General features: G+C 60.4%; 51 protein-coding genes (2 of these 51 only partly in view). 38 read left to right on the top strand and 13 right to left on the bottom strand.

Features of this window, described 5'->3' with window-relative positions:
- Together dnaN and dnaA are read right to left on the bottom strand one after the other, a co-directional pair.
- Positions 1-373, bottom strand: partial view of a DNA polymerase III subunit beta gene (gene dnaN, locus AC0R79_RS01040; protein ID WP_007954131.1) — the 5' portion only. It extends 731 nt beyond the left edge of the window; the window shows 373 of its 1104 coding nt (coding positions 1-373); it begins with the start codon at positions 371-373; its stop codon lies off the left edge, out of view.
- Between the two features lie 39 nt (positions 374-412).
- Positions 413-1936 (bottom strand): chromosomal replication initiator protein DnaA, encoded by a 1524-nt coding sequence (gene dnaA, locus AC0R79_RS01035; RefSeq protein WP_007954132.1) that lies wholly within the window; start codon positions 1934-1936, stop codon positions 413-415.
- A gap of 567 nt (positions 1937-2503) precedes the next feature.
- Between dnaA and rpmH the strand changes: the two genes are divergently transcribed.
- The 25 genes from rpmH (at position 2504) to AC0R79_RS00910 (ending at position 27854) form a co-directional block, all read left to right on the top strand.
- Positions 2504-2638: a 50S ribosomal protein L34 gene (gene rpmH, locus AC0R79_RS01030; RefSeq protein ID WP_003213577.1), complete on the top strand. Its 135-nt coding sequence runs from the start codon at positions 2504-2506 to the stop codon at positions 2636-2638.
- Positions 2639-2654: 16 nt separating this feature from the next.
- Positions 2655-3056, top strand: coding sequence for a ribonuclease P protein component (gene rnpA, locus AC0R79_RS01025; RefSeq protein ID WP_011336726.1), 402 nt, complete (start codon positions 2655-2657; stop codon positions 3054-3056).
- A complete protein-coding gene (yidD, locus tag AC0R79_RS01020) occupies positions 3049-3294 on the top strand; it encodes a membrane protein insertion efficiency factor YidD (RefSeq protein ID WP_010465488.1) in 246 nt (81 codons plus the stop codon). Before rnpA ends, yidD begins: the two co-directional genes overlap by 8 nt.
- Positions 3295-3296: 2 nt before the next feature.
- Complete coding sequence (gene yidC, locus AC0R79_RS01015) at positions 3297-4979, top strand: membrane protein insertase YidC (protein ID WP_074689782.1); 1683 nt, start codon at positions 3297-3299, stop codon at positions 4977-4979.
- A gap of 81 nt (positions 4980-5060) precedes the next feature.
- Entirely contained in the window at positions 5061-6431 is a 1371-nt protein-coding gene (gene mnmE / locus AC0R79_RS01010) for a tRNA uridine-5-carboxymethylaminomethyl(34) synthesis GTPase MnmE (RefSeq protein WP_127800792.1), read from the top strand.
- Positions 6432-6982: 551 nt separating this feature from the next.
- The gene (mnmG, locus tag AC0R79_RS01005) at positions 6983-8881 is read left to right on the top strand and encodes a tRNA uridine-5-carboxymethylaminomethyl(34) synthesis enzyme MnmG (RefSeq protein ID WP_007954140.1); all 1899 of its coding nucleotides are present in this window, start codon (positions 6983-6985) and stop codon (positions 8879-8881) included.
- Positions 8878-9522 (top strand): 16S rRNA (guanine(527)-N(7))-methyltransferase RsmG, encoded by a 645-nt coding sequence (gene rsmG / locus AC0R79_RS01000; protein WP_127800790.1) that lies wholly within the window; start codon positions 8878-8880, stop codon positions 9520-9522. Before mnmG ends, rsmG begins: the two co-directional genes overlap by 4 nt.
- 18 nt (positions 9523-9540) lie before the next feature.
- On the top strand, positions 9541-10338 hold the full coding sequence (locus AC0R79_RS00995; RefSeq protein ID WP_007954142.1) for a ParA family protein: 798 nt from the start codon (positions 9541-9543) through the stop codon (positions 10336-10338).
- Positions 10339-10347: 9 nt separating this feature from the next.
- On the top strand, positions 10348-11220 hold the full coding sequence (locus tag AC0R79_RS00990) for a ParB/RepB/Spo0J family partition protein (protein WP_064600630.1): 873 nt from the start codon (positions 10348-10350) through the stop codon (positions 11218-11220).
- A 148-nt stretch (positions 11221-11368) separates the two neighbouring features.
- Positions 11369-11776, top strand: coding sequence for a F0F1 ATP synthase subunit I (locus AC0R79_RS00985; RefSeq protein WP_003229783.1), 408 nt, complete (start codon positions 11369-11371; stop codon positions 11774-11776).
- Between the two features lie 16 nt (positions 11777-11792).
- On the top strand, positions 11793-12662 hold the full coding sequence (atpB, locus tag AC0R79_RS00980) for a F0F1 ATP synthase subunit A (RefSeq protein ID WP_007954148.1): 870 nt from the start codon (positions 11793-11795) through the stop codon (positions 12660-12662).
- A 134-nt stretch (positions 12663-12796) separates the two neighbouring features.
- Complete coding sequence (gene atpE / locus AC0R79_RS00975; RefSeq protein ID WP_003097235.1) at positions 12797-13054, top strand: F0F1 ATP synthase subunit C; 258 nt, start codon at positions 12797-12799, stop codon at positions 13052-13054.
- 58 nt (positions 13055-13112) lie between these two features.
- Positions 13113-13583, top strand: a complete 471-nt coding sequence (locus tag AC0R79_RS00970) for a F0F1 ATP synthase subunit B (protein WP_007954149.1) — start codon at positions 13113-13115, stop codon at positions 13581-13583.
- A gap of 12 nt (positions 13584-13595) precedes the next feature.
- The gene (locus AC0R79_RS00965; RefSeq protein ID WP_007911956.1) at positions 13596-14132 is read left to right on the top strand and encodes a F0F1 ATP synthase subunit delta; all 537 of its coding nucleotides are present in this window, start codon (positions 13596-13598) and stop codon (positions 14130-14132) included.
- Positions 14133-14153: 21 nt separating this feature from the next.
- Entirely contained in the window at positions 14154-15698 is a 1545-nt protein-coding gene (atpA, locus tag AC0R79_RS00960; RefSeq protein WP_085606310.1) for a F0F1 ATP synthase subunit alpha, read from the top strand.
- A gap of 50 nt (positions 15699-15748) precedes the next feature.
- A complete protein-coding gene (atpG, locus tag AC0R79_RS00955) occupies positions 15749-16609 on the top strand; it encodes a F0F1 ATP synthase subunit gamma (protein WP_007954161.1) in 861 nt (286 codons plus the stop codon).
- 27 nt (positions 16610-16636) lie between these two features.
- Complete coding sequence (gene atpD / locus AC0R79_RS00950) at positions 16637-18013, top strand: F0F1 ATP synthase subunit beta (protein WP_007954162.1); 1377 nt, start codon at positions 16637-16639, stop codon at positions 18011-18013.
- Between the two features lie 45 nt (positions 18014-18058).
- Entirely contained in the window at positions 18059-18484 is a 426-nt protein-coding gene (locus AC0R79_RS00945; protein ID WP_007954164.1) for a F0F1 ATP synthase subunit epsilon, read from the top strand.
- A 118-nt stretch (positions 18485-18602) separates the two neighbouring features.
- Positions 18603-19970 (top strand): bifunctional UDP-N-acetylglucosamine diphosphorylase/glucosamine-1-phosphate N-acetyltransferase GlmU, encoded by a 1368-nt coding sequence (gene glmU / locus AC0R79_RS00940; RefSeq protein ID WP_474732813.1) that lies wholly within the window; start codon positions 18603-18605, stop codon positions 19968-19970.
- Between the two features lie 129 nt (positions 19971-20099).
- Positions 20100-20876 carry a DeoR/GlpR family DNA-binding transcription regulator gene (locus tag AC0R79_RS00935; RefSeq protein ID WP_127800786.1) on the top strand — a complete coding sequence of 259 codons (777 nt, stop codon included), beginning with the start codon at positions 20100-20102 and terminating at the stop codon, positions 20874-20876.
- Between the two features lie 2 nt (positions 20877-20878).
- Positions 20879-22711: a glutamine--fructose-6-phosphate transaminase (isomerizing) gene (gene glmS / locus AC0R79_RS00930; RefSeq protein WP_474732811.1), complete on the top strand. Its 1833-nt coding sequence runs from the start codon at positions 20879-20881 to the stop codon at positions 22709-22711.
- Positions 22712-22910: 199 nt separating this feature from the next.
- Entirely contained in the window at positions 22911-24110 is a 1200-nt protein-coding gene (locus AC0R79_RS00925) for a Fic family protein (protein WP_474732809.1), read from the top strand.
- Positions 24111-24120: 10 nt separating this feature from the next.
- Positions 24121-25047 carry a LysR family transcriptional regulator gene (locus AC0R79_RS00920; RefSeq protein ID WP_474732807.1) on the top strand — a complete coding sequence of 309 codons (927 nt, stop codon included), beginning with the start codon at positions 24121-24123 and terminating at the stop codon, positions 25045-25047.
- 104 nt (positions 25048-25151) lie between these two features.
- Positions 25152-25778 (top strand): glutathione S-transferase family protein, encoded by a 627-nt coding sequence (locus AC0R79_RS00915; RefSeq protein WP_007954174.1) that lies wholly within the window; start codon positions 25152-25154, stop codon positions 25776-25778.
- A 45-nt stretch (positions 25779-25823) separates the two neighbouring features.
- Entirely contained in the window at positions 25824-27854 is a 2031-nt protein-coding gene (locus AC0R79_RS00910) for a 2Fe-2S iron-sulfur cluster-binding protein (RefSeq protein ID WP_127800780.1), read from the top strand.
- A gap of 4 nt (positions 27855-27858) precedes the next feature.
- Here the strand turns inward: AC0R79_RS00910 and AC0R79_RS00905 are convergent, their stop codons facing one another.
- Genes AC0R79_RS00905 through AC0R79_RS00870 form a run of 8 tightly spaced genes read right to left on the bottom strand, consistent with a single transcriptional unit; the run spans position 27859 to position 36844 of the window.
- Complete coding sequence (locus tag AC0R79_RS00905) at positions 27859-28989, bottom strand: glycosyltransferase family 4 protein (RefSeq protein WP_474732804.1); 1131 nt, start codon at positions 28987-28989, stop codon at positions 27859-27861.
- Positions 28990-30120, bottom strand: a complete 1131-nt coding sequence (locus tag AC0R79_RS00900) for a glycosyltransferase family 4 protein (RefSeq protein WP_474732802.1) — start codon at positions 30118-30120, stop codon at positions 28990-28992.
- Positions 30104-31471 carry a glycosyltransferase family 4 protein gene (locus AC0R79_RS00895; RefSeq protein ID WP_474732800.1) on the bottom strand — a complete coding sequence of 456 codons (1368 nt, stop codon included), beginning with the start codon at positions 31469-31471 and terminating at the stop codon, positions 30104-30106. Before AC0R79_RS00895 ends, AC0R79_RS00900 begins: the two co-directional genes overlap by 17 nt.
- A complete protein-coding gene (locus AC0R79_RS00890; RefSeq protein WP_007954179.1) occupies positions 31468-32718 on the bottom strand; it encodes an ABC transporter ATP-binding protein in 1251 nt (416 codons plus the stop codon). The genes AC0R79_RS00895 and AC0R79_RS00890 overlap by 4 nt, the downstream gene beginning before the upstream one ends.
- A complete protein-coding gene (locus AC0R79_RS00885) occupies positions 32718-33515 on the bottom strand; it encodes an ABC transporter permease (RefSeq protein WP_085686105.1) in 798 nt (265 codons plus the stop codon). Before AC0R79_RS00885 ends, AC0R79_RS00890 begins: the two co-directional genes overlap by 1 nt.
- Entirely contained in the window at positions 33516-34958 is a 1443-nt protein-coding gene (locus AC0R79_RS00880; protein ID WP_474732797.1) for a mannose-1-phosphate guanylyltransferase/mannose-6-phosphate isomerase, read from the bottom strand.
- Between the two features lie 3 nt (positions 34959-34961).
- Entirely contained in the window at positions 34962-35933 is a 972-nt protein-coding gene (gmd, locus tag AC0R79_RS00875) for a GDP-mannose 4,6-dehydratase (RefSeq protein ID WP_007954189.1), read from the bottom strand.
- Positions 35930-36844 (bottom strand): GDP-mannose 4,6-dehydratase, encoded by a 915-nt coding sequence (locus tag AC0R79_RS00870; RefSeq protein ID WP_375744622.1) that lies wholly within the window; start codon positions 36842-36844, stop codon positions 35930-35932. Before AC0R79_RS00870 ends, gmd begins: the two co-directional genes overlap by 4 nt.
- Before the next feature lie 426 nt (positions 36845-37270).
- Between AC0R79_RS00870 and AC0R79_RS00865 the strand changes: the two genes are divergently transcribed.
- The 7 genes from AC0R79_RS00865 to AC0R79_RS00835 are packed head-to-tail and all read left to right on the top strand — an operon-like array spanning position 37271 to position 46339.
- Entirely contained in the window at positions 37271-38818 is a 1548-nt protein-coding gene (locus tag AC0R79_RS00865; RefSeq protein WP_474732795.1) for a glycosyltransferase, read from the top strand.
- Positions 38812-40116, top strand: a complete 1305-nt coding sequence (locus tag AC0R79_RS00860) for a glycosyltransferase (RefSeq protein ID WP_474732793.1) — start codon at positions 38812-38814, stop codon at positions 40114-40116. The genes AC0R79_RS00865 and AC0R79_RS00860 overlap by 7 nt, the downstream gene beginning before the upstream one ends.
- Positions 40113-41009 (top strand): class I SAM-dependent methyltransferase, encoded by an 897-nt coding sequence (locus AC0R79_RS00855; protein WP_474732791.1) that lies wholly within the window; start codon positions 40113-40115, stop codon positions 41007-41009. The genes AC0R79_RS00860 and AC0R79_RS00855 overlap by 4 nt, the downstream gene beginning before the upstream one ends.
- Complete coding sequence (locus AC0R79_RS00850; protein ID WP_258712662.1) at positions 41006-42160, top strand: acyltransferase family protein; 1155 nt, start codon at positions 41006-41008, stop codon at positions 42158-42160. Before AC0R79_RS00855 ends, AC0R79_RS00850 begins: the two co-directional genes overlap by 4 nt.
- A complete protein-coding gene (locus tag AC0R79_RS00845; RefSeq protein WP_007954201.1) occupies positions 42154-42972 on the top strand; it encodes a class I SAM-dependent methyltransferase in 819 nt (272 codons plus the stop codon). The genes AC0R79_RS00850 and AC0R79_RS00845 overlap by 7 nt, the downstream gene beginning before the upstream one ends.
- A 48-nt stretch (positions 42973-43020) precedes the next feature.
- Complete coding sequence (locus AC0R79_RS00840; protein ID WP_127800758.1) at positions 43021-44214, top strand: DUF3142 domain-containing protein; 1194 nt, start codon at positions 43021-43023, stop codon at positions 44212-44214.
- A complete protein-coding gene (locus tag AC0R79_RS00835; protein WP_474732788.1) occupies positions 44201-46339 on the top strand; it encodes a hypothetical protein in 2139 nt (712 codons plus the stop codon). The genes AC0R79_RS00840 and AC0R79_RS00835 overlap by 14 nt, the downstream gene beginning before the upstream one ends.
- Here the strand turns inward: AC0R79_RS00835 and AC0R79_RS00830 are convergent.
- Positions 46336-46965, bottom strand: coding sequence for a LysE family translocator (locus tag AC0R79_RS00830; protein WP_474732786.1), 630 nt, complete (start codon positions 46963-46965; stop codon positions 46336-46338). The genes AC0R79_RS00835 and AC0R79_RS00830 overlap by 4 nt on opposite strands.
- Positions 46966-47109: 144 nt before the next feature.
- Between AC0R79_RS00830 and AC0R79_RS00825 the strand changes: the two genes are divergently transcribed.
- A complete protein-coding gene (locus AC0R79_RS00825; protein WP_007954205.1) occupies positions 47110-47583 on the top strand; it encodes an Lrp/AsnC family transcriptional regulator in 474 nt (157 codons plus the stop codon).
- Between the two features lie 37 nt (positions 47584-47620).
- On the opposite strand, the gene lpdA is transcribed toward AC0R79_RS00825, so the two are convergent.
- Positions 47621-49021: a dihydrolipoyl dehydrogenase gene (gene lpdA / locus AC0R79_RS00820; RefSeq protein WP_474732783.1), complete on the bottom strand. Its 1401-nt coding sequence runs from the start codon at positions 49019-49021 to the stop codon at positions 47621-47623.
- Between the two features lie 210 nt (positions 49022-49231).
- Between lpdA and hflK (AC0R79_RS00815) the strand changes: the two genes are divergently transcribed.
- The 5 genes from hflK (AC0R79_RS00815) to cfaB all read left to right on the top strand — a co-directional run bounded on the left by hflK (AC0R79_RS00815) (position 49232) and on the right by cfaB (position 56545).
- On the top strand, positions 49232-51178 hold the full coding sequence (gene hflK, locus AC0R79_RS00815) for a protease modulator HflK (RefSeq protein ID WP_474732780.1): 1947 nt from the start codon (positions 49232-49234) through the stop codon (positions 51176-51178).
- On the top strand, positions 51175-52221 hold the full coding sequence (gene hflC, locus AC0R79_RS00810) for a protease modulator HflC (protein ID WP_474732779.1): 1047 nt from the start codon (positions 51175-51177) through the stop codon (positions 52219-52221). Before hflK (AC0R79_RS00815) ends, hflC begins: the two co-directional genes overlap by 4 nt.
- Positions 52218-53276: a protease modulator HflK gene (gene hflK, locus AC0R79_RS00805; RefSeq protein WP_474732777.1), complete on the top strand. Its 1059-nt coding sequence runs from the start codon at positions 52218-52220 to the stop codon at positions 53274-53276. Before hflC ends, hflK (AC0R79_RS00805) begins: the two co-directional genes overlap by 4 nt.
- On the top strand, positions 53273-55180 hold the full coding sequence (locus AC0R79_RS00800) for a heavy metal translocating P-type ATPase (protein WP_474732775.1): 1908 nt from the start codon (positions 53273-53275) through the stop codon (positions 55178-55180). The genes hflK (AC0R79_RS00805) and AC0R79_RS00800 overlap by 4 nt, the downstream gene beginning before the upstream one ends.
- Before the next feature lie 177 nt (positions 55181-55357).
- Positions 55358-56545, top strand: a complete 1188-nt coding sequence (gene cfaB, locus AC0R79_RS00795) for a C17 cyclopropane fatty acid synthase CfaB (RefSeq protein ID WP_474732773.1) — start codon at positions 55358-55360, stop codon at positions 56543-56545.
- A 2-nt stretch (positions 56546-56547) separates the two neighbouring features.
- On the opposite strand, the gene cls is transcribed toward cfaB, so the two are convergent.
- Positions 56548-57671 carry the 3' portion of a cardiolipin synthase gene (gene cls, locus AC0R79_RS00790; protein WP_011336657.1) on the bottom strand. 316 nt of this gene lie beyond the right edge of the window, so only the last 1124 of its 1440 coding nucleotides appear in the window; the start codon falls outside the window, past its right edge; it ends in the stop codon at positions 56548-56550.

Genomic DNA, 57671 nt, shown 5'->3' with positions numbered 1-57671 from the left:
AACCCGGGCCTTCTTCCACAGTCGGGAAGTCGTTGGCCGGCAGGGTCGACAGGGTGAAACGGCTACGGCCGGCTTTCACCACCAGCTTCTGCTCGTCGACCTTGATGTCGATCAGCGCATCGTTCGGCAGGCTCTTGCAGATATCCATCAGCTTGCGCGCCGGCACGGTGATGGAGCCTGTTTCAGCCGGCTCCTCGAGTTGCACGCGACCAACCAGCTCGACTTCCAGGTCGGTACCGGTCAGCGACAGTTGCTGGCCATCGACAACCAGCAGCACGTTGGACAGTACCGGCAAGGTCTGTCGGCGCTCGACGACGCCTGCGACCAGTTGCAGGGGTTTCAACAGGGCTTCGCGTTGAATGGTGAAATGCATGGTCTAGTCCCTTGCCTTAATAAGCTGCGCTGGTATTCATCAAGTGGTCAGTGTACGCAGCAGGTTCTTGTAGTCCTCGCGGATGTCCGCGTCGGATTCCTTAAGTTCGTTGATCTTGCGGCAGGCGTGCAGCACGGTCGTGTGGTCGCGGCCGCCAAACACATCGCCGATTTCCGGCAGGCTGTGGTTGGTCAGTTCCTTGGACAATGCCATGGCCACCTGACGCGGACGAGCGACCGAACGCGAACGGCGCTTGGACAGCAAGTCGGAGATCTTGATCTTGTAGTACTCGGCGACGGTGCGCTGAATGTTATCCACAGAGACCAGTTTGTCCTGCAGCGCCAACAGGTCTTTCAGGGATTCGCGAATCAACTCGATGGTGATGTCGCGGCCCATGAAGTGCGAGTGGGCGATCACGCGTTTCAGCGCGCCTTCCAGTTCACGGACGTTGGAGCGAATACGCTGGGCAATGAAGAACGCCGCATCGTGTGGCAACTCGACTTTGGCCTGGTCGGCCTTCTTCATCAAGATGGCAACGCGGGTTTCCAGTTCCGGCGGCTCGACGGCAACCGTCAGGCCCCAGCCGAAGCGGGATTTGAGGCGTTCTTCAAGGCCTTCGATTTCTTTCGGGTATCGGTCACTGGTGAGAATGACCTGCTGGCCACCTTCAAGCAGGGCGTTGAAGGTGTGGAAAAACTCTTCCTGGGAACGTTCCTTGCGGGCGAAGAACTGAATGTCGTCGATCAGCAGGGCGTCCACCGAACGATAGAAACGCTTGAACTCGTTGATCGCGTTCAGTTGCAGCGCCTTGACCATGTCGGCCACGAAACGCTCGGAATGCAGGTACACGACCTTGGCATTCGGGTTCTTCTTTAATAGATGGTTACCCACTGCGTGCATCAAGTGCGTCTTACCCAGACCGACGCCACCATAAAGGAAGAGCGGGTTGTAGCCGTGCTTCGGGTTGTCTGCCACCTGCCAGGCCGCCGCACGGGCGAGCTGGTTGGATTTACCTTCGACGAAGTTCTCGAAGGTGAAGGTGCGGTTGAGGTAGCTGGTGTGCTTGAGCGCGCCTTCGACCTGCACGGTGCGCTGTTCAGCGCGCACCGGGGCCTGTTGCGAAGCGGCACCGGCCATCGGATCAAAGCTGTCGCGTGAGGGCTCTTCACTGATTTCTTCGGTTTTCTGCGTCGAGCGCTTGGTCGGCGCAGGCGTCGGAGCTGGTGCTGGTGCACTGGCTGGCGCGGTATTGGCCTGAGCCTGGGACACTTGCGCAGCAGCCAATGGCGCATTCGGTGCGGCACGCGGCGCCGAACTGCGTTTGCTGCCTATTAATAAGGAGAGCGACGGTGCGAGTCCGTTGCCATGCTCATCCAGCAGTTCAAGGACGCGCCCCAGGTACTTTTCGTTGACCCAGTCCAGAACAAAACGGTTCGGTGCGTAGACGCGCAACTCGTCGCCTTCGGCTTCGACCTGTAGTGGACGGATCCAGGTGTTGAATTGTTGGGCAGGCAGCTCTTCGCGCAAAAGCTCCACGCACTGCTGCCAAAGTTCCACTGACACGGATATCCCCTAAGTTGAAAGCCGGTGAGGCAAAAACAAGCGGCCATTGTAGCGGCCAGTCGTCCACTTATCCACATGCAGGTTGCCCGGTGGACATGATTTATCAATGCGTTAAATGCGAAAAAGGCGACCGACGGTGTGTGTATAAGCTCTGTGGATAACCCTATCTGAGCACACTGGACAACTGGGGGCGAAAGTCGGTGGATAACCAGCTTGTGGATAACCACCTATTCCACACACAGGTTATCCGACAGCGCAGCACAGGCTGAACACGGTTTTCCACTGTAGTTGTCATTCTCTGTACATCGCTTGAAACAAGGCCTTGAGCCAGTTATCCACAGAGAACCGTGTACCTAGCTTTTACAAGCTTTACAGAAAAGCTTTAAATAATTCCCTTCTTTATTTTTATCTTTGGCAAACGGGTAATCAGGTCCCGACTGCTCCGAAGATCTATTTATAAGGAAACGTTGGTTGGAAATTGACCTATTGGCTTGCTTTCTCTAGAATCCCCGGTCTCTTAAAACGGGGGCCATTCCGGCCCGTTGTGGACGAACCAGGTAACACGACATGAAACGTACTTTCCAACCAAGCACTATCAAACGCGCTCGTACCCACGGTTTCCGTGCTCGCATGGCTACCAAGAACGGTCGTGCCGTACTGTCGCGTCGTCGCGCCAAAGGCCGCGCACGTCTGGCAGTTTGATAATCCGGCACTGGAGGTGAGTCAGGACTTCAGTCGGGAAAAGCGTCTGCTTACTCCCCGGCATTTCAAGGCAGTCTTTGACTCCCCTACCGGCAAGGTTCCGGGGAAAAATCTCCTGCTCCTTGCGCGCAACAACGATCTCGATCACCCCCGTCTCGGGCTGGTTATCGGGAAAAAGAGCGTCAAGCTCTCCGTCGAGCGCAATCGCCTCAAACGTCTTATGCGCGAATCGTTTCGCCTGCACCAGGATTCACTGGTCGGCTGGGACATCGTTATCGTCGCGCGCAAAGGTTTGGGTGACGTAGAAAACCCCGAATTGATTCAGCATTTCGGCAAACTCTGGAAACGTCTGGCACGCAACAAGCCGGTACCAGCAGTCAAAACCGAAACTGTAGGGGTAGACAGTCCAGATGCGTAAACTGGCACTCGTTCCGATCCAGTTTTATCGCTACGCCATTAGTCCCCTGATGGCCAGTCACTGTCGTTTCTACCCCAGTTGTTCTTGCTACGCGTATGAAGCCATCGAAAATCATGGCCTTCTGCGCGGTGGCTGGCTGACCTTTCGTCGTTTAGGTCGCTGTCATCCGTGGAATCCCGGTGGTTATGACCCGGTTCCACCTATCCCTACCTCCCGTTCTTCTTCGATGGCCGAGTAATCATGGATATCAAACGCACGATCCTGATCGTCGCCCTGGCAATCGTGTCCTACGTCATGGTCCTTAAATGGAACCAGGACTATGGCCAGGCTGCCCTGCCGACTCAGAATGTTGCTTCCAGTACGACTACATCCGGTTTGCCGGACACCGCCACTGGCAATAATGCTGCTGCCAGTGACGATATTCCGCGCGCCGCAAGCGATACCAGCGCACCTGCCGAAACGCCGGTCGCTGTCAGCAAGGATCTGATCCAGATCAAGACCGACGTGCTCGATCTCGCGATCGATCCACAAGGTGGCGATGTTGCCCAGCTGACCTTGCCGCTGTATCCACGTCGTCAGGATCGTCCGGACGTTCCGTTCCAGCTGTTCGACAACGGTGGCGAACGTACTTATCTGGCACAGAGCGGTCTGATCGGCACCAACGGTCCGGATGCAAACCCGGCCGGTCGTCCGATCTACTCCTCGGAGAAGAAGACTTATCAACTGGCTGACGGTCAGGACCAACTGGTCGTCGACCTGAAATTCAGCAAGGACGGCGTCAATTACATCAAACGTTTCACTCTGAAACGTGGCCTGTATGACGTGACCGTGACCTATCTGATCGACAACCAGAGCGCTCAACCTTGGTCCGGTTCGATGTTTGCCCAGCTGAAGCGCGATGCAAGCGCCGATCCTTCGTCCACAACTGCTACCGGTACCGCGACTTACCTGGGCGCCGCCCTGTGGACAAGTTCCGAGCCGTACAAGAAAGTGTCCATGAAGGACATGGACAAAGCTCAGCTCAAGGAAACCGTCACCGGTGGCTGGGTAGCATGGCTGCAACACTACTTCGTGACTGCATGGGTTGCTCCGAAGGGCGAAAACAACATCGTCCAGACCCGTAAAGACAGCAAAGGCAACTACATCATCGGTTACACCGGTCCTTCGTTGACCGCTGCACCGGGTGCAAAAGTCGAGACCAGCGCTGTTCTCTATGCCGGTCCGAAAAGCCAGGCGGTGCTGAAAGAGTTGTCCCCAGGTCTGGAACTGACTGTCGACTACGGCATTCTGTGGTTCATTGCCCAGCCAATCTTCTGGCTGCTGCAACATATCCACAGCATCGTCGGCAACTGGGGCTGGTCGATCATCTTCCTGACCATGCTGATCAAAGGGATCTTCTTCCCTCTGTCGGCCGCCAGCTACAAGTCGATGGCCCGCATGCGCGCCGTGGCTCCGAAACTGGCTGCACTGAAAGAGCAACATGGCGATGACCGGCAGAAAATGTCGCAAGCCATGATGGAGCTGTACAAGAAAGAGAAGATCAATCCGCTGGGTGGCTGCTTGCCGATCCTGGTGCAGATGCCGGTTTTCCTTTCCCTGTACTGGGTTCTGCTGGAAAGCGTGGAAATGCGCCAGGCGCCGTTCATGCTGTGGATTACCGACCTGTCGATCAAGGATCCGTTCTTCATCCTGCCGATCATCATGGGCGCGACCATGTTCATCCAGCAGCGTCTGAACCCTACACCTCCGGATCCGATGCAGGCCAAGGTGATGAAAATGATGCCAATCATCTTCACCTTCTTCTTCCTGTGGTTCCCGGCGGGTCTGGTTCTGTACTGGGTTGTGAACAACTGCCTGTCGATTGCCCAACAGTGGTACATCACGCGTAAGATCGAAGCGGCGACGAAAAAAGCCGAGGCGTAACTTACTCTGTGGATAACACCACTCAAAACGCCCCCTAGTGGGGCGTTTTGCTATCTGCCATTTTTGTCTGGATACCGGTTTATGAGCGCACCTCGTGAAACCATCGCAGCCGTCGCTACCGCCCAGGGCCGTGGCGGCGTGGGCATCGTTCGAATTTCCGGGCCGCTGGCCAGCGTTGCGGCCAAAGCCATCAGCGGCCGCGAGCTGAAACCACGGTTTGCCCACTACGGCCCGTTCTTCAGTGACGATCAACAGGTGCTGGATGAAGGTCTGGCTCTGTATTTCCCCGGACCGAACTCGTTCACCGGCGAAGATGTACTGGAACTGCAGGGCCACGGTGGCCCGATCGTCCTCGACATGTTGCTCAAGCGTTGTCTGGAACTGGGTTGCCGTCTGGCCCGTCCCGGTGAGTTCAGCGAAAGAGCGTTCCTCAATGACAAACTCGATCTGGCGCAGGCCGAGGCCATCGCCGACCTGATCGAAGCCAGTTCCGCACAGGCCGCGCGCAATGCCCTGCGTTCATTGCAGGGTGCATTTTCCCAACGCGTGCACAACCTTACCGAACAGTTGATCGGCCTGCGGATCTATGTAGAAGCGGCTATCGACTTCCCGGAAGAAGAAATCGACTTCCTCGCCGATGGCCATGTCCTGAGCATGCTCGACAAGGTTCGTAACGAGTTATCCACCGTATTGCGCGAAGCCGGGCAGGGCGCGTTGCTGCGTGACGGCATGACCGTGGTGATTGCCGGTCGTCCGAATGCCGGCAAATCCAGCCTGCTCAACGCACTGGCCGGTCGCGAAGCCGCAATCGTGACCGAAATCGCCGGCACCACTCGGGACATCCTGCGCGAACATATCCACATCGATGGCATGCCGCTGCACGTTGTGGACACCGCCGGTCTGCGTGATACCGATGACCATGTGGAAAAGATCGGCGTTGAACGAGCGTTGAAAGCCATCGGCGAGGCTGACCGAGTGCTGCTGGTCGTCGATGCCACTGCGCCAGAGGCCGCCGATCCATTCGCCCTGTGGCCGGAATTCCTTGAAACCCGGCCAGATCCGGCGAAGGTCACCTTGATCCGCAACAAGGCCGATCTCACCGGTGAGCCTATTGCCCTGGAAGTCAGTGACGATGGCCACGTGACGATCAGTCTGAGCGCCAAATCCGCCGGCGAGGGGCTGGATCTGCTGCGTGATCACCTCAAGGCCTGTATGGGTTACGAACAAACGTCGGAAAGTAGTTTCAGCGCACGCCGCCGGCACCTCGAAGCCCTGCGTCATGCCAGTGAAGCCCTGGAACATGGACGTGCCCAACTGACGTTGGCGGGTGCTGGCGAGCTACTGGCCGAAGACCTGCGTCAGGCCCAGCAGTCTCTCGGGGAAATCACCGGCGCCTTCAGTTCAGATGATTTGCTGGGACGAATCTTTTCCAGCTTCTGCATCGGTAAATAACCCTTCCGTTGTCCACAGACAGGTCCGTTCGCGACCTGTCTGTCCCCCCTTCTAGTATTTCCTTCCTCCAGTGCCGGACAGATTCCTGTTCCTGAGCGGATTTTCCGTGTCCGCGATTCCTTCATTCACCTGATTTCTGTGGATTAAGCCCTGTGAATAACTGCCGCTGAGGGCAGTTGATAACAGGGCCTGAAAACTGAACATAACTGCCGCTGTGGATAACCACCTCATTCATCCACAGGCTTACACCGGTTATCCAAGGGCCTCATGGCGACATGGCCACAGGGTTTTGAATCTCTGTACACATTGAAAATAAAGGCCTGTAGAAATCTATCCACAGAAATCATGGGCAGTAAGAATAAGCTTTAAAACAAAGGTTTTATAAATTTCTCTCTTTTTTATTCTTTTAACCGCGAGTTCTCCACAGCTGGTTAAATTTTGTGCAAAGGGTTCTTTAGGAAGGACGAAGTCCCTATACTTGCCGACCAGGTCCAGAAACCTGATCTCAAACTATTCCTGAATTACCTACTTAAGCAGGCACGAGGTGCGTGGTGGATTTCCCTTCCCGTTTTGAAGTGATCGTCATCGGCGGCGGTCATGCCGGTACCGAGGCAGCACTGGCCTCAGCACGCATGGGTGCAAAAACCCTTCTGCTGACGCACAACGTGGAAACCCTCGGTGCCATGAGTTGCAACCCGGCTATCGGTGGCATCGGCAAAAGCCATCTGGTCAAGGAAATCGACGCCCTCGGCGGCGCGATGGCCATGGCCACCGATCTGGGCGGTATCCAGTTTCGCGTGTTGAACAGCCGCAAAGGCCCGGCCGTACGGGCGACCCGTGCGCAAGCCGACCGGATTTTGTACAAGGCCGCTGTCCGCGAAATTCTGGAAAACCAGCCGAACCTGTGGATATTTCAACAAGCCGCTGACGACCTGATCGTCGAGCAGGAACAAGTACGCGGTGTTGTCACGCAAATGGGTCTGCGTTTCTTCGCGGATTCCGTGGTGTTGACCACCGGTACGTTCCTCGGCGGACTTATCCACATCGGTTTGCAGAATTTTTCCGGCGGTCGTGCCGGTGACCCACCGTCGATCGCCCTGGCGCATCGTCTGCGTGAACTGCCGCTGCGTGTCGGTCGCCTGAAAACCGGTACGCCACCGCGTATCGACGGCAAGTCTGTGGATTTCTCGGTGATGACCGAGCAGCCAGGCGATACGCCGATCCCGGTGATGTCGTTCATGGGCAACAAGGAACAACATCCACGGCAAGTCAGTTGCTGGATTACTCACACCAACGCCCGCACCCACGAAATCATCGCCGCGAACCTCGACCGTTCGCCGATGTATTCCGCTGCTGGCGAGATCGAAGGCATCGGCCCGCGTTATTGCCCGTCGATCGAAGACAAGATCCACCGCTTTGCCGACAAGGAAAGCCATCAGGTGTTCATCGAGCCGGAAGGCCTGACCACCCATGAGCTGTATCCGAACGGGATATCCACAAGCCTGCCGTTCGACGTGCAATTGCAGATCGTGCAATCGATCCGCGGTATGGAAAACGCGCACATCGTGCGTCCGGGTTATGCAATCGAGTACGACTACTTCGATCCGCGCGACCTGAAGTACAGCCTGGAAACCAAAGTGATCGGCGGTCTGTTCTTCGCTGGTCAGATCAACGGCACCACCGGTTACGAAGAAGCCGGCGCCCAGGGTCTGCTGGCTGGCGCGAACGCTGCACTGCGTGCGAAAGGCAAAGAAGCCTGGTGCCCGCGTCGCGATGAAGCGTACATCGGGGTATTGGTCGACGATCTGATCACCCTCGGTACCCAAGAGCCGTACCGCATGTTCACTTCCCGTGCCGAGTACCGCCTGATCCTGCGTGAGGACAACGCCGACCTGCGTCTGACCGAAAAAGGTCGCGAACTGGGTCTGGTCGATGACGCGCGTTGGGCGGCGTTCTGCAAGAAACGCGAAAGCATCGAACTCGAAGAGCAGCGCCTGAAAAGCACCTGGGTTCGCCCGGGCACTCCGCAGGGCGATGCGATTGCCGAGAAATTCGGCACGCCGCTGACTCACGAATACAACCTGCTCAATCTCTTGAGCCGTCCGGAAATCGACTACGCTGGTCTGGTCGAAGTGACCGGGCAGGGCGCGGAAGATCCACAGGTCGCCGAACAGGTCGAGATCAAGACCAAATACGCCGGTTACATCGACCGTCAACAGGACGAAATCGCCCGTCTGCGTGCAAGCGAAGACACGAAACTGCCTGTGGATATCGATTACACCAACATTTCCGGTCTCTCCAAGGAGATCCAGAGCAAGCTTGGCGCGACTCGTCCCGAGACGCTTGGCCAGGCTTCGCGGATCCCGGGTGTGACCCCGGCAGCGATTTCGCTGTTGATGATTCATTTGAAAAAACGCGGCGCGGGCCGTCAGTTGGAGCAAAGCGCTTGAGTTCTAAGGTCACTTCGCAACACGCCGAAGAGTTATCCACAGGAGCCCGCGAGCTCGGTGTCAATCTCACTGAAACCCAGCACGAATTGCTGCTGGGTTATCTGGCCCTGTTGATCAAATGGAACCAGGCCTACAACCTGACCGCCGTCCGCGATCCGGACGAAATGGTTTCCCGTCACTTGCTCGATAGCCTCAGCGTGATGTCGTTCATCGAGAACGGCCGTTGGCTGGATGTCGGCAGCGGCGGCGGCATGCCGGGGATCCCTTTGGCAATCCTTCATCCGGACTCGCAAGTGACTTGCCTGGACAGCAACGGCAAGAAAACCCGCTTCCTGACCCAGGTCAAACTCGAACTCAAACTGGATAACCTGCAAGTTATCCACAGTCGCGTCGAAGCATTCCAGCCTGCACAGCCGTTCAACGGGATCATTTCCCGGGCGTTCAGCAGCATGGAGAACTTCACCAACTGGACTCGCCACCTCGGCGACGCCGATACGCGCTGGCTGGCAATGAAGGGCGTCCATCCGGCCGATGAGCTGGTAGCATTGCCGGCAGACTTCAAACTCGATAGCGAACACGCCCTGGCCGTACCCGGTTGCCAAGGCCAACGCCATCTGCTGATACTGCGCCGCACGGCATGATTGGGAACACAAGCAAGAATGGCTAAGGTATTCGCGATAGCGAACCAGAAGGGTGGTGTGGGCAAGACCACCACCTGCATCAACCTCGCAGCATCCCTGGTCGCGACCAAGCGCCGGGTGCTGTTGATCGATCTCGATCCACAGGGCAACGCCACCATGGGTAGCGGTGTGGATAAACATGGCCTGGAAAACTCGGTCTACGACCTGCTGATCGGCGAATGCGATCTGGCTCAGGCCATGCACTACTCTGAACACGGCGGTTATCAACTGTTGCCGGCCAACCGCGACCTGACGGCGGCCGAAGTGGTGCTGCTGGAAATGCAGATGAAGGAAAGCCGTCTGCGCAGTGCGCTGGCGCCGATCCGTGAAAACTACGATTACATTCTGATCGACTGCCCGCCGTCGCTGTCGATGCTCACATTGAACGCACTGGTTGCCGCTGACGGGGTCATTATCCCCATGCAGTGCGAATACTTTGCGCTCGAAGGTCTGAGCGACCTTGTGGATAACATCAAGCGCATCGCCGAGCTGTTGAACCCGAACCTGAAAGTTGAAGGTCTGCTGCGGACCATGTATGACCCGCGCCTGAGCCTGATGAACGACGTTTCGGCCCAGCTCAAGGAACACTTCGGCGATCAGTTGTACGACACGGTGATCCCGCGCAACATCCGTCTGGCTGAAGCCCCGAGCTACGGCATGCCGGCGCTGGCCTACGACAAGCAATCGCGTGGCGCGCTGGCCTATCTGGCCCTGGCGGGCGAGATGGTTCGCCGTCAGCGCAAAAATTCACGCATCGCCGCTGCCCAGCCAACTTAAGGAATCCCCATGGCCGTCAAGAAACGAGGTCTCGGACGAGGACTGGATGCGCTGCTGAGCGGTCCGACTGTCAGTTCGCTGGAAGAACAGGCAGCGCAGGCTGACAGCCGTGAGTTGCAGCACCTGCCGCTGGACCTCCTGCAGCGTGGCAAGTACCAGCCGCGCCGGGACATGGATCCGCAGGCGCTGGAAGAGCTGGCGCAGTCGATCAAGGCCCAGGGCGTGATGCAGCCGATCGTGGTTCGCCCGATTGGTGGTGGCCGTTTTGAAATCATCGCCGGCGAGCGCCGCTGGCGCGCCAGTCAGCAGGCCGGCCAGGAAACCATTCCTGCGATGGTCCGCGACGTGCCGGATGAAACCGCGATCGCCATTGCGCTGATCGAGAACATCCAGCGCGAAGATCTGAACCCGATCGAAGAAGCGGTGGCCCTGCAGCGCTTGCAGCAGGAATTCCAGCTCACCCAGCAACAGGTCGCCGAGGCTGTGGGTAAATCCCGCGTCACCGTGGCCAACCTTTTGCGCCTGATTGCGCTGCCGGAAGTGATCAAGACCATGTTGTCCCACGGCGACCTGGAAATGGGTCATGCCCGTGCATTGCTCGGTCTGCCTGACAATCAGCAGGTGGAAGGGGCGCGACATGTTGTCGCACGCGGCCTCACCGTGCGCCAAACCGAGGCACTGGTTCGTCAGTGGTTGAGTGGCAAACCGGAGCCGGTCGAACCGTCCAAACCCGACCCGGATATCGCTCGTCTCGAGCAACGTCTGGCCGAGCGCCTAGGCTCTGCGGTGCAGATCCGCCACGGCAAGAAGGGAAAGGGTCAGTTGGTGATCGGTTACAACTCCCTCGACGAGCTTCAAGGTGTGCTCGCACACATTCGCTGAAACAATTCCTCTTGTAGCGCGCAGTCGGAAATCACTACCTGACAGTTGAATAGGGGCAGAACCGCCCCTATACTCTGCGCGCATTTTGTCGGCACAAATTATGCCAAGTTATTGAATTTCGGCAGCCGACCATTGGAGAGCAATAGTGATGGAAACCCGCAAGCCAAACCGCCTGCCGTTCCATCGCCTGGCGGTTTTTCCGGTGTTAATGGCTCAATTTGTCATTTTGCTCATTGCCGCTTTGGCGCTCTGGCAATGGCACGGAGTCGTTGCCGGATACTCGGGACTTTGCGGAGGCCTGATAGCCTTGCTGCCCAATGTTTATTTCGCTCACAAGGCATTTCGGTTTTCCGGCGCCCGAGCAGCCCAGTCCATCGTCCGGTCTTTCTATGCCGGCGAGGCAGGCAAACTGATTTTGACGGCAGTGCTGTTTGCACTGGTGTTTGCAGGTGTGAAGCCACTGGCGCCGATCGCTGTATTCGGCGCCTTCGTGCTGACTCAGTCGGTCAGCTGGTTCGCTCCCCTGCTGATGAGAACAAGACTTTCGAGACCTTAGGGCGTTTGAGGCAACCATGGCAGAAACAACCGCTTCGGGCTATATCCAGCACCACTTGCAGAACCTGACCTTCGGTCAGCTACCCAACGGCGGCTGGGGCTTTGCCCACACCGCAGCAGAAGCCAAGGAAATGGGCTTCTGGGCTTTCCACGTCGATACTCTCGGCTGGTCGGTCGCGCTGGGTCTGATCTTCGTTCTTCTTTTCCGCATGGCGGCAAAGAAGGCGACTTCCGGTCAGCCGGGTGCACTGCAGAACTTCGTTGAAGTCCTGGTCGAATTCGTCGATGGCAGCGTGAAAGACAGCTTCCATGGCCGTAGCCCGGTGATCGCACCGCTGGCACTGACCATCTTCGTCTGGGTGTTCCTGATGAACGCCGTCGACCTGGTACCGGTCGACTGGATTCCTCAGCTGGCCATCCTGATCTCCGGCGACCACCACATCCCGTTCCGCGCCGTGTCGACTACCGACCCGAACGCGACCTTGGGCATGGCGTTCTCGGTTTTCGCACTGATCATTTTCTATAGCATCAAGGTCAAGGGCCTCGGCGGCTTCATCGGCGAGCTGACCCTGCACCCGTTCGGCAGCAAGAACATCTTCGTTCAGGCCCTGCTGATCCCGGTGAACTTCCTGCTGGAATTCGTGACCCTGATCGCCAAACCGATCTCTCTGGCTCTGCGTCTGTTCGGCAACATGTATGCCGGCGAGCTGGTGTTCATCCTGATCGCTGTGATGTTCGGCAGCGGCCTGCTCTGGCTGAGCGGCCTGGGTGTTGTCCTGCAGTGGGCGTGGGCTGTGTTCCACATCCTGATCATCACCCTGCAGGCGTTCATCTTCATGATGCTGACCATCGTCTACCTGTCGATGGCGCACGAAGAAAACCATTAAGACCAGTCTCGACTAGTCTGATGTCCTTCCCGGTCACACGGGAAGGGGCTCCTCACGGGGCACCATGAAACGATTTGTTTTACCGCTTTAATCTAAAAAACCTAAACCATACGACGTAAAAGTCGGGAGGAAAGATGGAAACTGTAGTTGGTCTAACCGCTATCGCTGTTGCACTGTTGATCGGCCTGGGCGCACTGGGTACCGCAATTGGTTTCGGCCTGCTGGGCGGCAAGTTCCTGGAAGGCGCAGCGCGTCAGCCAGAAATGGTTCCAATGCTGCAAGTTAAGATGTTCATCGTTGCCGGTCTGCTCGACGCCGTAACCATGATCGGTGTTGGTATCGCTCTGTTCTTCACCTTTGCGAACCCGTTCGTTGGTCAAATCGCTGGCTAATCATTCGGATTTTCCGAGTGATTTGGTGTGATGGACAACGTAACTGCGAGGTGTTGGCGTGAACATTAATGCGACCCTGATTGGCCAGTCCGTTGCGTTCCTGATTTTTGTACTGTTCTGCATGAAGTTCGTATGGCCTCCGGTCATCGCAGCTCTGCACGAACGTCAAAAGAAGATCGCTGATGGTCTGGACGCTGCCAGCCGTGCAGCTCGCGACCTGGAGTTGGCCCAAGAGAAAGCGGGTCAGCAACTGCGCGAAGCGAAAGCTCAGGCAGCTGAAATCATCGAGCAAGCCAAGAAACGCGGTAACCAGATTGTCGAAGAGGCCGTTGAAAAGGCCCGTGTCGACGCTGACCGTGTGAAGGTTCAGGCTCAAGCCGAGATCGAACAGGAACTGAACAGTGTCAAAGACAAGCTGCGCGCCCAAGTGGGCTTGCTGGCTGTCGGCGGCGCCGAGAAGATCCTGGGTGCCACAATCGATCAAAACGCGCACGCAGAGCTGGTTAACCAACTGGCTGCTGAAATCTAAGCGAGGGCGATCATGGCAGAACTGACCACGTTGGCCCGACCTTACGCTAAGGCGGCCTTCGAGCACGCTCAGGCCCACCAGCAACTGGCCAATTGGTCAGCCATGCTCGGCCTGGCTGCAGCGGTGTCACAAGATGACACCATGCAGCGCGTGCTCAAGGCCCCGCGACTGACGAGCGCAGAAAAGGCCGCCACGTTCATTGACGTGTGCGGCGACAAGTTTGATGCCAAGGCACAGAACTTCATCAATGTCGTTGCCGAAAACGACCGTCTCCCGCTTCTGCCGGAGATCGCCGCTCTTTTCGACCTGTACAAGGCCGAACAAGAGAAATCGGTAGACGTTGAAGTGACCAGTGCTTTTGCATTGAACCAAGAACAGCAAGACAAACTCGCCAAGGTTCTCAGTGCACGACTCAACCGGGAAGTGCGCCTGCAAGTTGCGGAGGATGCTGCCCTTATAGGTGGTGTCGTTATCCGCGCCGGCGACCTGGTTATCGATGGCTCGATTCGCGGCAAAATCGCGAAACTTGCCGAAGCATTGAAATCTTGAGTTTGAAGGGGCAGCAGAGCAATGCAGCAACTCAATCCTTCCGAAATAAGTGAAATTATCAAGGGCCGCATCGAAAAGCTCGATGTGACCTCCCAAGCCCGTAACGAAGGCACTGTCGTCAGCGTATCTGACGGTATCGTGCGGATTCACGGTCTGGCCGACGTCATGTACGGCGAGATGATCGAGTTTCCGGGCGGCGTCTACGGTATGGCCCTCAACCTGGAGCAAGACTCCGTAGGTGCCGTTGTACTGGGCGCATACACGACTCTGGCTGAAGGCATGAGCGCCAAGTGCACCGGCCGCATCCTCGAAGTTCCGGTTGGTAAGGAACTGCTGGGTCGCGTTGTCGACGCACTGGGTAACCCTGTTGACGGCAAAGGTCCACTGGGCAACACCGAGACCGACGCGGTCGAGAAAGTTGCTCCGGGCGTGATCTGGCGTAAGTCGGTAGACCAGCCTGTACAGACTGGCTACAAGGCTGTCGATGCCATGATCCCTGTCGGCCGTGGCCAGCGTGAGCTGATCATCGGTGACCGTCAGATCGGTAAAACCGCTCTGGCGATCGACGCGATCATCAACCAGAAAGACAGCGGCATTTTCTGCGTCTACGTGGCAATCGGTCAGAAGCAATCGACCATCGCCAACGTGGTTCGCAAGCTGGAAGAAAACGGTGCACTGGCTAACACCATCATCGTTGCAGCGAGCGCTTCGGAATCTGCAGCACTGCAATTCCTGGCTCCGTACTCCGGTTGCACCATGGGTGAATTCTTCCGCGACCGCGGTGAAGACGCGCTGATCGTTTATGACGATCTGTCCAAGCAAGCAGTGGCTTACCGCCAGATTTCCCTGCTGCTGCGCCGTCCACCAGGCCGTGAAGCTTACCCAGGCGACGTGTTCTATCTCCACTCCCGTCTGCTGGAGCGCGCATCCCGCGTTTCGGAAGAGTACGTAGAGAAGTTCACCAACGGCGCAGTGACCGGCAAAACCGGTTCCCTGACCGCACTGCCGATCATCGAAACCCAGGCTGGCGACGTTTCCGCGTTCGTTCCGACCAACGTGATTTCCATCACCGACGGTCAGATCTTCCTGGAATCGGCCATGTTCAACTCGGGCATCCGCCCTGCAGTGAACGCCGGTGTTTCGGTATCCCGTGTGGGTGGTGCCGCTCAGACCAAGATCATCAAGAAGCTGTCCGGTGGTATCCGTACCGCTCTGGCTCAGTACCGTGAGCTGGCGGCATTCGCCCAGTTCGCTTCTGACCTGGACGAAGCGACCCGCAAGCAACTTGAGCATGGTCAGCGCGTTACCGAGCTGATGAAGCAGAAGCAATACGCACCGATGTCGATCGCTGACATGGCGCTGTCGCTGTATGCCGCTGAGCGTGGGTTCCTGACTGACATTGAAATCGCCAAGATCGGCAGCTTCGAACAAGCGCTGATTGCTTTCTTCAACCGCGATCACGCCGACTTGATGGCCAAGATCAACGTTAAAGGTGACTTCAATGACGAAATCGACGCTGGCCTGAAGGCTGGTATCGAGAAGTTCAAGGCCACCCAAACCTGGTAAGCCGCAGCGGGAGCCGCAAGGCTCCCGCTTGCTAACCTGATAGGTGTTACATGGCAGGCGCAAAAGAGATTCGCAGTAAGATTGCGAGCATCAAAAGCACGCAAAAAATTACCAGCGCCATGGAAAAAGTGGCGGTCAGCAAAATGCGCAAGGCACAAATGCGCATGGCTGCTAGCCGTCCTTATGCGGAGCGTATCCGCCAGGTAATTGGGCATCTGGCCAACGCCAACCCGGAATACCGCCACCCGTTCATGATCGATCGCGAAGTAAAGCGCGTCGGTTATGTTGTAGTGAGCAGTGACCGTGGTCTGTGCGGCGGCTTGAACACCAACCTGTTCAAGGCCCTGGTCAAGGACATGGCGGTAAACCGCGAAAACGGCGTCGAGATCGATCTGTGTGTCGTTGGTAGCAAGGGTGCGGCCTTTTTCCGCAACTTCGGCGGTAACGTCGTTGCAGCTATCAGCCACCTGGGTGAAGAGCCGTCGATCAATGATCTGATCGGCAGCGTCAAGGTGATGCTGGATGCCTACCTGGACGGCCGTATTGACCGCCTGTCCGTGGTATCCAACAAGTTCATCAACACCATGACGCAACAGCCTACCGTGGAGCAGTTGATTCCACTGGTGGCGACCCCGGATCAAGAACTCAAGCACCACTGGGACTACCTCTACGAACCAGACGCCAAAGAGTTGCTTGACGGCTTGATGGTGCGTTACGTGGAGTCGCAGGTGTACCAGGCGGTGGTCGAGAACAACGCGGCTGAACAGGCTGCGCGGATGATCGCGATGAAGAACGCTACCGACAACGCCGGTGATTTGATCAGCGATTTGCAGCTGATCTACAACAAGGCGCGTCAGGCTGCGATCACCCAAGAGATCTCGGAAATCGTCGGCGGCGCTGCCGCGGTTTAACGGTTCAAATATTCAGAGGATCCAGCTATGAGTAGCGGACGTATCGTTCAAATCATCGGCGCCGTTATCGACGTGGAATTTCCACGCGACAGCGTACCGAGCATCTACGACGCCTTGAAGGTTCAAGGCGCCGAAACCACTCTGGAAGTTCAGCAGCAGCTGGGCGACGGCGTGGTTCGTACCATTGCGATGGGCTCCACCGAAGGCTTGAAGCGCGGTCTGGACGTCAACAACACTGGCGCAGCCATCTCCGTACCGGTCGGTAAAGCGACTCTGGGCCGGATCATGGACGTACTGGGCAACCCGATCGACGAAGCTGGCCCGATCGGCGAAGAAGAGCGCTGGGGTATCCACCGCGCCGCTCCTTCCTTCGCTGAACAAGCCGGTGGCAACGAGCTGCTGGAAACTGGCATCAAGGTTATCGACCTGGTTTGCCCGTTCGCCAAGGGCGGTAAAGTCGGTCTGTTCGGTGGTGCCGGTGTAGGCAAGACCGTAAACATGATGGAACTGATCCGTAACATCGCCATCGAGCACAGCGGTTATTCCGTGTTCGCCGGTGTGGGTGAGCGTACTCGTGAGGGTAACGACTTCTACCACGAGATGAAGGACTCCAACGTTCTCGACAAGGTAGCCCTGGTCTACGGTCAGATGAACGAGCCACCGGGAAACCGTCTGCGCGTAGCGCTGACCGGTCTGACCATGGCCGAGAAGTTCCGTGACGAAGGTAACGACGTTCTGCTGTTCGTCGACAACATCTATCGTTACACCCTGGCCGGTACCGAAGTATCCGCACTGCTGGGCCGTATGCCTTCGGCAGTAGGTTACCAGCCGACCCTGGCTGAAGAGATGGGCGTGCTGCAAGAGCGCATCACTTCGACCAAACAAGGTTCGATTACTTCGATCCAGGCCGTATACGTACCAGCGGACGACTTGACTGACCCGTCGCCAGCGACCACGTTTGCTCACCTGGACGCCACCGTCGTTCTGTCCCGTGACATCGCTTCCCTGGGTATCTACCCGGCGGTAGACCCACTGGACTCGACTTCGCGTCAGCTGGACCCGAACGTGATCGGCAACGATCACTACGAGACCGCTCGTGGTGTTCAGTACGTGCTGCAGCGTTACAAAGAGCTGAAGGACATCATCGCGATCCTGGGTATGGACGAGCTGTCGGAAGCCGACAAGCAGTTGGTAAACCGTGCTCGTAAGATCCAGCGCTTCTTGTCGCAGCCGTTCTTCGTGGCTGAAGTCTTCACCGGTGCTTCGGGTAAATACGTTTCCCTGAAAGACACCATTGCTGGCTTCAAAGGCATCCTCAACGGTGACTACGACCACCTGCCAGAACAAGCGTTCTACATGGTCGGCGGCATCGAAGAAGCGATCGAGAAAGCCAAGAAACTGTAATCCAGGCGCCCGGCAACGGGCGCTAATTTAGGTTGAGGCAATCAGATGGCTATGACAGTCCATTGCGACATCGTCAGCGCGGAAGGAGAAATCTTTTCCGGCCTGGTCGAGATGGTGATTGCGCACGGTGCTCTGGGTGATCTTGGTATCGCTCTGGGCCACGCGCCGCTGATCACTAATCTGAAGCCAGGTCCGATCCGCCTGATCAAGCAAGGCGGGGAAGCCGAGGTGTTCTACATCTCCGGTGGTTTCCTCGAGGTTCAGCCGAACATGGTCAAGGTGCTTGCCGATACCGTGCAACGTGCCGCCGACCTGGATGAAGCTCAGGCTCAGGCAGCTCTCAAGGCTGCCGAAGCTGCTCTGCACGAGAAGAGCGCAGATTTCGACTACGGAGCTGCGTCCGCACGTCTGGCCGAGGCTGCAGCTCAGCTGCGCACCGTCCAGCAGATCCGCAAGAAGTTTGGCGGTTAATCCGTCAGCCACTTGTTGTGCGATTGATAAAAAAGGGTAGCCTCGGCTACCCTTTTTTCTTTTCAGAATTCCCGAAACCCGGTCGCAGTTGCTGACCACCCAGGATTGGTAGCCAGTCATGTCTCTTGAAATCGTTATCCTCGCGGCCGGTCAAGGCACCCGCATGCGCTCCGCGCTGCCAAAAGTGCTGCACCCGATTGCCGGCGATTCCATGCTTGGTCATGTTATCCACAGCGCCCGTCAACTTGATCCACAGCGCATTCACGTGGTCATCGGCCATGGTGCCGATGTCGTGCGCGAACGTCTGGCCGCCGATGATCTCAATTTCGTATTGCAGGACAAGCAACTGGGCACTGGTCATGCGACTGCCCAGGCTGTGCCGTTCATCACCGCCGATACCGTTCTGATTCTCTACGGTGACGTGCCGCTGATCGAAGTCGAGACCCTGCAACGTCTGCTCAAGCACGTCGTGCCCGGCCAAATGGGATTGCTCACCGTCGAACTGGACGATCCGACCGGGTATGGCCGCATCGTGCGCGACGCCGAAGGCAAGGTTGCCGCCATCGTTGAGCACAAAGACGCCAGCGAAGCACAGCGGGCGATCACCGAAGGCAATACCGGCATTCTGGCGGTGCCGGCGAATCGTCTGGCGGACTGGATGAGTCGCCTGTCGAACAACAACGCTCAGGGCGAGTATTACCTGACCGACGTGATCGAGATGGCAGTCAGCGACGGCCTGACCGTCGCCACCGAACAACCGCACGACCCGATGGAAGTGCAGGGCGCCAACGATCGCAAACAACTGTCCGAACTGGAGCGCCACTATCAGTTGCGCGCTGGCCGTCGCCTGATGGCTCAGGGCGTGACCCTGCGCGACCCAGCCCGTTTCGATGTGCGTGGCGAAGTGACCGTGGGTCGCGACGTGCTGATCGACATCAACGTAATTCTCGAAGGCAAAGTCGTCATCGAAGACGATGTAGTGATCGGCCCGAACTGCGTGATCAAGGACAGCACCCTGCGCAAAGGCGTGGTGGTCAAGGCCAACAGCCACATCGAAGGTGCGGTGCTGGGCGAAGGCAGCGATGCCGGCCCGTTTGCCCGTCTGCGTCCCGGCACTGTGCTGGAGGCCCGCGCCCATGTGGGTAACTTTGTCGAACTGAAAAACGCCCGCATGGGCGAGGGCGCCAAGGCCGGACACCTGACTTACCTGGGCGACGCCGAGATCGGTGCACGCACCAACATCGGCGCCGGCACCATCACCTGCAACTACGATGGCGCGAACAAGTGGAAAACCGTGTTGGGTGAGGACGTGTTCATCGGCTCCAACAACTCGCTGGTGGCGCCTGTGGATATCTCCGCCGGTGCAACCACTGCGGCCGGTTCGACCATCACCCAGAATGTGGATAACGCGCAATTGGCCGTCGGCCGTGCGCGGCAGAAGAACATCGATGGCTGGAAGCGGCCGGAGAAGATCAAGAAGAGCTGAGTTATCCACAACGCTCGAATCAAAAAAGACCGCCGCCAGCGGTCTTTTTTTATGGGTGTCGGCTTGACGATTTGCAGCTGATAGGTTTTGATTGCTTCCGTTATCTTTCGAATCGAAACTTAATCAGCCATGTCGAAACGCAACACACCTCAGCGCCGTCACAACATTCTGGCTTTGCTCAATGAGCAGGGCGAAGTGAGTGTGGATGAACTGGCCAAGCGCTTCGAAACTTCGGAAGTTACGATTCGCAAGGACCTCGCCGCCCTGGAAAGTCATGGGTTGCTGCTGCGTCGCTACGGCGGGGCCATCACCATGCCGCAGGAACTGGTGGCGGACACTAGCCTCAACGTTTCCAAATACAAACAGGCGATCGCCCGCGCTGCCGTCTCACGCATCCGCGAGCACGCACGCATCATCATCGACAGCGGCAGCACCACCGCCGCCATGATCCCCGAGCTTGGCCAACAGCCGGGGCTGGTGGTGATGACCAACTCCCTGCACGTGGCCAACGCCCTGAGCGAACTCGAACACGAGCCTGTGCTGCTGATGACCGGCGGCACCTGGGATCCGCACTCGGAATCCTTTCAGGGCCAGGTCGCCGAGCAGGTACTACGCTCTTACGACTTCGACCAGTTGTTTATCGGTGCCGATGGCATCGACCTGGTGCGTGGTACCACCACGTTCAATGAATTGCTCGGCCTGAGCCGGGTGATGGCGGAAGTAGCGCGGGAAGTGATCGTGATGGTCGAGGCCGACAAGATCGGCCGCAAGATCCCCAACCTGGAGCTGCCATGGAGCAGCGTCCATACCCTAATTACCGATGATCGCCTGCCCCTTGAGGCACGCGCTCAGATTCAGGCTCGCGGTATCAACTTGATTTGCGCGACTGTCAGTCAGGAGAAATAAGCATGTGTGGAATTGTCGGCGCCGTTGCTGAACGTAATATCACCGCCATCCTGCTCGAAGGCCTCAAGCGTCTGGAATACCGGGGCTATGACAGCGCAGGCGTGGCTGTCTTGACCAATGACGGAAGCCTCGAGCGCACGCGCCGGGTGGGCAAGGTCAGTGAACTGGATGCTGCGCTGGCCGAACACCCACTGGTCGGTCGCCTCGGTATTGCCCACACGCGCTGGGCAACCCATGGTGCGCCGAACGAACGTAACGCCCACCCGCATTTCTCCGGCGACATCGCCGTGGTGCACAACGGCATCATCGAAAACCACGAAGCGCTGCGCGAACAACTCAAGGCACTGGGTTACGTGTTCACCTCGGACACCGACACCGAAGTCATTGCCCACCTGCTCACCCACAAACTCAAGGATCTGCACGACCTGACCGTTGCCCTCAAGGCCACCGTCAAGGAACTGCACGGTGCTTACGGTCTGGCGGTGATCAATGCGCAGCAACCTGATCGTCTGGTCGCTGCCCGTAGCGGCAGCCCGCTGGTGATCGGCCTGGGCCTGGGCGAGAACTTCCTCGCCTCCGATCAATTGGCCCTGCGTCAGGTCACTGACCGCTTCATGTACCTGGAAGAGGGCGATATCGCCGAGATCCGTCGTGACAGCGTGCAGATCTGGGACGTGAACGGCCAGGCGGTCGAGCGCCAGACCGTGCAGTACAGCGATGGCGCCGAAGCCGCAGAAAAAGGCGAGTACCGCCACTACATGCTCAAGGAAATCCACGAGCAACCGGTCGTGGTGCAACGTACCCTCGAAGGTCGCCTGAGCGAGAATCAGGTTCTGGTACAAGCCTTCGGCCCGCAAGCCGCTGAGCTGTTCGCCAAAGTGCGCAACGTGCAGATCGTGGCGTGCGGCACCAGCTACCACGCCGGCATGGTTGCCCGTTACTGGCTCGAAGAACTGGCCGGCATTCCGTGCCAGGTCGAAGTCGCCAGCGAGTTCCGCTACCGCAAGGTGGTGGTGCAGCCGGACACGTTGTTCGTCACCATCTCCCAGTCCGGCGAAACCGCCGACACCCTGGCCGCCCTGCGCAACGCCAAGGAACTGGGCTTCCTCGCCAGCCTGGCGATCTGCAACGTCGGCATCAGTTCGCTGGTACGCGAATCCGACCTGACCCTGCTGACCCAGGCCGGTCGTGAAATCGGTGTGGCTTCGACCAAAGCTTTCACTACGCAACTGGTCGGTCTGCTGCTACTGACTCTGTCCCTGGGCCAGGTACGCGGTACTCTGGCCGATGGCGTCGAAGCCACGCTGGTCGAAGAGCTGCGTCGTCTGCCAACCCGTCTGGGCGAAGCGCTGGCGATGGACAGCACAGTCGAAAAAATCGCAGAGCTGTTCGCCGAGAAGAACCACACGCTGTTCCTGGGCCGTGGCGCGCAATTCCCGGTGGCGATGGAAGGGGCGTTGAAGCTCAAGGAAATTTCGTACATCCACGCCGAAGCCTACCCGGCCGGCGAACTGAAACACGGCCCGCTGGCGCTCGTGGATAACGACATGCCGGTCGTGACCGTGGCTCCGAACAACGAACTGCTGGAGAAGCTCAAGTCCAACCTGCAGGAAGTCCGCGCCCGCGGCGGCGAGCTGATCGTGTTCGCCGACGAAAAAGCCGGGATGACCAACGGCGAAGGCACCCACGTGGTGCAGATGCCGCACATCCACGACATCCTGTCGCCGATCCTCTTCACCATTCCGCTGCAGCTGCTGTCGTACTACGTTGCTGTGCTCAAGGGCACTGACGTTGACCAGCCGCGCAACCTGGCGAAGTCGGTGACGGTGGAGTGATGGGCTGCAGAAGAGCGCGAATTGTTCGCGCTCTTCTGCAGAACACAGATACACCGCAGTAAATTCCTAAGGAAAATCCGCAAAAAAATCCGCTAACTACACCCATTAATGAAATCTCCTACATTACTCAAGGCTAGGTAATTAAAGGCTTTGAGCGTAATCTTGAATTCGCAAAAAAATCCGCGATTCTGGAGGTTTGATGAGTGCTGAATCTGTCTTGGGAAACCATTGGCTCGATCCACTCATGCCCGTATTTCCCTGCGAAATATTGCAACTGGCCGAGCAAGTGCCCTTTCAGGCGGGAAAACTCAGCGCCATGGTTTCTCCCCCCATGCTGCAACGCGTCGGCGGTCTTCTGCGTGTCACCAGCAGTTTTTACAGCAACCTGATAGAAGGCCAGTTCACGGAGCCAGTGACGCTTGCCCCGACAGCTCCAAAACGTCACCGCAAAGAGCTCACAGAGCTGGCTATGACGCACATCGGTACACAGCAGGCATTTGAACGAGCGCTGGCAGTACACAAGAACCTGCCATGGGAAACCCTGTTCAGTCCCGCATTTGTTGCACGTCTGCACAAGCGTCTGTTTCTCGGGGCTGGCGACGAGCAACTGAGTCTGAGTGATGGAAGCCAATTGGTGCCTGGCCAGTTGCGCGATGTGGCGGGTCAGGAAGTGCTTGTCGGCAATCACGCGGCACCCTCCTGCCAATCTGTATCGCCCATGCTTAAGCGAATGCAGCAGGTATACGGTCGTTTGCCGGACGCACGGAGTCGACTGCTTGCCGTCATGGCTTATCACCATCGATTGGCCTGGGTGCATCCTTTCGTTGACGGAAATGGACGGACAGTCAGACTGGTGACGCATCTCCAGTTGCAGAAACTCGGGCTGGTTTCGCCGCTCTGGTCTTTATCCCGCGGGCTTGCTCGACAGCAGGCGTCCTATTACGCCCGGCTGGCCAACGCCGACAAGCCGCGTCGTGGAAATCTGGATGGTCGTGGGCAACTGACGCAGGCCGGTTTGTTCGAGTTTGTCGGGTTCATGCTGGAAACCTGTCTCGACCAGATGCGTTACACAGAGCAGGCGTTGAACATCTCCAATATGCGCGAAAGGTTGCAAACCATTTTTGCTTGGGACGAGCGGATCAAACGGGCGGGTATCAAGCTGGAAACCGCACGTGCATTGCATGTTCTTCTGACGCAAGGCACGTTGAGCCGCGCGGATTTCAAAATCTTCACGGGATTGTCCGATCGAGTGGCAACGGATCAATTGAGAAGTCTCGTACAACTGGGTCTGGTTGAGAGTGCGACGCCCAAGGCACGTGATCTCTATCCGGGTTTGCCGATCTGGTTTGCTCAACTGTTATTCCCTGACTTGCATCAGCGGATGAACGCCGCGGTTTAGGAGTGGAAAAGTGGATCGCTTCCAGGAAATGCAGGTTTTCGCCATCGTCGCCCAGGAGCAGGGCTTCTCCGCTGCCGCGCGGCGCCTGGGTTTGTCGGCGGCCAGCGTGACCCGGGCGGTAGCAGCGTTGGAGCAGCGGATCGGTACGCAGTTGTTGATCCGTACCACCCGCAGCGTGCATTTGAGCGAAGCGGGTCTGCGTTATCTGGAAGACTGTCGGAGAATTCTCGCCGAGGTGCAGGAAGCGGAGGATTCCGCTGCCGGCAGTCATACCCAGCCCCGTGGGCAGTTGACGGTGACGGCGCCGGTTTTATTCGGTGAACAATTCGTCACGCCGGTGATGGCGCGTTATCTGACGCAATACCCGGACGTTTCCATCAATGCCCTGTTGCTCGACCGGGTGGTGAACATGGTCGAGGAGGGCATCGACGTCGCGGTGCGTATCGGCGAGTTGCCGGACAGCAATCAGCATGCGATCCGGGTCGGTGAGGTACGACGGGTGATTTGCGGCTCGCCGGAATACTTCGCGGCCCATGGTCGGCCTGCCCATCCACAGGCCTTGGCCGGGGCGCCGGTGGTTGCGACATCGGCCATCGGCCAGCAGCGCAGTTGGCCATTCATGGAACACGGTGAACTGATTGGCGTAAAACCGGAGCCGCGTCTGGTGGTCACGGCCAATCAGGCTGCAATCACGGCGGCGTCGCTGGGCCTGGGGCTGACCCGGGTGCTGTCTTATCAGGTGGCCAGCAAGGTGGCTTGCGGCGAGCTGGAAATCGTTCTCGCCGAGTTCGAACTGCCTGCGCTGCCGATCCATGTGGTGTATCAGGGCGGGCGCAAGGCGCCAGCGCGGGTGCGCAGTTTTGTCGATTTCATGGTGAACGCATTGCGTGAACATCCAGCGCTAAAAAATGCGGCTTTATTTCATCCAATGAAATAATGGATTGCGTTTGCTGGTGATTCTGTTGTTTTAGCGATAGGTGGAAGATGGCTGCCACGGCCGCCGTCCATCCTGAACGGCGCATTCGTTCAGCGGAGTCGACCATGCAAGCGATCAAACTCTACAACTTCCCGCGTTCCGGCCACGCCCATCGCGTCGAACTGATGCTGTCCCTGCTGCAATTGCCGACCGAGCTGGTGTTTGTCGATCTCGCCAAAGGCGAGCACAAACAGCCCGGCTACCTGGCCATCAACAGCTTCGGGCAAGTGCCGGCCATCGATGACAACGGCGTGGTGCTGGCCGACTCCAACGCAATCCTTGTCTACCTGGCCCAGAAATACGGTAACGGCCGCTGGTTGCCGACCGATCCGGTCGGCGCCGCGCACGTACAGCGCTGGTTGTCGGCCGCCGCCGGGCCGATTGCTTTCGGGCCCGCCGCCGCACGCCTGATCACGGTGTTCGGGGCGAAGTTCAACGCCGAAGAAGTCATCACCCGTGCGCACAACTTTCTCAAGGTGATGGATGCGGAACTGGGCAAAACCCCGTACCTGACTGGCACTGAGCCCACCATCGCCGATGTCTCGGCCTACAGTTACATCGCCCATGCGCCGGAAGGCAATGTGTCGCTGGACGACTACGCTAACGTTCGCGCCTGGCTGGCGCGTATCGAAGCGTTGCCCGGTTTTGTCGGCATGCCGCGCACTGTCGCCGGTCTGCAAACCACCGCCTGACATTGATAATCCACACTGCGCCGACGGTGCAGGGGAGAGGCCGAGATGGAACGTTCACCGTGGCACGCAGGCGAGCAACAGTTGCAGGCCCATGTCGGCGTTGCCGAACGCATGGCGGAATTCGGGCGTAAGGTGATTCGCACCTGGATGCCGGATCAGCACCGTCAGTTCTATCAGCAATTGCCCTTCATGCTGTTCGGCGCGGTGGATGCCGAGGGCCGTCCATGGGCCAGCCTGCTGGAGGGCGAACCGGGTTTCGCCCACTCTCCCGAGCCGACGCAACTGCAGTTCGCCGGTCTGCCGGCTGCCGATGATCCGGCGCAGTTGCAGGCCGGTGCCGCGATCGGATTGCTTGGCATCGAGCTGCATACTCGCCGACGCAATCGGCTCAATGGCCATATTGTCAGCCTTGATGCGGACGGTTTTGCGCTGACGGTGGATCAGTCGTTCGGTAACTGCCCACAGTACATTCAGCTGCGCCAGTTTCAGCGGGTGCCGCTGACGGATCCGCAGACTCGCAAGGCCGAACACCGTGACAGCCTCGATGACGCCGCCATCGCGATGATCGAGAGCGCCGACACTTTCTTCGTCGCCAGTTACGTCGATGTCGACGGCGAACGTTCGGTGGATGTTTCCCACCGTGGCGGTCAGCCCGGTTTTGTACGGATCGAAGGCAATCGCCTGACGATTCCGGATTTTGCCGGCAACCTACACTTCAATACCCTCGGCAATCTGCTCCTCAATCCCTTGGCCGGGTTGCTGTTTATCGACTTTTCCACAGGCGACGTGTTGCAGCTCAGTGGCCGCACCGAGGTCATTCTCGAGGCGCCGCAGATCGAAGCCTTCCAGGGCGCCGAGCGGTTGTGGACATTTGAAGTGGAGAAACTGGTTCGACGTCCGGCGGCACTGGCTCTGCGTTGGCGCTTCGACGGTATGTCGCCCACCAGCCTGCTGACCGGCACCTGGGCCCAGGCCGATGCTCGGTTGCAGGCGCAAGCGCTGGGCGATGCCTGGCGTCCGATGCGCGTGACACGGATTGATAAGGAAAGTCGCCACATCCGCTCGATTTATCTGGAGCCGGACGATGGCGCGGGTCTTCCGGTGTTTCTGGCCGGGCAGCATCTGCCGCTGCGGTTCAACCTCGATGGCGAGATGCACATCCGCACTTACAGCCTGTCGGGCGCGCCGTCGGATGATTTCTTCCGGATCAGCGTGAAACGCGAAGGGCGGGTATCGACGCACCTTCATGAGGAGATTAGCGTCGGTGATGTGCTGGAGGCGCGATCGCCCCAGGGGCATTTCACCGTGGCCGCGCTGGAGCGCAAGCCATTGGTGCTGCTCGCCGCCGGAGTTGGCATCACGCCGTTGCTGTCGATGTTGCGTGAGGTGGTGTATCAGGGGCTGCGGACACGGCGGATTCGTCCGACATTGTTTGTTCAGAGTTCCCGCAGCCTTGCCGACCAGCCGTTTCGCGCGGAGCTGGATCGATTGCTGGAGGATGCCGGTGACGCCGTGAAGGTGTTGCGAGTGCTCAGCCAGCCAGAGGACGATCTGGTGCAAGGCGAGGATTTCGATATTCGTGGCCGTATCGATGGTGATCTATTGCGCAATCTGCTGACCGACGAGGACTTCGATCAGGTCGACTTCGTACTCTGTGGCCCCGGCGGTTTTACCCAGGGTATCTACGACATTTTGCGCGAACTGGATGTGCGGGACGGGCAAATACACGCGGAAACCTTTGGCCCTTCGACCCTCAAGCGCCAACCCGATCCGGATGCGATCGTGATCGAGCAATTGCCCGCCGCGACCACGTCGGTGCCGGTTGTGTTCGAGCGTTCGGCCAAGGAAGCGCGCTGGCAGCCCGATGGTGGCAGTTTGCTGGAGCTGGCGGAAAGTCGCGGCTTGCGTCCGGAATTCAGTTGTCGCGGGGGTTCGTGCGGCACCTGCAGGACGCGGCTGATCAGCGGCGCGGTGAATTATCCACAGCCTCCGGCCGAAGTGCCGGAGGAAGGGCAGGTGCTGATTTGCTGCGCGGTGCCGGCGCAGAGTGCCCAGCCGCTGGTGCTGGATCTGTAACGGATCAGGCGTAGGACAACGCCTTTTCTTCCAGCAGCTCCTGATACAGCTCGGTCCACTTGCGGCCCATTTCATCGGCTGTGAATAACTGCCGATAGCGGGCCTCAGCCTTGAGGCCCATTTCGGCAGCGCGGGCCGGGTTTTCCCACAGGGTGCGCATGGCTTCGCGAAACGCCTGTGGATGACTCGGTGGCACCACCAGTCCGGTTTCGTTGTGGATGTTGATGTAGCTGGTGCCGGTGCCGATCTCGCTGGAGATCATCGGTTTGCCGTACATCGCGCCTTCGAGTAGCGAAATGCCGAACGCTTCCGAGCGCAGGTGCGACGGGAAGACGATGGCGTAGCTCAGTTGCAGCAGGGCGACCTTGTCTTCGTCGCTCAAGCGGCCGAGGAAATGAATGTTGCGCAGGCCCAGCGCAGCGGCCTGGGCGTGCAGTTCCTGCTCCAGCGGGCCGGCGCCGACGATCACCACCGGATAGTCCACGTCCTTCAATGCATCGAGCAGAATGTGCAGGCCCTTGTAATAGCGCATCACTCCGACAAACAGGAAAAACTTATCCCCAAGCTGCTGACGCCAACGGTTCATGCGTTCGACGTCGGGCTGTGGATAACCGGCCTTGTTCAAGCCATAGGGTATGACGCGGGTCTTGTCCTGGAATTGCTGCAACACATCGCTGGTGTGCAGGTAGTTCGGCGAGGCCGCGACAATCCGGTCGGCACTGGCGAGGAAGCGGTTCATCAGCGGGCGATAGAGTTTGAGCAGGTGCTTCTGGCGAATGATGTCCGAGTGGTACGTCACCACCGTCGGTTTGTTCACGCCGCTGGCGAAATGCACCAGATCCATGAACGGCCACGGGAAGTGATAGTTGATCACGTCGGCTTCGGCGGCCAGTTCGCGAAACTGTTTGAACACGCTCCAGGAAAAACCCGTGGAGGCGAACTGGATATCCAGTTTTGCCCGATGCACTTCGTGCTGGCCGAGGCGCACCACGGCTGGGTCGGGATTGGCGCTGAGGGTCAGCACCTGGCCGTCGATGCCGTGCTGGGCACCACTCTCGCAGAGTTGAAAGATGACTTGCTCGATACCGCCGACCGAGTCAGGCAGGTACGTTTTGAAAAAATGCAGAACTCGCATTCAACCTCCCATGGCCTGGTGGTAGGCGCCGGCCGTGGCCTGCGCGCAACGCTTCCAGGAAAAAAGCCGTGCCTGCTGCAATCCGGCTTCCCGGCATGCCTGCCAGTGCGCTTGATCATCGATCAGTCGGCTCATCGCATCACGCAAGCCGTCTGGATCGTCAGCTTCAATATAGTTGCCGGCGTCCCCCGCCACTTCCGGCATGGCCGAAGAGCGGGTGAGTACCACCGGTGTGCCGCTGGCCATCGCTTCCAGCACCGGCAGGCCGAAACCTTCATACAGCGACGGAAAAATCAGCGCCCGGGCGCCGGCCAGCAATTGCGCGACTTGCTCATCGGGCAAGTAGCCGAGCAGGCACACGTGCCCGCAAGCCAGCGCTTGCTGCAATTCTTCACTGAATTGGTCGCGCTGCCAGCCGGCCATGCCGACGATCAACAGCGGGAAACGCTGGCGCACCAGGTCTGGCAACAGCGCGTGGGCGCGTAGGGCCAGATTCAGGTTCTTGCGCGGCTCCAGGGTGCCGACGCAGAGGAAATACTCCCGGAACTCGACCGCGTGGGCCTTGAGCACCGCTTCGATCTCCTGCGGCTCGCGCGGATGGAAACGCTCGGCGACCCCCAGCGGCGCGACCACGAATCGCTCGGCGGGCAGTCCGAAATAGTCCCGGGCTTCGTCAGCGATGGCTTGCGAGTCGGTCAGAATGATCCGCGCCTGGCGTACACCGTCAGCGAGCCGTCGCTCGATTTCCCGCAGCCTCGCGGGCGGCTGGGTCTCGGGGAAATGCAGGTGCGTGAGATCGTGCAGGGTAATCACGGTCGGGCCGTTGAAGGCCAGCGGCCACAGACTCGGTTCGTGATACAGATCGACCGGTTGCGCAGGGCCCTGATCGAAGCGTTTCTGTTCCAGCCAGCGGCGCGCCTGATAGGCGCCCGGGATCTGCCGCAGCAATGGCGTCAGGCGCGAATAACCGGGCATCGCCGCTTCCGGCAGTTGCGAGCTCCAGCCCCAGCCGTGGAACAGCGCCACTTCGATATCGGTTTCAGCGTGCAAGGCATTCACCAGTTCGGCCACGTAATGGCCGATGCCGGTGCGCGGTGCCTGGAGGATTCGGGCATTAAGGGCTATGCGCATGTTGCCTCGCTGGCACCTGAGGCGCCTCCAGCACATGACGCGCGGTACGCTCGGCCAGTTGCGCGCTGGCTTCACGCCAGCCGATCCATTTCCAGTCGCTGACATCGCGGGCGGCGGGGAATCGTCCGCTGCGCTCAAAGGTCTGCACCAGATCGGCGAGGCTTTGCGGCGATTGCAGATCGAAATACGCCATGAATTCACCGCCAATCTCGCGGAACACCGGGATGTCGCTGCCCATCGCCGGTAGCCCGCGTTGCATGGCTTCCACCAGCGGCAGGCCGAAACCTTCGACGAACGACGGAAACACCAGTGCGCTGGCATGGGCGTAGGCGTGCTCGAGGCTGGTGTCGCTCAAGTCGTTGAACATGAACAGGCGCCGGTTCAGCTCGGGATGATGGCGAATCCGGGCGAGCAGCGCGTCGCACTTCCAGCCAATGCGCCCGGCAATGCACAACCGGGCTTTCGAGCCGTTTGCCCACGCATGGTCGAAGGCATCCAGCAGATAGTCGTGGTTCTTGCGCGGCTCGATGGTGCTGACCATCAGGAACACCGGCTCTGGCGTGGCGAACAGCTGTTGCAGACGCGGTTCGACGGCGGCTTCGACGCTTTGCAGATCCAGCTCCGAACCGAGGTGAAAGTAGTCGAACCAGCGTTTGCCGACTTGTGCCGAACCAAAGCGACGTTGCAGTTCTGCATGCACCTGATCGCGCACCGTGGCGGAAATCGCCATGAAGCCGTCGGCATTGCGGGCGATCCAGTCGAACCACTCGCTGTACACCTCGACCAGCCGCGTGTCGTAGAACTGCGGGTGGGACAGGGGAATCAGGTCGTAGATCACCGCAACGATGCCCAGGCCTTCGTGCTTGAGGCGCTCGGCATGAAGGAAAAAGTCCGAATGCCAGGACGAATCCAGCAGCACCAGTTGATCGCCCGGCTGGTATTGCAGGGGCTCGCAGCGTTGAGGCAATTGATAGTGATTGACCTGCCCGACCAGCCGCAACGGTACTCCGAATGCACCGAACGAGGTCAGGCGATAGCCGACGTACAACAGGCGTCTTGCCAGTTTTGTGCGGCAACGCGTGTCCAGCCGCTGATGCAGTTGCCAGAAGCGATGGGCCAGCCGTTCCAGGCGTTCGCCAAACGTGACGATGGCATTGAACAGCGGCGAATCCAGCGGCGCCAGACGCTTCACACGGTATAGCTGGCCCTTGAGCAGAACCACCGGTACGCATTCGACCCCTTCAGCACTTGGCGGAAGCTGTTTGATGACATTGCGCACCACCCGCTGAATCCCCGAATTGACCTTCGGGTGTTTGAACACGTGGGTGCATTCGACCAACAGGCGGGTCATGGCGCACGCTCCGCGAGGCTGTCCGCATGGCGGGTGATCGAGGTGCTGGCGCCCAGCCAGGAACAGCCGACGAAATCTTCCCGGCGGTTGTTGATCACGTGGAACACCAGGCCGTAGTCACGCCATTCGAAGTTGCGGTCCAGGTGCGAATCCAGCCGCGACAGGCTCAGGGCGATTGAATAGTTGCCCTTGCCCAGGCCCATGACGAAAGCGAAGCGATAGGTGATGCGCTCGCCCGCACGCAGGTCTTCCAGCGCCTGATTCTGGCGGTGGGTGTTGATGCCATACATGGCCTGGCCCAGGCGATCCTTGATCATGAAGCCGAGCACCAGCCGTTCGATGTCCTGACGAATTTCCACCTCGACTTCCAGCGTCACCGGCTGACCGACTTCGGCGGCTTCGATCGAACGTTCGCGTTCATCGAGCAGGCGCACGCTGAGGATCCCGGCCTCGCCGGTGCCGGACACGGTGCGCACCTGGCCGCCGTCAAGCAGCTCCTGGCGCACGGTCTGGCCTTCGCGTTCGGCGAGCAGGGCGTTGTAGTAATCCATCACCGCTTCGGGCTTGTCGTGCATGACCATGTGGCCGCCTTCGAGCAAGATCGCCGAGTCGCAGATCGACTGGATCGCCGAGCGGTCATGGGAAACGATCAGCAACGTAGTGCCGGCTTTGCGGAAGCTGCGGATGCGATCGAAACTCTTGTGCTGAAAGTAGGCGTCGCCCACCGACAGCGCTTCGTCGACGATCAGAATGTCGGGGCGGCGCGCGGTGGCAACGCTGAAGGCCAGGCGCATCTGCATGCCGCTGGAATAGGTGCGCACCGGGTGATCGATGGCCTCGCCGATTTCCGCAAAGCGTTCGATGTCGGGCATCAGTGCTTCGATGTCTTCGACCTGCATGCCCAGCAGTTGCCCGGCCATCACCGCATTCTGTCGACCGGTGAAGTCCGGGTGAAAACCCATGCCCAGTTCCAGCAGCGCCGCGACCCGGCCCTCGAGCTGGATCTGGCCGCAGGTGGGTTGAGTGGTGCCGGTGATCATTTTCAGCAGGGTGCTTTTGCCGGCGCCGTTGACCCCGACAATGCCCACCGCTTCACCGGGGGCGATTTCGAAATTCACGTCCTGCAGCACCCAGTGCTGGCGATGACGCATGGGCGAAAACGGAATCAGCCATTCGGCCAGACGGCTCCAGCGAGTGGGGTACTGCTTGTAGGCCTTGCCCAGGCCGGTGACGCGTATGTGCCCCATCAGAGTTCATCCACCATTTCGCCGACCCGCCGGCGGAACAGGCGCAGGCCGACCGCGCACAACAGCAGGCCGATCACGAAGATCGGCAGCAACGAACTCCACACCGGCCACTGACCGTAGAGAAACAGGTTCTGGTAACTGCCGATCAGGTTGGTCAGCGGATTGAGCTGCAACAGGCGCTGCACCCACTCGGGCAGGATGCTCAGCGGGTACACGATCGGCGTCAGCCAGAACCAGAATTGCAGGCAGATGGCGAACAATTGCCCGACATCGCGAAAAAACACGTTGAGCACGCCGAGGATCATCCCCAGCCCGGCGCAGAACAGCACTTGCAGCGCCAGCAGCGGCGCCAGTGCCAACAGGGCCATGCCCGGCCAGCGTCCGGTGATCAACAGAAAGCCGAGGAACAGACCGATGATGATCGCGAAGTTGATGCCGGCATTGAGCAGCACGATCACCGGCAGACACAGGCGCGGGAAGCTGATTTTCTTCAGCAGGTTGGCGTTTTCCAGAAACATGTTCTGGCTACGCAGGGTGATTTCCGAGAACAGGCCCCAGGTCAGCAGCCCGGCGCACAGGTAGACGCTGTAGGCCATGCCGTCGTCCACACCGGGCAGACGGGCGCGCATGATGTGGGAAAAGATCACCGTGTACACGATGATCATCGACAGCGGGTTGAGTACCGTCCACAGCGCGCCGAACAGCGAATTGCGATACCGCGCTTGAAACTCCCGCTTGACGCTACCGAGGATGAAACCCCGGTAGTCGTGCAGCGAGCGGTACAGGGAAAGCAGCATTCACACCGTCCTGCCGTATTGGTCTTCGAAGCGGACGATGTCGTCCTCTCCCAGGTATTCGCCACTTTGCACTTCGATGATCACCAGGTCGATCACGCCGGGGTTCTCCAGACGGTGCTTGTGACCGGCGGCAATGAACGTTGATTCGTTCTTCGCCACCAGCGTCGTGCCGCTGCCGTTGTTGGTGACCTTGGCCATGCCTTCGACCACCACCCAGTGTTCATTGCGGTGATGGTGCATCTGCAACGACAGCTTGCCGCCGGGTTTGACCACGATGCGTTTGATCTTGAAGCGCGGGCCTTCCTCGAGCACGGTGTAGGTGCCCCACGGACGGCTGACCGTACGATGCAGGCGATAGGCTTCGTGGGATTTGTCCTTGAGCTGCTTGGCCACCCGCCGCACATCCTGCGCACGGTCGGCATGGGCCACCAGCACGGCGTCGGCGGTGTCGATGACGATCAGGTCTTCCACACCCACAGCGGCCACCAGCCGGCCTTCGCTTTGAACAAAGTTGTTGCGGCTGTCGATGAAGATCGCTTCGCCGCTCGCACGGTTGTTATCCGCGTCGGCCGGCACCAGCGCGGCGACTGCGCCCCACGAACCGATGTCGCTCCAGTCGAAACCGGCGGGCACCACCACGACTTTCTCCGAACGCTCCATCAACGCGTAGTCGATGGAGATGTCGGTGATCTCGGCGAACAGCTGCGGCGACAGTTCCTGTTGCAGGTAACCCGTGGTTTCCAGCGGTTCGCTGGCGGCCATGCAGGCGCGGGTCTGCTCCAGCAGCTCGGGGGCGTGCAGCGCCAGCTCGGCGATCACCGTTGCGGTGGAGAAACAGAACATCCCCGAGTTCCACAGGAAGTTACCGCTTTCCAGGTAATGGGTGGCGGTTTGCAGATCGGGTTTTTCCACGAAACGCTGCACTTTGGCCGCGCCTCTGGCATCCAGCGGCGCTCCTGTTTCTATGTAGCCGAAGCCGGTTTCCGGGGTAGTCGGCACTACGCCGAAGGTCACCAGATAACCGTCCTTCGCCAGATTGACCGCGTGTTCGACCGCGCTCTTTAGGGCGTCTTCATTGACGATCAGATGGTCGGCGGGCATTACCACCATGATCGCTGCATCACCGTGCAGGGCTTGCAGCGACAGTGCTGCCGCCGCGATGGCCGGCGCGGTGTTGCGTCCGGTGGGCTCGAGCAGGAAGTGCCCGCGATGCCGGGACAGGCGCGCGGCCTGGTAGTGATCCTTGCTCTGGAAGTAGTACTCGCGGTTAGTCACCGTGACGATGTCGCCCCAGCCGTCCAGCAGCGCGGCGGCGCGGCGGTAGGTCTTGCCCAGCAGCGACTGGCCGTCGGGCAGGGTCATGAACGGCTTCGGGTGGCCCTCGCGGGACACCGGCCACAAACGGGTGCCGGCACCGCCGGACAGAATCACGGGGATCAGCATGGCCTACTCCTTGGCGACGCGTTTCATGTCCGCATCCATCATCATGCGGATCAGGGTGTCGAGGTCGGTCTTGGGTTTCCAGCCGAGCACGCGCTGGGCCTTGGCCGGGTTGCCGAGCAGCACTTCGACTTCAGCCGGGCGGAAGAACGCCGGATCGATCTTCACGTAGTCGCGGTAGTTGAGACCGACATGATCGAAGGCGATGCGGCACATCTCGCGCACGGTGGTGGTGACGCCGGTGGCGACCACGAAATCGTCAGGCTTGTCCTGTTGCAGCATCAGCCACATGGCCTCGACGTAATCGCCGGCGAAACCCCAGTCGCGCTTGGCGTCGATGTTGCCCAGGGCCAGCTCCTGCTGTTTGCCCTGCTTGATCCGGGCTGCTGCATCGGTGACCTTGCGGGTCACGAATTCGATGCCGCGCAGTGGCGATTCATGGTTGAACAGAATGCCGCTGCTGGCGTGCAGGTTGAAGCTTTCGCGGTAGTTGACGGTGATCCAGTGGCCATAGAGTTTGGCCACGCCGTAAGGGCTGCGCGGGTAGAACGGGGTGTTCTCGTCCTGCTGCTCGGCCTGGATCAGGCCGAACATTTCGCTGGTGGACGCCTGATAGAAACGCGTGTGCGGGCTGAACTGACGGATCGCTTCGAGCAGGTGAGTCACGCCCAGGCCGTCGACGATGCCGGTGGTCACCGGTTGGTCCCAGGAGGCAGCGACGAAGCTTTGGGCCGCCAGGTTATACACCTCGTCCGGTGCCGACTTGATCACCGCGCGCTGCACCGAGCAGGCGTCGGCCATGTCGCCGTCCAGGTAAACGATGTCGGCTTCAACGCCCATCTCGCGCAGACGCCATCGCGAGTCGCTGCTGCGTCGTGCCACCAGGCCGTGAACCTTGTAACCCTTGTCGAGCAGCAGTCTGGCCAGATAGGCGCCGTCCTGGCCGGTGATCCCTGTGATCAATGCACTTTTTGTCATTCTTGTCGTACTCGCTTCTCCCAGTCGGACAGGATCGCCCGCAGGGATTGTTGTGTAGTGATTTGCGGCGTCCATCCTGTGGTCCGGGCGAGCCGTTGATGGCTGCCGCAGACGCGACGCTGATCCGCGCGACGCATGCGCGCCGGATCCTGAACCAGTTGCAGCTCGATCTCCGCCAGATCGCCCATCTGTTCGATGAGGCTGCGGATGCTTTGCTCACGACCTGAGCAAATGTTGTAGACCTGCCCCGGCGTGCCTTTTTCCAGCAACGCGAAGTAGGCCGAAACCACGTCGCCGACATCAAGGAAATCGCGGGTGACATCAATGTCGCCGACTTCCAGTTGCGGCGCCTGCAGCCCTTGCTTGATGCGGTTGATCTGCCGTGCGGCGCTGGCGATGACGAAGCTTTCTTTCTGCCCGGTGCCGATGTGGTTGAACGGGCGCGCCACCAGCACCGGCCAGCTTTCGCTCAACCCCCATTGCAGGCTGAGGAATTCGGCCGACAGTTTGCTCACGGCATAAGGGTTGCGCGGGCAGGGCGGTTGTTGTTCGGTGATCGGCAGTGCGGGTTCTTCGACCTGGCCGTAGACGTCGCCCGAGCTGACATACAGGAACGTGCCCTTGAAGCCGCGGGCCTTGAGGGCCTGCAACAGGTTCAAGGTGCCGAGCAGGTTGATGTCGAGGGTACGTGCCGGGTCGCGGAAAGCTTCGGGGACAAAGGTCTGGCCAGCCAGGTGAATGACCGCATCGGGCAGTTGCGGCCACAGATCGATGAGGCTGTCCGGTTTTGTCAGGTCATAGGCAGAGGCGGCAGGCAGCAGCTGCCACGACGCGTCTTCCCCTTGCAGACGTGACTGGATGTGTTGTCCCACGAACCCACTGAGGCCCGTGATGAACAGACTTTTTTTCAAACAGCGACCCCTTGGTCTTTAACTTTCACCATTTCCCACAGGCTTTAAGGGAATGTCTGTCAGACCGAGAGAGTATTCCGGCAGAACGAAGGGTGAAGTCATTGTTGTAGTTGTTTGGCTGCCAATCTGTGCCAATTACGTGACAATTTCAACAGGGCAAATCGTGACTGGTCAGTTCTCGTCAGAGTAGCCGGGTTTTTCTCGTCGGGCGGTTCCCGAATCCTCGGCGGATGTGTTTAGAATGCCCCTCGTCGCGATCCCCGGCGGCATTTCTCAAGGATCGTGCGACAGGGTCAAACCGAACATTAAAACAAGAACAGAGACGTGCCCGATGACGCAGGACGAACACCGCTGATACCGGTTCGATCCGACGCCCGGCCGTCATAGCGTGAAGCTGCCGGGATGGCGGTTTCACCGTGGGATGCCATGAATTTCATTCTCTACTCGGACGTCAACGACCGCTCCATCAGCCAGAGTCTCGGGCGTCCTGAATACAGTTATTACTTCGTGCTCAAGGCTTATCGCCCGGTGCTGGAAAGCCTTGGGCGGGTGCATGTGGTATCCAGTCGCGCCGAGGTCGATCCACTCTATCGAGCACTGCTCGGCGCCGGTGAAAGCAGCGTTTTCCTGTCCTTCACGCCGCCACAAAACACGCCGACCGACCTTGAGTGCCCGACGATCTGCGTGATCGCATGGGAGTTCGATTCGATCCCCGACGAGTCGTGGGACGATGATCCGCGCCACGACTGGACACAGATGCTCGCACGACAGGGGCGGGTCATCACGTTGTCGAGCCACACCGCCCGCGCGATTCGCCGCGCCATGGGCGAGGACTTTCCGGTACTCGTGCTGCCGACGCCCTTTTGGGAAAACTTCGCCGCCATCCGTGAGCAGCATGTCAGTGCGCCGATCAATCCAGGCGCGACCCTGGCGATCAAGGGCTGCATTTTCGACAGCCGCACGCTGGGACTGTCTGCCGACGATTTGCTGCCAAAACCGCTGACCGCCGAACAACTGGCTGAAATCGAGGCACTGCGCCCGCCACCGCTGACGGTCAAACGACGCCTGGTCATTGCCCGTCACTATCTGCGTCTGTGGAGGCTGGGCGCGGGTGAAGAACGGGTGAAATTCCTGCACCACTGGTACTGGGAAGGTGTGCAGGATCTGCTGTCGGACAGCGCACACGCCTGGCTTGAAAAACGTTTCCCGGCCATCGCCGCTCCGCCTGCGGTGGCGGTGGTCGAGCCACCCCCGCTGGATTTGCCGGACACCTCCTCGGAGGTCGAGACCGCGGTGGAAGGCGTGATCTACGTCACCGTGTTCAACCCCAAAGACGGTCGCAAGAACTGGCACCACCTGATCACCGCGTTCTGCTGGGCCTTTCGCGAAACGCCTGACGCGACGCTGGTGCTGAAGATTACCCAGAACGATCTGGCGTCCTACTACAGCGAACTGATGACCCTGCTTGCGCAACTGACACCGTTCGCCTGCCGGGTGCTGGTGATGCACGGTTACCTGGACGACGCGCAATACGCGCGGCTCTACCAGGCTGCGAGTTTTTACGTGAACGCCTCACGCTGCGAAGGCCTGTGCCTGCCATTGATGGAATTCATGTCCAGCGGCAAACCGGTGATCGCCCCGGACCACACGGCCATGGAAGATTACATCGATGACACGGTGGCCTTCGTCGTGCAGTCCAGCGAAGAGCTGACGATCTGGCCCCAGGACACCCGCATCCTCTACCGCACCCTGCGCTATCGGCCGGACTGGGCTTCGCTCAAAAGCGCTTATGAGAACAGCTACCGGATGGCCAAGGCGCAGCCGCAGGAATACGCGCGCATGTCTGCCGCTGCTATCGAACGCATGCACGACTACTGCGCGTTCGCCCCGGTGCAGCAGCGCATGGCGGAATTTTTCGGCCTCGTCCCGCTGGCTGCCGATGCCGCCCCCGTGACGGACAACGCCTCATGCTGATCATCATTCACTCGGAAACCAACCAGCACACCATCGCGCAGAACCTGGGTCGTTCGGAGTACAGCTATTACTTCGTGCTCAAGGAGTACCGCCCGGTGCTAGAACGCCTGGGGCGAGTAGTGGAAGTCGTCGATCCGGCGCGCGAAGTCGATGCGCTGTATCTGGAATGCCTGTCCCGTGGCGAGCCCTGCGTGTTCCTGTCGTTCTCGCCGCCGCACCGCACACCGATCCACCTGGCATGCCCGACGTTGCCGGTGTTCGCCTGGGAATTCAGCACCATCCCCAACGAACCCTTCGACAACGAGCCGCGCAATGACTGGCGCACGGTGCTCCGGGCCTGCGGCGCGGCGATCACCCATTCCACCTACACGGTCAACGCCGTGCGCGAGGCCATGGGCGCCGATTACCCGATTGTCGCGGTGCCCGCGCCGGTGTGGGATCGCTTCGCGGCCCGGGGCTCGCAGCTTCAGGGGCAGCCCTCGACAGGGCCGGTGCGCCTGACGATCAAAGGGCTGGTCGCCGACAGTCGTGAGCTCGATCTCGACGCGTTCGGCCCGAAACACCTGCGCCGTGGCAAAGGCATCGATTTCCAGGCGCCGGTTCGCGAGCAGGAGCTGCTGCTGGACGGTGTCGTCTACACATCGGTGTTCAATCCCGGTGACGGGCGCAAGAACTGGGAAGACATGCTCAGCGCTTTCTGCGTGACATTCCGCGACGTCGAAGACGCGACGCTGGTGCTCAAGCTCACGCACCACGATGCCGAAGAAGCGCTCGGCGACATTCTTCATCACCTGTACAAAAACCAGTCCTACCGCTGCCGCATCGTGTTGATTTACGGCTACCTCGCGGACGCGGACTACGAGCGTCTGGTGCAGGCCACCCGTTACGTGGTGAACACTTCCTACGGCGAAGGCCAGTGCCTGCCGCTGATGGAGTTCATGTCCTGCGGCAAGCCGGCCGTGGCGCCGCGCACCACGGCGATGATCGATTACCTGAGCACCGACAACGCGTTCCTGGTCGAGTCCACCGATGAACTCACCGCCTGGCCTCACGACCCGCGCAAGGCGTTCCGCACATTGCGCTACATGACCAACTGGGCGTCGGTCTGTGTGGCCTATCGCGACAGCTATGCAGTGGCGAAGAACGATCCCGGGCGTTATGCGCAAATGTCGGCGCAAGCCGTTGCCAGTCTCCAGGCGTTCTGCAGTCAGGCGGTGGCCGAGCAGCGTTTGCGTGATTTCCTCGCTCAAGTGCAGGAATCTCGCGCTGTCGCTGCAACGGAAGCCACGGGCACATGATCCGCGCATTGCTGAGGCGTTTGCGTCCGGTGGCGCGATCGGTGCCGGTCTCTTTGCCGGTTGCTGCGCCTGAACCGCTGGCTGCCGGCGTGTCGCCGCGGGACGTCGGCCTGCACGACGCCATGCTCGACGGCTGGTTTCACGGCGACAGTGGTGAGCTGCTCAAGGGCTTTGCCATTGACGCGGACGACACCCTGCTCGACGTGGGGTGCGGTGAGGGCGTGGCGACATTGTTCGCCGTGCGCCAGGGGGCCTCGGTGATCTTCACCGACAGCGAACACGACAAGGTGCGCGACCTCGCCCGGCAAGTCGAAGCGCAGAGCCGCAAGGCCAGCCTCGGCCTGGTCAGCAACAGTCTGCCACTGCCGCTGAGCGACGGCTGTGCAAGCAAGGTCGTGTGCATGGAAGTGCTGGAGCACATCGATCAGCCCGAGCCGTTCATGGCCGAGCTGGTGCGCATGGGCCGTCCCGGTGCGCTGTACCTGCTCAGTGTACCGGCGCCGGTGGGCGAGTATTTGCAGCAGGGCATTGCCCCGGCGGGTTATTACGAGTCACCCAACCATGTGCAGATCTTTACCCCGGAACGCTTCGCGGCACTGGTGGAGGATGCCGGCCTGGTGATCGAGCATCGCCAGGCCACGGGCTTTTTCTGGGTCATGGGCATGATCTTTTTCTGGGCCAGCGAACGGGCTGCCGGACGTGACCTCGGCGGGGCCGTGCGCGACCGGATCCAGGCGCCGTATCCACCATTGATGGAGAGTTGGGCCAGAACCTGGCAGGACTTGCTGGCGCAGCCCGATGGCTTGGCGATCAAACAGATGCTCGACCGTTTCATGCCCAAGAGTCAGGTGATCATCGCCCGCAAACCGCTCGATGCAGGACGTGTGTCATGAGCGGCAAGCGGATCATGGACATCGAAGTCCTGCGCGCTGTCGCGGTACTCGGCGTGCTGTTTCATCACTTGCAGGGCAGCCTGTTCACCGACCCGGTGCCGCTGCTTGAAAGGGTTCATGCCTGGGCGCAGCCGTGGTGGGGTGTCGACCTGTTTTTTGCGATCTCCGGGTTTGTCATCGCCCGCAGCCTGATCCCGGCGCTGCGCGGCTGCAGCAATCGCCAGGAGTACTGGGAGCAGACGCGCAATTTCTGGCTGCGCCGGGCGTTTCGTCTTCTGCCGTCGGCCTGGCTGTGGCTGGCGCTGATGCTGCTGGCGTGCGTGTTTCTGAATCGATCAGGCGCGTTCGGCACGTGGTCCGCCAACGTCCAGGCCACCCTGGCCGGGGTGCTGCAGTACGCCAATTTCCGCTTTGCCGATGCGTTCTTTCATTACGAATACGGCAGTAGCTTCGTCTACTGGAGCCTGGCGCTGGAGGAGCAGTTCTACCTGTTGTTCCCGCTATTGATCATGCTGTGCCGCAAGCATCTGGTGTGGGCATTGCTGGCGCTGGTGGCGGTGCAATTGTTCACGGTGCGCACGCCGCTGCTGATGGTGATTCGCACCGATGCGCTGGCGCTGGGTGTGCTGTTGGCCATGTGGAGCGTGCAGCCCGGTTATCGCCGCTGGGAGCCGGTATTCCTGCGGCGGCCATGGGCCGGAGTGTTCGCGCTGGTCGGCCTCGGAGCGCTGCTGAGTTTCATGGCCACCGACCGTTTCACTTTTGCCGGTTACCGCATCGGGTCTATCGCCGTGCTCAGCGCCGTACTGGTGTGGATTGCTTCGTACGACCGCAATTACCTGCTGCCGGCCGGGGGCCTGCAACGACTGATGGCATGGATCGGCAGCCGCTCCTACGGCATTTATCTGATCCACATCCCGGCCTATCAACTGGTACGGGAATTGACCTTCCGTTTGCAGGGCGCCGGGCTGCCGAGCCCGGCCGGGCATCCGATCGTGACGCTGCTGATAGCCGGTGGCCTGATCGTGCTGCTCAGCGAACTCAATTACCGCTTGATCGAAATGCCCATGCGCAATCGAGGCGCCACGCTGGTGAAACGCCTCGCCACCTCGCGAACCGTCGTCTCGTCCTCTGGAGCCACCTCATGCTGAGCCTTCTGAAAAAACTCACGGCGGCTCCGGCCCCCGCACAAGCTGTCGCACCGGTCGCCGACAAGGTGGACCCTTACATGCTCGGCCTGCACGACGCGATGCTCAGCGGCTGGTTCAACCAGGAAACCGGTGAGCTGTTCAAAGGCTTCCCGGTGACCGCCGATGACACTTTGCTCGACGTTGGCTGCGGCGACGGTGGCAACGTGCATTTCTGCGGCATGCGCGGGGCGAAGATCATCATCGCCGACATCGACGGCGCCAAGGTCGAAGCGACTCGCCAGCGCTTGAGCGATACGCCGGCGCGTGGCGTCGAATGCCATGTGACCGACTGCAATCCGCTGCCGATCGCCGATGGCACCGCCACTCGCGTGGTGTCCACTGAAGTCATCGAGCACGTCGACGATCCGGCGCAGTTCCTTGCCGAACTGGTGCGTGTCGGCCAGTCGGGCGCGCTGTATTTGCTGAGCGTGCCGCACCCCAGCTCCGAAGACCTGCAAAAGGACATTGCCGCGCCGGAGTATTTCCAGAAGCCCAACCACATTCGCATCATCAGCGAAGAGCAGTTCAAGGCGATGGTCAGCGAGGCGGGACTCGAGATCATCAGCCATAGCCAGTACGGCTTTTACTGGTCGATGTGGATGATGCTGTTCTGGGAAGCCAAGGTCGAATTCAGCAACCCGGATCATCCACTGCTCAACCATTGGGCCGATACCTGGCAAGCGGTGCTCGACTCGCCGCGCGGCGCGCAGATCAAGCAGGCGCTGGATGCGGTGGTGGCGAAAAGTCAGGTCATCATTGCCCGCAAGCCCTGAGCGCTTTTGTGTAACCTTGCAGCCTGATGTCTCAGGGATCTGCAAGGTATGCGCTTTATCATCGGGTGGTCAGCCCTGGTGGCTGTGTTGTTGCTGTGTGCTTGTGAACGACAGGACACAGTGCCGCTCGATCAGCAGCTCTACGTCTGGCAACGGCAATGGACGCCGGCCCATGAGCTTGCCCTGAATGACAGTCGCAACGACTTTTCGACGTTGCGGGTATTGGCGTTGCAGGCTTTCCCGAATGCCGGATGGAGTCGGGCACGCGTCGATTCTGCGTTGCTGAAACGCGATGCCCGGCCGTTGATCGCGGTGATTCGTCTCGACGGCCAGCTCAAGGCGCTCGACCCGCAAGCGGTCACGGCGCAAATCCTTCAAGTACTTGCCGATTGGCAAAGGCAGGGGCTCACGCTGGCCGGGGTCGAGATCGACCATGATGCCGGCAGTGCCCGACTGTCGGCCTATACCGAATTCCTCGCTCACTTGCGCGGCGCATTGCCGGCCAATCTGCCCCTGAGCATCACCGCGCTGCCTGCCTGGCTCGACAGCCCGCAATTGCCGGCGCTGCTGGCGACCGTCGATAGCAGTGTGCTGCAGGTGCACGCCGTCAGCGATCCGCGTCGCGGTCTGTTCGATCCCGAGCAGGCGCAGCGCTGGGCCAAGGCCTGGGGGCGGGTGACCGACAAACCGTTTTATCTGGCGCTGCCGGCCTACGGCGTGGCGTTGTTGGCGGATGCCGATGGCGCTCCGGTGGTGGAAAGCGAAGTACCGCTCGAACGGGGTGGCCAGCGACGCGAATTGCTCGCCGATCCGCAACAACTGGGCCGGTTGGCCAATGAATTACGCGAGAATCGCCCGGCGCACCTCGCCGGTCTGATCTGGTTTCGGCTGCCGTTGGCCAACGACCGCAGAGCCTGGAGCCTGAGCACGCTGCGCGCGGTCGCCCGAGGCGATGCATTGAGCAGCCAACTCGGCTTGGTGTTTACCGATCAAAACGGTCTACAAGACATCGCCCTGCGTAACGTCGGCAACCTCGACAGCGCCTGGCCCGCCCGCATCACCCTCAAGGTCCGGGGCTGCGAAGGCGCCGATGCGCTCGCCGGTTATGCGTTGCAACAGACTGCGGATCTGCTTACCTTCACCCGCCTGCGCGACGGCCGATTGCCGGCGGGCGGACAGCGTGCGATCGGTTGGGCACGCTGCGCAAATATTGATCAAGGAGGTTCGCATGTTGACCCGTAACTGGCCCCGCCATCTGCTTTGCCTGAGCCTCAGCCTGCCGCTGGGTTCGGCGCTGGCCTGCGGCCCGGATTTTCCGATGCGTCTGCTCGACGATCGCGGGCAATCGCTGGCGGAAATGCCGGAGGGCAACTTCAGGTTCGAGATCAGTCGCCTCGGCAAAACCATTGCCGGGCTGAAGAACGTCACTGCCGCCACCCACAATCCGGATGACATCTACGCCGAGGCGCCAGAACCCGCCGAGGTGCGCGCCAAGGCCGAGCAGATCGGCCTGACGCCTGAACAGCAAGTGCTGGTCAAACAACTGCGCAGCCTGACCGATGCACGTCAGGTTGAAGTGGAGGGCGCGAGCCTGCCGGCGGAACTGCGTCTGTATGTGGCGGGCGCCGTGGCGTTCGGCGCCGGTGACCATCAACTGGCTGTCGAGTATTTCCGCCAGTTGCTGGCGCTGCCGGCCGATCAACGTGCGTTGCGCAGCACCTGGGCCGCTTATTCGCTGGGCCGGGCGTTTTTTGCCATGAGCAGCGAAGCGGGCGATGCACTCGAAGCCTTGGAAAACGCCATCGAAGCCTTCCGTCAGACGCGGCAACTGAGCATCGACGGTTTCAGCGATCCGCTGGAACTCGGCGTGGCCAGCCTTGGCGAAGAAGCGCGAGCGCTGCGTACGGCGGGCAGTTGGGACAAGGCCATCGAACTCTATGCCACGCAAAACCTGCATGGCTCGAACGTCGGCTACACCTCGCTGAAGCTGTTGATGAACGATCTGGCCGAAGAGCCCGAGGATCGACTGGAGAAGTTGCTGCGTGGCAAAGCCGTTCAGCAACTGGTGACCGCCTCGCTGATCAGCCGGATCGGCTGGTCGTTCGGCGATGAACCGCCGAACGAGAAGAAGCTGGTCAAGGCCCTGCAAGCAAGCACGCGCGGCAGCCTCGATAACGCTGATCGATTGGCGGCGATGAATTATCAACAGGGCGATTACGCCAGTGCCAAGGTGTTCCTCGAACACGCTGGCGACAGCGGTCTGGCGTGGTGGCTGCGGGCGAAACTGGCGGTGCGTGACGGAGACAAGAGCTCGGCGGCTGCGGCTTATGCGAAAGCCGCGCAAGCGTTCCCGCAGGGCGAGTCCTGGGGCGAGCGGCACACCGCCGACTGGAATCTCGAAAGCGTGCAGCCCAAATGCCGGGTCGAGGGTGAAAGCGCGATTCTGGCGCTGCAACGTGGCGAGTATTTGCAGGCTTTCGATCAGTTGTATCGCAGCCAAAGCATTTACTGGTTCGACGCTGCGACCGTGGCCGAGCGAGTGCTGACGGTCGAGGAATTGAAAAACTATGTCGATAAAAATGTGCCGGCGCCGCCCGCGCTGAGCCAGCAGGATCGTGACAATTACGTGCCGCTGCCGGTGGCCGCCAGCCTGCGCAATCTGCTGGGTCGGCGTTTGTTGCGTGAGGGGCACTACGAAGAAGCGGTCGGTTATTTCGACAGCGCCGATCTGCAGAACAAGGCCCGGCTCTATGGTGAGCAACGCCTGAAGGCCGACTCGGCATGGTGGCCGACCAAGCGTGCCAGCGCGCTGTTCAATGCGGCGTGGACGGCCCGCGAGTGGGGCATGGACATCCTGGGCTACGAAATGGCCCCGGATTACGCGACATTCGGTGGCAACTTCAGTCTGGAAAACACCGAGCTGAAAGTCGGGCCGCTGGTGAGCGAAGCCGAGGTGAAACGTCAGAAGGCCAGTGAAGCGCAGCCGGATGAGCGCTATCACTATCGGTTTGTTGCCACAGCGCTGGCCAGCCGTGCGGCGGATAACTTGCCGCACACCAGCCAGGCGTTCGCCGCTGTGTTGTGCTCGGCGGCGGGCTGGAACAGCAGCCTGGAAGAGCAGAGCGCCTTGTACAAACGCTATGTCGATGAAGGGCCGTACGTCCTGTGGGCTGTGGATTTCGGCCATCAATGTCCTTATCCGGACTTCGAAAATGCCGACAAGCGCTACGTCACTCAGGTGACAGATTCGGTGCGTTCGACACTGCGGCCGTACAAGTGGCCGGTGCAGATCGGGGCGATCGTGGCCTTCACCGCGGTGGCGTTGTTGCTGATCACCCGCCGCCAGCGCAAGGCTCGCAAAACCTAAGCTTGCTGGACGAACGTCAGGCGCACGGCAAAGCCGATCAACAGGCTGCCGAACAGCCACTGTTGTACTCGCTGGGCCGTCGGGCTGTGTTTCAGCCAGCGGCCCAGCGCGGCGCCGGTCAGGGCGTAGGCGCTGTCGAACAGCAGGCCTGCGCCCACTAGCATCGCGCCGAGCACGGCGAATTGGGTCAGCACCGGTGCGCCATCTGCCACGATGAACTGCGGCAACAGCACCGAGCAGAACAGCAACGCTTTCGGGTTGAGCAGGTTGGTCAGCAGGCCTCGACGGATGGCTGCGTACCACTGCGCATGACTGTCCGTCACGGTGTCGGCGTCCAGATCCGGCAGCAGTGTGGTGCGCAGGCATTGAATGCCGATCCACAGCAAGTACGCCGCGCCGGCAATCCGCACGGCATCGAACGTCCACGGCGCCGCCTTGAACAGCGCCGCCAGCCCCAATGCTGCTAGCGCGACGTGGCAACCTCGGGCAATCGCAAGACCCACCGCCGTGGCCAGCGCTGCGCCACGACCCTGGCGGGCGCCGGTTTGCAATAGCAGGATCATGTCCGGGCCGGGCAGCAGATAGACCACCGCCAAAGCCAGGAAAAACAGCCAGAGACTCGCCATGTCGCACCCCTTTCGTTGTCGATTCGGTCGCCTCAGTCTAGGGCCGAAGGGCAGGGCAGGTGGTTGCGTAGTCAGCTTCTAAAGGCCGCTGAATTGGCATAATCTGCGCTCTTTTACCGCGTAAACCATCAGGATCTGCTTACCATGAAACTGGATGCCTTCGACCGCAAGATTCTCGCCGCGCTGCAACGGGACGGGCGCCTGAGCAATGTGCAGCTGGCTGACGAAATCGGTCTGTCGGCGTCGCCGTGTCTGCGCCGGGTGCGGATGCTCGAAGAGGCCGGGGTGATTCGCGGATACCAGGCCAATCTGGATCGCGATGAAGTGGGGTTGGGGCTGACGGTGTTTGTCGGGGTCAAGGTCGAGCGCCACAACGACGAACAGGCCGAGGCATTCCACCGGGCGGTGACGGCGTTGCCGGAGGTGATTTCGGCGTTTCTGGTGTCCGGGGAATCGGACTTTCTGCTGCAAGTGGTGGTGCCGGATCTGCGCGCCTATGACCGCTTTCTCACCGGCTGCCTGTTGAAGCTGCCGGGAGTAAGCGATATCCGCAGCAATTTTGCGATCCACACGGTGAAAACGCCCGGCGCGTTGCCGCTGGGGCATCTGCCGTCCTGATACTTCCCGCATTGCGCGGGAAGTATTCGCACAGTGCTTACATCTGCGTCGCCATCCCCTCGACATTCATCGCCGCCTGACGCAACGCTTCGGAGCGGGTTGGGTGAGGGTGACAGGTCAGGGCGATGTCTTCGGCCGAGGCGCTGAATTCCATGGCCACGCAGAACTCGCCGATCATTTCACTCACGCTCGGGCCGACCAGGTGCACGCCGAGGACTTCGTCGGTGCGCTCATCGGCGATGACTTTGGCAAAGCCTTCGGTCTCGTGATTGATCTTCGCCCGGCTGTTGGCGGTGAACGGGAATTTGCCGACCTTGTACGCCCGGCCTTCAGCTTTTAGCTGCTCTTCAGTCTTGCCGACGCTGGCCAGCTCCGGGCGGGTGTAGATTACGTTGGGAATCAGGTCGTAATTGACCTCGCCGGCCTTGCCGACGATCTGTTCGATGCAGGCCATGGCTTCGTCTTCGGCCTTGTGCGCGAGCATCGGCCCGGAGGTCACGTCACCGATCACCCACACGCCGGGTGCTTCGGTGCGATGCTGTTTGTTGGCGAGCATGCCGCGTTTGTCGGTGTTCAGGCCGACGTTTTCCAGGCCCAGGCCCTGGGTGTAGGGACGACGACCGATGGCCACCAGCACGTAATCGGCTTCAAGGATTTCCGCGCTGCCGCCAGCGGCAGGTTCGACGCTGAGCTGTACGCCAGTGTCGGAGGAGGTGGCGCTGGTCACTTTCGAGCTCAGCTTGAAGCTGATGCCTTGTTTGCTCAGTGAGCGCTGCAAAGTCTTGCCGGCTTCGCCGTCGACACCGGGGCAGATGCGGTCGAGGTACTCCACCACGGTTACTTGCGCGCCGAGCCGGCGCCAGACCGAACCGAGCTCGAGGCCAATTACGCCTGCGCCGATCACCACCAGATGCTTGGGCACTTCGCTCAAGGACAGCGCACCGGTCGAGTCGAGGATGCGCTTATTGTCGATTTCCACGCCGGGCAGGGGAGTGGGCTCGGAGCCGGTGGCGATGACGATGTCCTTGGCAGTCAGTTCGATCCGGCTGCCCTGATCGCCGGTCACGCTGACTTTTCCGGGGCCGTCGATGTGGCCCCAGCCCTTGATCCAGTCGACCTTGTTCTTGCGGAACAGAAACTCGATGCCTTTGGTCAGGCCGCTCACGCTTTCATCTTTCTGCTTCATCATCTGCGCAAGGTTGAGCGTGGGTTTGACCTCGATGCCGAGGTTGGCGAACTCCGCGCCCAGCGCCGCTTCGTAAAGCTCGGACGCATGCAAAAGCGCCTTGGACGGCATGCAGCCGACGTTCAGGCAGGTGCCACCCAGCGTGGCGCGGCCCTCGACGCACGCGGCCTTGAGGCCCAGCTGGCCGGCGCGGATCGCTGCGTTATAACCGCCGGGGCCACCGCCCAGAATCACCACGTCATAGTTGCTCATGCTCTTACTCCTGGCTGAAGGATGCGGATCGGTAAAAGTAGTTCGCACTGAAAATTACGAACGTAATATGTGCGTTTCCAGACATTTCGGTCAAGGCTTCAGGCAAGCGACAGGTTGCGCATCTTTGAATGATGCAAATGAGTACAAATATTTCACGACTTTCGTTATATCGTAACGATATGTGCAGTGAGCCGAGGGTTTTGGGGGGATATGCAAGTCGATCTGGATGAAGGCACGCCGGTGACCGGTTTGCCGCGCTTTCAGCAAGCGGCGACGCAGGGTCGGCGCTTGCGTCGCCTGGCGATCGGCCTGGGCGCGTTGGCCGGGGCAGGGTGGATGCTGGCGTTTTTTGTCGGGCTGTTTGCGCCGCAATCGCTGTGGTCTGCACTGCTGGTCAATCAGAGTGCGGCGTTGCTGGTGCTGGTGGCCGGGCTGCAATCGGCGTGGTGGGTGACGCAATGGCGGGCACGGGTGATCAATCCTGTCGTGCCGGTTACGGCTGCCGAAGAACCTGCGCCGGAAGGCTGGTACGAACGGCTGCTGGATCGCATGAGTCAGCGCAGTCTGCACCTGCTCGGGCAGATTGGCGCGCCTACATTGTGGCTGGGCGGGTGGTCGGTGCTGGTGTTGTTAAGCATCGAGCAAATGTGGAATCTGACGCTGCCGGCGGCGGGAGTGGGGTTGTCCGCCACGGTCGGCGCGGCCATCGCGTTGCTGCTGGCGTTCGCTCTGCTGGTGCTCGAGCGACAGCTGGCGCAGGATAACCCGGCGCAATGGCCCGAGGCCGGAGCGCTGGCGCAACTGACGCGGGTGGCAATCATCAGTCTGGTGCTGGGTGCGTTGTGCCTGTTGTTCGCCAGTGACAGTGCAATCTGGCCGGTGCGTCTGGCAGTGTTGATCGGCATTCTGCCGGGGCTGGTTGCCCTGGAATTGCTGTTGCGCGCGCTGCTGTCGCTGTTCAGCCCGCGCCGCGAACAACTCGAACCGGTGCTGCTGGCGCGTAGTTTCGTCGCCGATCTGCTGCGCTGGCCGCCACAACCGTTGCTCGCATTGCAGCATGAATTGCACAACCGTTTCGGCATCGATCTGCGTCAGATCTGGGCCTTCAGTTACATGCGCCGCGCTTTCTTGCCGGTGTTGGTGTTGGTGGCAGCGGTAGGCTGGCTGCTCACCGGCCTTCACGAAATACCGATGCAAAGCCGTGGCATTTACGAACGTTTCGGCAAACCGGTGCAGGTGTTCGGCCCGGGGCTGCACGCCGGTTTACCCTGGCCGCTGGGGCGTGTGCTGAATGTTGAGAACGGTGTGGTGCATGAACTGGCAACCAGTGTCGGTGAGAACCCGGCACCCGTGCAGTTGGATCCGGCAGAAGGCCCGGCGCCATTTACTGCCAACCGTTTGTGGGATGCCAGCCACGTCAACGACAAGTCTCAGGTCATTGCCAGCAGCCGTGGCGATCAGCAGAGCTTTCAGATCGTCAACATGGACGTGCGCTTCGTCTATCGCATCGGCCTGAGCGATCAAGCCGCGCTGGCCGCCACTTACAACAGTGCCGATGTGCCGACGCTGATCCGCAGCACCGCCAGCCGGATTCTGGTGCATGACTTTGCCTCGCGTACCCTCGACGGATTGCTCGGCGAGGACAGGACCGGGCTCGCCGAAGAAATCGGCCGCGCCGTGCAAAGCGATCTGCAGAAGCTCGACAGTGGTGTGGAAATTCTCGCCACGGTGGTCGAAGCGATTCACCCACCGGCAGGGGCGGCCAATGCCTATCACAGCGTGCAAGCGGCACAGATCGGCGCTCAGGCGTTGATCTCCCGCGAGCGCGGTGCCGCTGCCGAAGCGAGTAACCAGGCGCAGTTGCAGGCCAGCCTCGCTCGGGATCAGGCCAGTGCCAACGCCCATGAAATCAACGCCACGGCTCGGGCGGCGGATTTGAAATTCAGCGCCGAACAAAAGGCCTATGCCAGCGCCGGCCAGGCCTTCGTGCTGGAGCAATACCTCAGCCAACTCAGCCAGGGTTTGAGCAAAGCCAAACTGCTGGTACTCGACCATCGTCTGGGCGGCAGCAGTAACGCACCGACCATCGACCTGCGTACGTTTACGCTGCCGGCAGATCCGGCGCGCACCACCGCTCAGCCAGGAGCCACCCATTGAGCCAGTCGCACTCTCACGATCACCATGACCACAGCGGCCACGATCATGCTCATGGCGGCGGTCATCACCATCACGGGCATCATCACCATCACCACGGTGCGCCGGAAGAGGCGGGGCCTTTTCCGTGGAAACGCATGGGCTGGGCAGCGTTACTGGTGGCGTTCGCCATCGCGGCGGCGAGCCTGGTGCAGGTGCGCTCCGGTGAAGCCACGGTCATCACCCGTTTCGGCAACCCGGCCCGCGTGTTGCTGGAGCCGGGTCTGAGCTGGCGCTGGCCGGCGCCGTTCGAAGCGGCGATTCCCGTGGACCTGCGTTTGCGCACGACCTCCAGCGGCTTGCAGGACGTCGGCACCCGCGACGGTTTGCGCATCATCGTTCAGGCTTACGTGGCTTGGCAGGTGCAGGGCGATCCCGACAACGTGCAGCGCTTCATGCGCGCTGTGCAGAACCAGCCGGACGAAGCGGCCCGGCAGATTCGGACGTTTGTCGGCTCGGCACTGGAAACCACGGCCAGCAGTTTCGATCTGGCCAATCTGGTGAACACCGATGCCAGCCAGGTTCGCATCGCCGATTTTGAAGCGCAGTTGCGCCAGCAAATCGATCAGCAACTGCTCGCCACCTACGGCGTGCGCGTGGTGCAGGTGGGCATCGAACGGCTGACCTTGCCATCGGTGACCCTCACCGCAACGGTTGACCGGATGCGTGCCGAGCGTGAAACCATCGCCACCGAGCGCACCGCCATCGGCAAACGCGAAGCGGCGCAAATCCGCTCCGCCGCCGAACGCGATGCGCGCATCGTACAAGCCGACGCCACGGTGAAAGCTGCCGATATCGAAGCCCAATCGCGGGTGGAAGCGGCGCAGATTTACGGGCGCGCTTACGCCGGTTCGCCGCAGCTGTACAACTTGCTGCGCTCGCTGGACACCCTCGGCACCATTGTTTCGCCGGATACCAAACTGATCCTGCGCACCGACGCCGCGCCGTTTCGGGTGTTGGTCGACGGTCCGCCGAATCTCGACAACAAAAGTGGATCGCAGCCATGAATGAAGTTCCACGTGGAACACATTCGCTGAACAGTCCGTGGATTCAAGCGGGACGTCTGGCATTCTTTGCCCTTTACGCGGTAACCGTTCTGGCGGCTTTGGCCTGGGCATTTTCCAATGTCCGGCAGATCGATCCGCAAAATCGCGCGGTGGTTTTGCATTTCGGAGCACTGGATCGCATTCAGAATGCCGGCTTGTTATTGGCCTGGCCGCAGCCGTTCGAACAGGTGGTTTTGTTGCCGGCGGCGGATCGGGTGATTGAACGCCGGGTGGAAAATCTGCTGCGCAGTGATCAGGCCATGCAAGCGGATCGTGTCGCCACCTTCGCCACGCCGCTGAGTGACGCGTTGGCCGGCTCCGGTTATCTGCTCACCGGTGATGCCGGAGTGGTGCAACTGGATGTGCGGGTGTTCTACAAGGTCACCGATCCTTATGACTTCGTACTGCAAGGCGAGCATGTGTTGCCTGCGCTGGATCGAGTGGTGACGCGAAGCGCCGTCGCACTGACGGCGGCGCGAGATCTGGACACGATTCTGGTGGCTCGGCCGGAACTGATCGGCGCTGATAATCAGGCCGCCGAACGTCGCGAACGGCTACGTGGCGATCTGGTGCAAGGCATCAACCGACGTCTCGCCGAGTTGAAGGCGAGCGGTCAGGGCATCGGCATCGAAGTGGCGCGGGTCGATGTGCAATCGAGTCTGCCGGAGCCTGCGGTGAGTGCGTTCAACGCCGTCCTCACCGCCAGCCAACAAGCCGACAAAGCGGTCGCCAATGCCCGCACAGAGGCTGAAAAACTCACCCAGTCCGCCAACGAGCAGGCCGACCGTACGCTGCAAGTTGCCCACGCCAAGGCCGGTGAGCGGCTGGCCAAAGCCTCCGCCGACACGGCGACGGTGCTTAGCCTGGCCAAGGCGCAACAGCAGGGCACGGACCCGCAAATGCTGTTGCGTTTGTACCGTGAGCGGATGCCGAAGATTCTCGGTCAGGCCGGTTCGGTCACCACGGTCGATCCGAAAGACGATTCACGCCTGATCATTCAGGGAGCCAGTAAATGACCGCCACTACCTCCGCTCCGAGCCTGTTGTCCTCGGCCGAACAACGCCGCGCCGCCCGCCAGTTGACCTTGGCGATGCTCGCCCTCGGCTTGCTTGGTCTGGGGTTGATCTGGCGCTGGCTGATGCCGGAGCAAACCGGCGTCAGTCAGTTGCTGCTCGGATTCGCTTCTTTATTAGTCGCGGTGCCGGTGATGCGTTCGGCGTGGTTCAGCCTGCGTTATCCGAGCCTGCACGGCATCACCGATCAGTTGATCGCCCTGGCGATGATCGGGGCCTGGGCTACGGGCGATCTGCTCACGGCGGCGTTGTTGCCGATCATCATGATCTTCGGCCATGTGCTCGAGGAGCGCAGTGTGATCGGTTCCCAGGAAGCGATTCATGCCCTCGGCCAACTGACACGCAGTCATGCGCGCAAGGTGCAGGCAGACGGCTCGATCATCGAAGTCGACAACGGCACGCTCAAGGCCGGCGACAAAGTGGAAGTGCGCGCCGGGGATCGGGTGCCGGCGGACGGTCGGGTTTTATCCGGCCAGGCCAGCCTCGATACGGCGTCGATCACCGGTGAGTCGGTGCCGGTGGAAGCGGGTGTCGGCATGGCGGTGTTCGGCGGCGCGATCAACCTCGACGGGCTGCTGCGAATTGAAGTGACCCGTACCGGGGATGAATCCACCCTCGGCAAAGTCATCGCGCTGATGCAGAACGCCGAACGCTCCAAACCACCGATCACTCGTTTGCTAGAACGCTATGCCGGCAGTTACATGGTGCTGGTGTTGTTGCTCGCGGCGGTGACCTGGTTCATCACCAACGATGCACAGGCGATGCTCGCGGTGCTGGTGGCGGCATGCCCATGCGCGCTGGTGTTGTCAGCGCCAGCCACGGCGATTGCCGGGGTGGCGGTGGCGGCGCGGCACGGGATTCTGATCCGCAGTTCGGCGTTCCTTGAGGAGCTGGCCGATCTTACGTCCTTGGTCGTCGACAAGACCGGCACCCTCACTTACGGCACGCTGCGCTTGCAGTCGATCAACAGCCCGCGAGCGGATCACGGGTCGGTGATGGCGCTGGCTGCAAGTCTGGGTGCGGCGAGCAGTCATCCGGTCAGCCGCGCGCTGGCGGGACTGGTCAGCGCGGAAGAGGTGCTGGTGCTGACTGATATTCATGAGCGGCAGGGGTTGGGCGTTGTGGCCAAGACCGCGCAAGGCGAGGCCGCGCTCGGGCGCCCGGAGCTGTTTGCGCAGTTGGGCATCCCGACCACGGCGATCCCCGAACACGACGGCCCGATTGCCGGGCTGGCGTTGAACGGCGAATTCCTTGCCTGGCTGTTGCTGGCCGACACCGTCAAACCGGAAGCACGATTTGCGCTGAGTGAACTGCGTGACCTCGGGCTGGGGCGGCAACTGCTGTTGACCGGCGACCGGCAAAGCGTCGCGCAGACACTGGCCAAGGATGTCGGCCTGCACGAAGTCGAAGCCCAGGCGTTGCCCGAAGACAAGCTCAACCGCGTGCTCAAGGAAATCGACCACGGCTTCCGGCCGATGGTGGTCGGCGACGGGATCAACGATTCGCTGGCGCTCAAGGCGGGCGTCGTAGGGGTGGCGATGGGAGCGGGCGGCGCGGATATCGCGCTGGCGTCCGCCGATATCGTGCTGATCGGCAGTGACCTGCGTCGACTCGGCACCTGCGTGCGCCTCAGCCGTCAGTGCCGACGGACCTTGCAAGTGAACGTGATCATCGGTCTGGGCTGGACGCTGGCGATTGTGGTGTTCGCTGCTTTCGGCTGGCTCGGTGCGGCGGGCGCGATGATTGCTGCATTGCTGCACAATCTGAGCACGTTGCTGGTGCTGGGCAATGCCGGTCGCCTGCTGCGGTTTCAGGAACCGCTGCTGAAGCTGAAAGCGTCGGATTGATCATTTTTCGAACTGTGCGCCGCTCTCGCAGTCATTTGAGAAGGCGCACTGAAGCAAGGATGACAGCGCCATTACAGCCTCTGCGGCTGATAGTCGGCGACTATCAAATCGATAGCCTGCTAATTTTCAAGGATGGTCTACCCTCAGATCAGACGTCTGAAACCAGGGGGATATTCCATGCTCGCGCAACTTCCACCGGCCTTACAGAATCTGCAGCTTCCGCTTCGCCTGCGACTCTGGGACGGCCATGAATTCAATCTGGGCCCGACGCCCAGCGTCACCATCGTGGTCAAGGACCCGCAGATGGTCAGCCAGTTCACCCATCCAAGTCTGGATGCATTGGGGGCGGCCTTCGTCGAGGGCAAGCTCGAACTGGAGGGCTCGATCAGCGAGGTCATCCGGGTGTGCGATGAGTTGAGCACGGCGCTGCTTGACGAGGACGAAGACAGTCAGCCGGTGCGCACCGTGCACGACAAGGAAACCGACGCCAAAGCCATCTCCTACCATTACGACCTGTCCAATGCGTTCTACCAGCTGTGGCTGGACAGCGACATGGCGTATTCCTGCGCGTATTTCGAAACCGGCAGCGAATCCCTGGAGCAAGCCCAGCAAGCCAAGTTCCGGCACCTGTGCCGCAAGCTGCGTCTGCAGCCCGGCGACTATCTGCTGGACGTCGGTTGCGGTTGGGGCGGACTGGCGCGGTATGCCGCCCGTGAGTTTGGCGCCAAGGTCTTCGGTATCACCCTGAGCAAAGAGCAACTGGCCCTGGCCCGCGAGCGAGTCAAAGCCGAGGGGCTGGAAGATCAGATCGAACTGCAACTGCTCGACTACCGCGATCTGCCCCAGGATGGGCGTTTCGACAAAGTGGTCAGCGTCGGCATGTTCGAACACGTTGGTCACGCCAATCTCGCCGAATACTGCAAAACCCTGTTCGGCGCGGTGAAAGATGGCGGTCTGGTGATGAACCACGGCATCACCGCCAAGCACACCGATGGCCGTCCCGTGGGACGCGGCGCCGGGGATTTCATCGAGAAGTACGTGTTCCCCAACGGCGAGCTGCCGCACCTGGCGATGATCTCGGCCGAGATCAGCGAAGCGGGCCTGGAGATCGTCGACGTCGAGAGTCTGCGCCTGCATTACGCGCGCACCCTGGACCACTGGAGCGAACGGCTGGAGGACAACCTTGAAGCCGCCGCGAAACTGGTGCCGGATCAGGCGCTGCGCATCTGGCGTCTGTACCTGGCGGGCTGCGCTTACGCATTCGCGCGCGGCTGGATCAATCTGCACCAGATCCTCGCCGTGAAGGCCCATGCCGACGGCAGCCATGAACTGCCGTGGACGAGGGATGACATCTACAACCCTTGAACCTAGAGAATCGGTGAAATCAGCCGGGCGATCCGCATGCCGACCTGTTGCAGGCGGTGGATCTCCCGGCTTTCTTCTTTGGCGACTTCGTAGGCCTGGGCGAAGTCATCGTTGAGCATCTGTTCCACGCTGGCGGCGAATTCGCTGTCGACGGTCAACAGCATCACTTCGAAATTCAGCCGGAACGAACGGTTGTCCAGATTGGCGCTGCCGATGGCGCTGATTTCGCTGTCGATCAACACCACCTTCTGATGCAGGAAACCCGGTTCGTAGCGGAATACCCGCACGCCAGCGCGCACCGCTTCGAACGCATACAGGCTAGAGGCGGCGTAGACAATGCGGTGGTCGGGACGCGAAGGCAGCAACAGGCGCACGTCGACTCCGCGCAAAACTGCCAGACGCAACGCCGCGAACACAGCCTCGTCGGGAATGAAGTAGGGGCTGGTGATCCACACGCGCTCGGTGGCGGCATGGATGGCTTCGACGAAGAACAGCGAGCAGGTTTCGTACGCATCCGCCGGGCCGCTGGCGAGCAATTGGCAAAGCACGCCGTCCTCCGGGTACGCGTCCGGCAGGATCAGCGGCGGCAATGACCGTGCGGCCCAGAACCAGTCTTCGGCAAATGACTCCTGCATGCACGCCACCACCGGGCCGCGCACCTGAACGTGAGTGTCGCGCCACGGTGCCAGCGGTGGTTTTTCACCCATGTATTCGTCGCCTACGTTGTGCCCGCCAACAAACCCGATCAGCCCGTCGACCACCACGATCTTGCGGTGGTTGCGGAAATTCACCTGGAAACGATTGAGCCAGCCGCTGCGGGTGGCGAACGCCTTGACCTCGACGCCGCCGTCGCGCAGCGCCTGCACGTAGCTGTGGGGCAGGGCGTGGCTGCCGATACGGTCGTAGAGCAAATGAATCACCACGCCTTCCGCCGCTTTCTTCAGCAGCAAGTCACGCAGGCGCTGACCGAGACGATCGTCGTGAATGATGAAAAACTGGATCAGCACCGCTTCCCGCGCCTGGTCGATTGCGTGGAAAATCGCCTCGAAGGTGGCGGCACCGTTGATCAGCAATCGCACTTCATTGTTGGCCAGGCACGGCATGCGTCCCAGCTTCGGCATTGCCC

Source organism: Pseudomonas sp. HD57-3 (assembly GCF_056113135.1).
Note: the sequence above shows the minus strand (reverse complement) of the source record. Positions and strands in the feature narration are given on the sequence as shown.

What these genes read in the sequence shown, in the direction of transcription:
- rpmH (WP_003213577.1), top strand. Translation starts at nt 2,504, where the DNA reads ATGAAACGTACTTTCCAACCAAGCACTATCAAACGCGCTCGTACCCAC.
- yidD (WP_010465488.1), top strand. Translation starts at nt 3,049, where the DNA reads ATGCGTAAACTGGCACTCGTTCCGATCCAGTTTTATCGCTACGCCATT.
- yidC (WP_074689782.1), top strand. Translation starts at nt 3,297, where the DNA reads ATGGATATCAAACGCACGATCCTGATCGTCGCCCTGGCAATCGTGTCC.
- mnmE (WP_127800792.1), top strand. Translation starts at nt 5,061, where the DNA reads ATGAGCGCACCTCGTGAAACCATCGCAGCCGTCGCTACCGCCCAGGGC.
- AC0R79_RS00995 (WP_007954142.1), top strand. Translation starts at nt 9,541, where the DNA reads ATGGCTAAGGTATTCGCGATAGCGAACCAGAAGGGTGGTGTGGGCAAG.
- AC0R79_RS00990 (WP_064600630.1), top strand. Translation starts at nt 10,348, where the DNA reads ATGGCCGTCAAGAAACGAGGTCTCGGACGAGGACTGGATGCGCTGCTG.
- AC0R79_RS00985 (WP_003229783.1), top strand. Translation starts at nt 11,369, where the DNA reads ATGGAAACCCGCAAGCCAAACCGCCTGCCGTTCCATCGCCTGGCGGTT.
- atpB (WP_007954148.1), top strand. Translation starts at nt 11,793, where the DNA reads ATGGCAGAAACAACCGCTTCGGGCTATATCCAGCACCACTTGCAGAAC.
- atpE (WP_003097235.1), top strand. Translation starts at nt 12,797, where the DNA reads ATGGAAACTGTAGTTGGTCTAACCGCTATCGCTGTTGCACTGTTGATC.
- AC0R79_RS00965 (WP_007911956.1), top strand. Translation starts at nt 13,596, where the DNA reads ATGGCAGAACTGACCACGTTGGCCCGACCTTACGCTAAGGCGGCCTTC.
- atpA (WP_085606310.1), top strand. Translation starts at nt 14,154, where the DNA reads ATGCAGCAACTCAATCCTTCCGAAATAAGTGAAATTATCAAGGGCCGC.
- atpG (WP_007954161.1), top strand. Translation starts at nt 15,749, where the DNA reads ATGGCAGGCGCAAAAGAGATTCGCAGTAAGATTGCGAGCATCAAAAGC.
- atpD (WP_007954162.1), top strand. Translation starts at nt 16,637, where the DNA reads ATGAGTAGCGGACGTATCGTTCAAATCATCGGCGCCGTTATCGACGTG.
- AC0R79_RS00945 (WP_007954164.1), top strand. Translation starts at nt 18,059, where the DNA reads ATGGCTATGACAGTCCATTGCGACATCGTCAGCGCGGAAGGAGAAATC.
- glmU (WP_474732813.1), top strand. Translation starts at nt 18,603, where the DNA reads ATGTCTCTTGAAATCGTTATCCTCGCGGCCGGTCAAGGCACCCGCATG.
- AC0R79_RS00935 (WP_127800786.1), top strand. Translation starts at nt 20,100, where the DNA reads ATGTCGAAACGCAACACACCTCAGCGCCGTCACAACATTCTGGCTTTG.
- glmS (WP_474732811.1), top strand. Translation starts at nt 20,879, where the DNA reads ATGTGTGGAATTGTCGGCGCCGTTGCTGAACGTAATATCACCGCCATC.
- AC0R79_RS00925 (WP_474732809.1), top strand. Translation starts at nt 22,911, where the DNA reads ATGAGTGCTGAATCTGTCTTGGGAAACCATTGGCTCGATCCACTCATG.
- AC0R79_RS00915 (WP_007954174.1), top strand. Translation starts at nt 25,152, where the DNA reads ATGCAAGCGATCAAACTCTACAACTTCCCGCGTTCCGGCCACGCCCAT.
- AC0R79_RS00910 (WP_127800780.1), top strand. Translation starts at nt 25,824, where the DNA reads ATGGAACGTTCACCGTGGCACGCAGGCGAGCAACAGTTGCAGGCCCAT.
- AC0R79_RS00905 (WP_474732804.1), bottom strand. Translation starts at nt 28,989, where the DNA reads ATGCGAGTTCTGCATTTTTTCAAAACGTACCTGCCTGACTCGGTCGGC.
- AC0R79_RS00900 (WP_474732802.1), bottom strand. Translation starts at nt 30,120, where the DNA reads ATGCGCATAGCCCTTAATGCCCGAATCCTCCAGGCACCGCGCACCGGC.
- AC0R79_RS00895 (WP_474732800.1), bottom strand. Translation starts at nt 31,471, where the DNA reads ATGACCCGCCTGTTGGTCGAATGCACCCACGTGTTCAAACACCCGAAG.
- AC0R79_RS00890 (WP_007954179.1), bottom strand. Translation starts at nt 32,718, where the DNA reads ATGGGGCACATACGCGTCACCGGCCTGGGCAAGGCCTACAAGCAGTAC.
- AC0R79_RS00885 (WP_085686105.1), bottom strand. Translation starts at nt 33,515, where the DNA reads ATGCTGCTTTCCCTGTACCGCTCGCTGCACGACTACCGGGGTTTCATC.
- AC0R79_RS00880 (WP_474732797.1), bottom strand. Translation starts at nt 34,958, where the DNA reads ATGCTGATCCCCGTGATTCTGTCCGGCGGTGCCGGCACCCGTTTGTGG.
- gmd (WP_007954189.1), bottom strand. Translation starts at nt 35,933, where the DNA reads ATGACAAAAAGTGCATTGATCACAGGGATCACCGGCCAGGACGGCGCC.
- AC0R79_RS00865 (WP_474732795.1), top strand. Translation starts at nt 37,271, where the DNA reads ATGAATTTCATTCTCTACTCGGACGTCAACGACCGCTCCATCAGCCAG.
- AC0R79_RS00860 (WP_474732793.1), top strand. Translation starts at nt 38,812, where the DNA reads ATGCTGATCATCATTCACTCGGAAACCAACCAGCACACCATCGCGCAG.
- AC0R79_RS00855 (WP_474732791.1), top strand. Translation starts at nt 40,113, where the DNA reads ATGATCCGCGCATTGCTGAGGCGTTTGCGTCCGGTGGCGCGATCGGTG.
- AC0R79_RS00850 (WP_258712662.1), top strand. Translation starts at nt 41,006, where the DNA reads ATGAGCGGCAAGCGGATCATGGACATCGAAGTCCTGCGCGCTGTCGCG.
- AC0R79_RS00845 (WP_007954201.1), top strand. Translation starts at nt 42,154, where the DNA reads ATGCTGAGCCTTCTGAAAAAACTCACGGCGGCTCCGGCCCCCGCACAA.
- AC0R79_RS00840 (WP_127800758.1), top strand. Translation starts at nt 43,021, where the DNA reads ATGCGCTTTATCATCGGGTGGTCAGCCCTGGTGGCTGTGTTGTTGCTG.
- AC0R79_RS00835 (WP_474732788.1), top strand. Translation starts at nt 44,201, where the DNA reads ATGTTGACCCGTAACTGGCCCCGCCATCTGCTTTGCCTGAGCCTCAGC.
- AC0R79_RS00830 (WP_474732786.1), bottom strand. Translation starts at nt 46,965, where the DNA reads ATGGCGAGTCTCTGGCTGTTTTTCCTGGCTTTGGCGGTGGTCTATCTG.
- AC0R79_RS00825 (WP_007954205.1), top strand. Translation starts at nt 47,110, where the DNA reads ATGAAACTGGATGCCTTCGACCGCAAGATTCTCGCCGCGCTGCAACGG.
- lpdA (WP_474732783.1), bottom strand. Translation starts at nt 49,021, where the DNA reads ATGAGCAACTATGACGTGGTGATTCTGGGCGGTGGCCCCGGCGGTTAT.
- hflK (WP_474732780.1), top strand. Translation starts at nt 49,232, where the DNA reads ATGCAAGTCGATCTGGATGAAGGCACGCCGGTGACCGGTTTGCCGCGC.
- hflK (WP_474732777.1), top strand. Translation starts at nt 52,218, where the DNA reads ATGAATGAAGTTCCACGTGGAACACATTCGCTGAACAGTCCGTGGATT.
- AC0R79_RS00800 (WP_474732775.1), top strand. Translation starts at nt 53,273, where the DNA reads ATGACCGCCACTACCTCCGCTCCGAGCCTGTTGTCCTCGGCCGAACAA.
- cfaB (WP_474732773.1), top strand. Translation starts at nt 55,358, where the DNA reads ATGCTCGCGCAACTTCCACCGGCCTTACAGAATCTGCAGCTTCCGCTT.